We start from the raw sequence: 56956 nt of genomic DNA on the forward strand, positions 1-56956 counted from the left end.
GACGGGCGAAAACGGTCTGATAATCCTGTTTGTCCTGATCGTCAGCGGCGCGTTTAGCCGCGATATAGGGTGGTAATGGCATCATCCCGGCCGCAGCCAAAGCCGCATCGAAATCATCGCCCGTCAGATTGAATCGCAGCCCCCCCTGACCGTCCTCTTTGGCCTCCAGCCGGGCTGACAGCGCAGCGGAGAAGCGGATATCCTCGCCCTCGCGTATCTTCTTCAGTGGCTTTAGCAGCGCCACCCAAGTCCCGTCCGCGCGCGGCTCCAGCAGCGTCACCTCGATCCGGGCGCGGGTTTCGCCCTCGGCCCCCTGGCGGTGCCGTTCCCCCGACAACCGCGCCGGGATCACCTTGGTATCGTTCAGCACCAGCCGGTCGCCCGGACGCAACCAATCGGGCAGATCATAGACATGGGCATCGCTGATGCGATCCCCTTCGGACACCAGAAGCCGCGCCGAAGAGCGCGGTTTGGCAGGTCGGGTCGCGATCAAACGCTCCGGTAATTCAAAATCGAAATCACTCAGTTTCATTGGCTGACCTCGGGGGCTGGGCGGCGGAATATCTCGCGGAACATCCCGGGTGTAAAGATCGACAGCGGATTGACCTGGACTCTGGGGGTCTCTGGGCTGCCGCGCAGCCCGTAGTTAAACCCGATCAACCCTTCACCTTTGCGGGTCAGGATCGACCCGATGGCGTTGAGCGCATAGATCGGCGACAACACACCCTGAAAATCCATCTTGTTGCTGCGGAAATCATAAATCCCGTCCATCGACAACCCCATCGACGCACCCACCGCGCTACTGCGGCGCAGGATCAACTGGTCCGGGGTCAGGCGGAACCGGGCCTCCACCTCACCAAACAGGATGCCGGTGCCGCTCATCTGTTCCAGCAGACCGACAACGCTGATCGTATTGAGCAGCGCCGCAAGGGCGGGAACTTCGCGGATGCGGATATTGCTGATATCCAGCGCGCCATCATATTCACCAGAAGTCGCCGCAGGGTTCAGTGTCATACGCAATGTGCCTTTATGGCCTGTTTTCATCAATCCTGCCGCGGCTATTACGGCACCCGCGTCGTCAGAATTGATTTCAAATCCGCTGCGTCCCGAAACCGGGATCACCTTGCCGGATATCGGGGCTTTGCCATTCACCAAGCCCGAAAAGACACCGGAAAACCCATTCCCGGTGGTGAAATCGCCCCGGAACCGCGTCAGCGCGATGGATTTGGTGACCTGCACCCGGTCCAGCGCGGCGCTGATTGGGCTGCCGCCGGTCGCCACGCCACCACCGCTGGTTGCCGTATCTGGTCGCTTGGTCAAATCCGCCCAGCCGCCCGAAATCCGAACCTCGGGGGCCCGTCCTTTCCCACGCCCGATCAGGGTAACGGGCGCGTTCAGCCAATTCCCCGCAGCGACCGAACTGAACCGCACCTGATCAAGCCCGCCATCCTGTTTCAGCGTCAGCGCCCCCTCGGCCCGCAACCCCGGTGCAGTCAGCGCCAGACGTTCCACGACCGGCGGCGATGACAGCTGTCCGTTCACTTCGAACAACCCTGCCGTTTTTTTAGCCAGAGACCAGCCTATTTCAGGCAGCCGCAGCCCGATTCCCTGCAGATCGCTGGACAGGCTGAACCGTGGCGGCTGGCCCTTTTCCAAAGCAATCTCAAACACACCATCGCCGCGTCCCGACAGACTGCCGGACGGAAGCGCGATGGAAAACTCGTCGAGGAACGCGTTCGACAGCTCGGCGACACCATAAACGCGGGATTTGCCCTTGTTCTCAACGCGCAAATCGTCTTCGTAAACAGCGTCGAACCCGACCTGCCCGATCTGGCCGCGACCGGAAATCTTCAGCAAATCATTACTGGCCGCCAGATCGAGATGCGTCGCCCGCAAGATACGTTGCGGCACCAGCTTGTCGCTGGTGACGTTACTCAGATCTGCGGAGACATTGAAACGGACCTCTTCCGGCAGCAGCTTTTTCTTCAACAACAGATCCAGCGTCCCGCGCGCCTTGACCCGTCCGTCGGCCAGATCGACAGGGCGATCGGCCTTGGTCATCAGATTGATAGGGTCACGGTTCAGCAGAGACAGTGCAGCGGTAACGGTACTGTCGGTGACCAGATTTACCTTGGCTGGGGTCGGTTTCTGCGTGGTGTCGGGGATAACGATGGAACTGCCAGAAATATCGATCAATCCACCCTGATCTGCCTGAATCACACCATGATCCGTAGCGGCGGTAAAAGTATTGCCATTGAGTTCGGCATGGCCCGACGCGTTCTTGATCGGTGGCATAAGGCGGGAAAACTGCACCTCCGCATCGTCGTATTCGAATCCCAGATAGATATCGTGGGGCTGATCGGGATGCTTGCGATAGGCCAGCTGGCCACGTGACAGGGTCACTTGGTGGATGTTTTCCGCGATCCATGTCCGGGTTTTGGTTTTCAGCTTTTCCGGCCAAAGCGCCAGCACCACGTCCGAATCCAGATGTTCCGCCTGCGCGGCGACTGACAATCGCCACCCGTCCGGTTCGGCTGCCGCTTCGCCGCTGACCACCACGACCTGCCCCTGCTCTTCCAGAGTCAGTTCTCCCATCGTCATCACGAAAGGGTCCAGCGCCATTCGGAAACTCATCCGCGCCGCATCCAGAGACAGCGGCGTCTGTAATAACTCTTCAGGATTGGCCGTCAGGCCAGTCAGCGTGAATTGGCCCAGCAATTCCTTTGGAAGGCCGTTTTCCACTCCGCGCAGTATCGCCTTGCCCTCGGCCCGTGCGGTGATCCATTCACTGCTGACCGACACCTCATCAAAAACCAAAGTCTGTTCCGCCGGGGAATAAGTGAAATAGGCCCGGCCCGAGGTAAACGGGATCGGTTTGGTCTGATCGGTCGGCTGAATCGCGCCCTCCGCAATCTGCAATGTACCGCTGATGTTACCAAACCCGGTTTCGGTCACCGATCCGCGCAAGGCACCGGAAATCGGTGCCCGCACCACGTCTAGCCAAGCTACGGCCGCGCTTTGCGCCGCGATATCCTGCGCGGCCATGTCTTCGAAGATCATACCGAATTGTGCCGCCGCCGACCCGATCTGGCTTTCGAAGTTCAACTCCACCGTGGTGGCGTAATCATAGCCGCCCAACAGCGCCAGATCTCCACCGATGCGCAGTTCGTCACCGTCCCGGGTCAGTCGCAACCTGCCCCCATCAATGGTCCAGGCCCGGCCCGATCGCAAATCCTCATAGCGCACGATCATCGCATCGGCATCGACCCGGGTTAAATCGGCGAATTGATCCGACATCAGCAACCGGTCGAGCCCGGTCACCAGTTCCTGAATGCTGGCGGATTGTTCCACCTGAGGCAGGGATGCCCCGAAGGACAGGTCAAACGACCCATCCTTGCGCCGGGTCACGTTGATCTCTGCCCCCGAAAGTTTGACCCGGCCCAACTGCGCCTTGCCCTGCAACAAGGGCCGCAACGCGAGACCTGTTTGCAGATCCGACATCGTCAGGATCACCGGCCCATCGGATTGTGAAATCTCGACATCGCGCAACAGAACCCGCGGGCGGCCAGTGTCTGTCACCAGAACGCTCAACGCACCGAATGTCACATCCATGTCCGGCAACATCTGACCCAGCCGGGCCTCGATTCGCTGTTGCAGCCATTCCGGCGCCCGGATCGGTCGCCCGATCGCGGAATAAACCAACCACACTGCAACCGCCAACACGGCCAAAATCCCGCCGCCAACCCAAAGCGCCGCCCGGGCTTTACGGCTTAGCCGCTTGCGTTGTTGATTGTCTGGCTTGGGGGACATGCCCCGGTCTCCTGCTGCTCTGCCCGTCGGTCTGTGACGCTTTATTCTTGCGTCCGCAACGCTATACCTAACCGGGATCAGAATCCACATGATGAGGAATTGCCGTGACAGATCGAAAAGCCGCCCCCGATTTCACCCTGCCGCAGGATGGCGGCGCGCCCGTCACATTGTCGGCGCTGCGTCCTGCCCCTGTGGTGCTGTTTTTCTATCCGCGCGACAATACCTCAGGCTGCACCAAGGAAGCCAAGGCGTTCACCGCTATGCAGGCGGATTTCGAAGCGGCAGGCGCCAAGGTGTTCGGCATTTCCAAGGACGATATCGCGGCGCATGAAAAATTCCGCGCCAAGCAGGACTTGGGCATCCCGCTGCTGTCCGATGCCGAGGGCACGACCTGCGAGGACTATGACGTGTGGAAAGAAAAATCCATGTATGGCAAGAAGTTCTGGGGCATCGTTCGATCGACCTTCCTGATCGACGGCGACGGCAATATCGCCCGCGAATGGCGCAAGGTGAAAGTCGATGGCCATGCCGAAGAGGTGCTGGAGGCGGTGAAAGCTCTGTGAAAACCCTGACTGAAATGGCGGTGGAGGTTCTGACAACCGCCGATGGGCGCGAAAAGACCGCGCTGTCGCACAAACACGCCGCCACCTGGTTCGCCGCGCGTAAGGCGGGCGACACCATTCCCGTCAGCACCGCCAATCCGCCGCTGCGCCCGGCCCGCCCGGAAAAACCGGAATTGCTGAACCCGCGCGACGTGCCGCGCCGCCGCCCCGGCAGCCCGGCAGGCCGGATCGCGATCCTGCACGCGGTGGCCCATATCGAACTGAACGCGGTCGATTTGCATTGGGACATCATTGCGCGGTTCGGCCATGTGCCAATGCCGATCGGGTTCTACGACGACTGGGTGAAATCGGCCGACGAGGAATCCAAGCATTACAACCTGATCTGCGATTGCCTGGAACAGATGGGCAGCCATTACGGCGCCCTGCCCGCCCATGCAGGCATGTGGCGGGCAGCCGAAGACACTGCCGAAGATTTGCTGGGCCGGTTGGCGGTGGTGCCGATGGTGCTCGAAGCGCGCGGACTGGATGTCACACCGGGCATGATCGAGATCTTCGAAAAGGCCAATGAAACCGGGACGGTGGAGGTACTTCAAGTCATCTATGCAGAGGAGGTCGGCCATGTCGCCTACGGGTCGAAATGGTTCCATTTTCTATGCGGGCGTCACGATCTGGACCCCAAGGATGTGTTCCACGATCTGGTGCGCACCTATTTCCACGGCGCTTTGAAACCACCCTTCAACGAAGAAAAGCGGGCCGAGGCAGGTCTGCCACCGGATTTTTACTGGCCTTTGGCCGACCAAACGCCCCCGCATGGTCGCTAACCCCTTCCTGAATCGGCAATATTTTGCCAATTGGGCGGTTTTCCACCGCCCTCCCGGCTCCAGTCCGTTAAATTTGTTGCTCTGAGGCCACGCTCTGGTAAACAAACGCTGCAGCCAATGCGCCGACAGAGCGGATAACTGCGATTGGGGACGGAAAAAAAGGACGGACGCGTGAGAACACGTCTTACGGCACGTATCGACGCTATTTTGGAACCGTGGTTTCCCGAACGGCGTCTTTTTCTGAGATCGGATAGCGAAACGCGGTTTATACGCCTGCGTCCGTCAACTCAGATAATCGCCTGCGCAGGGAGCGCGGCAGTTGTGGCCTGGGCCATTGTCGCGACCGCTGTCCTGCTGATGGACAGTATCGGATCCGGCAATTTCCGCGATCAGGCCAGACGCGATCAGCAAACCTATGAACACCGCCTGAACCAGTTGGCCAGCGAACGCGATACGCGGTCCGAAGAAGCCTTGGCATCACAGGCGCGGTTCAATCTGGCGCTGGACCAGATTTCGGAGATGCAGACCGAACTTCTCGCTTCGGAAACCGCGCGGCGTGAACTGGAAACCGGAATTGAAGTGATCCAGAGCAATCTGCGCAAGACGATGAAACAACGCGATTCCGCCCGTCAGGAATTGGCCGCACTGGAACAAGAAGCCACTGAAACCACTCATGCCGACACTCTGGCAGATGCTGGTGAAAATGTCAGTGAAACCGTTGATTTCCTTGTCTCGGCGCTGTCAGACACCGCCGCCGAGCGCGACAAGATCCTGGCCGATGCGCAACAGGCCCTGACCGAAGCGGACGATCTCGCCTTCCAGATCAAACTGATGCGCGATCAGAACGACGTTATTTTCCGCCAGCTCGAAGACGCTATGACAGTCTCTGTCAAACCGTTGGACAAAATGTTCCGCTCTGCCGGGTTGAACACCGACAGCCTGATTAATCAGGTCCGCCGAAGCTATTCCGGTCAGGGAGGCCCGCTGACACCGCTATCTTTCTCGACCAGTGGTGAAGAGCCCAGCCTGGACACCTCACGCGCCAATCGTATTCTGAACCAGTTGGATGCGCTGAACCTCTACCGGATCGCCGCAACCAAAGCGCCTTTCGCCAAACCGGTTCATGCGGCCGTGCGCTATACCAGCGGCTTTGGCTATCGCCGCGATCCCAAAACCGGCGGACGCCGTTTGCACAAGGGATCGGATTTCGCCGGGCCGGTCGGCACTGCGGTGTTTTCGACCGCCGATGGCGTGGTGACACATGCGGGCTGGCTTTCGGGCTATGGTCGGCTTATCAAGATACAGCATGAGTTCGGAATCGAAACCCGCTACGCTCATCTGTCAAAAATTCGCGTGAAGGTCGGTCAAAGGGTCTCGCGCGGGGACCGTATCGGTGATATGGGAAACTCCGGACGTTCCACTGGCACCCATTTGCATTATGAGGTGCGCGTCGGCGGCAAGGCCGTCAATCCGATGATCTATATCAAGGCTGCAAACGATGTTTTCTAAAAGCAAAATCAACGAACCCGGCCCCAAGGCCGCAGACGCTGCAAAACCCGCAGCCCCTGAAACCCCTGCCGCGCCGAAAAGCGACTTCAAAGCGACGCCACCCAAGGCCAAACCGCCCGCATCGGTTCTGTCCTCGGATTTGCATATCACCGGCAATATGAAGACCACCGGCGATATTCAGGTCGAAGGCACCGTCGAAGGCGACATTCGCGCCCATCTGCTGACCGTCGGCGAAACCGCCACGATCAAGGGCGAAATCGTCGCCGACGACGTCGTGATCAACGGCCGCATCGTCGGGCGTGTGCGTGGCTTGAAAGTGCGCCTGACCTCGACCGCGCGGGTCGAGGGCGACATCATCCATAAAACCATCGCGATCGAATCCGGCGCCCATTTCGAAGGCTCGGTTCAGCGCCAGGACGACCCGCTGACCGGCGGGAAAGGCGGCGGCGCAAAGCCTGCCGCAGCGGCACCGGCCGCGGCACCGAAAGCCGAAGGCTGAGCAATCGCTCAGGACCGGAATTGGAAAAGCGCCCTCTGGGGCGCTTTTTTGTTCCGCGAATTTCCCAACAGAGGGCGCCCCCCGACCGTGGGTAGGCACACGAACGTCTGTGGCCGCCACTTTATCGTGCCGCCACACCCGAAATTCATAGGTATTGCAAACGAAATCAACGCACCCGCCCATGGCGCGGTCGGGCGCTGAGCCTGTGCTGCAAAGACAAATTGCCTCAAGCTGGTCCATCCCATAACGTTGGAGGCCGTAGCCTATGTTCAGCCGAGAGCCACAAATTCATGACCGCATTCATAATAGGCCAGATGCAGATTCACAGTCGCGACTGGATGGAGGAGTACTTCTCTAAGATCCCAGATGTCGTGACTGCACATTCAGGACAGTTCCTCGTCCGTGGGGGCGATCCCGAACGTCTGGAAGGTGAAAGTCAGCTTCCGGACGCGGCATTTATTATCGAGTTTCCTGATCGCCACTGCGCCAAAAGCTTCTGGAGTTCAGCCGCGTTCCAAAAACTCGCTACTTTGCGGCGCTCCGGCTCCACGCTGAATGCAATCGTCGTCGACAAACTGCCCTAACTGAAAGGCATCTGCGTCTGCAAAGCGGTTCTGCAATGCACGAACGCCCCCCTCTACGCGTCCAGCTCGGCATCCCAATACAGAAAATCCAGCCAGCTATCGTGCAGATGATTGGGCGGGAACTTCCGCCCCATATTGCGCAGTTCCTCTGCGGTCGGGCGGCGCGGCGGTTTGCGCAGATGCAGCCCGGCCCGGCGCAGGCTTTTCGACCCCTTTTTCAGGTTGCAGGGCGAACAGGCCGCCACCACGTTTTCCCAGCTGGTGATGCCCCCGCTGGCGCGCGGGACTACGTGATCAAAAGTCAGATCCCCCCTGCCGCCGCAATATTGACAACAAAATTCGTCCCTCAAAAATAAATTAAAGCGCGTGAAGGCCACGCGCTTTTGGGGTTTAACGTAATCTTTCAGAACCACGACCGACGGTATCTTGATCCGTGTACTGGGGCTTCGGACCTCGAAATCATATTCGGCGACAATATCGACCCGGTCCAGCCAAACCGCCTTGATCGCCTCCTGCCAGGGCCACAGCGATAGCGGGTAATAGGATAACGGCCGGTAATCCGCATTCAAAACAAGCGCGGGATGATGTTTCAGCACCGCCTTTTCCCTTACAAAATCGTGCCTGAAATCTCCGTCCATTAGGTTCAAAAGCTCCCTACCCTGTCTGCCTCATCGTGGCACCAAGGCGGGACACCCCGCCCCAACTCTGATTTAACTATATATCGTGTAGCTGATCCGGCAACCCCCACGATATGCAGCACCTTCATCCAAAGCTTGACGGAACATGATGACACTCAGGTGACGGATCTGTGCTTAAAATTCATGCAGATTGTTCCAAATCACCGCTGGTATTAGCGCCCGCACGCAGGATTGCTGTCCTTGATGTCGCGCAAACGGTGCGCCCCGAAAATCCGATATACTCCAACCGGTCGGCGCATTTGCGCTTGTTCAGGGGAGTACGGGAAATGCAAGACGCAGAAATGACGAATGATGAACGACATTACCTTGTTGGCGGTGGCATTGCCTCGCTGGCGGCAGCGGTCTTCCTGATCCGCGATGCAGGCGTCTCCGGTGACCGAATCCGGATTTATGAACAATTGACGGTTCTGGGCGGGTCGCTCGATGGTGGTGGCGATGCCGAACATGGCTATCTGGCGCGCGGCGGCCGGATGTTCGAAAAACACTTCGCCTGCACGTTCGACCTGCTCGACTCCATTCCATCCGCCGATGACCCTGCACTCTCAGTCAAAGACGACATCATGGCGTTCAACGACATGGTGCCCGGATCGTCCAACTGCCGCCTGGTACGCAATGGCAAACCGGCAGAAGATCGCTATGACCTGACGCTGTCGCCGCTCGATATCCTCGATATCAACCGGCTGATCCTGCATTCCGAACACGGGTTGGGCGGCAGGCAAATCGACGACTGGTTCCATCCCGGTTTCTTCGACAGCAATTTTTGGATGATGTGGTCGACGATGTTTTCATTTCAGCCGTGGCATTCGCTGATCGAAATGCGACGCTACCTGCGCCGGTTCATTCATCTCTTTCCCGGATTCACCCGCATCGCTGGCATCCTGCGCACCCGCTACAATCAATATGACTCGCTGATCGCGCCGATCATCAATTGGCTGCAAGATCGGGGCGTCGAGTTCGAAACCGGCACAACTGTGACAGACCTAACGATCACAGGCGACCTGTCCGCGCGCCAGATCACCGGCCTGACCCTGTCAGATGGCAAAACGGTCGCGATCCGGCCACAGGACCGTGCCTATGTTACGCTCGGCTCAATGACCGATGGATCAGTTCTTGGCGATATGGACACCGCCCCACCGCTTGACGATTCCGAATCCGGGGCCTGGCGGCTTTGGCGCAAGCTGGCCGCAGAAAACAGTGGCTTCGGCCGCCCCGAAGTCTTCTGCGGCGACACCGGCAAAACCGCTTGGCATTCCTTTACCGTGACGCTGCAAGGACCGGAATTTTTCGAATTCATGGAGGATTTTACCGGCAACCGAACCGGAACTGGCGGATTGGTGACATTCGCCTCCTCTGGTTGGACGCTGTCCATCGTTCTGTTCCATCAGCCACATTTTCGCAATCAGAAGAAAGGGCTTTATACCCTCTGGGGCTACGCGCTGCGCGGCGACCGAGAGGGCGACTTCGTCCGCAAACCGATGTGGCAAGCCAGCGGCAAAGACATCCTGACCGAACTGTATGGCCAATTAAACTTGAATGCGGAACAGATAGCTTGGTTTGACAATGCCAGCGTCATCCCCTGCCGTATGCCCTTCATCACCAGCCAGTTCATGCCTCGCAGCTCCGGCGACCGGCCCAAGCTGCGCCCGGCGGGATCGCAGAATTTCGCCTTGCTGGGGCAATTCGTCGAACAGCCGCGCGATTGTGTCTTTACCGTCGAATACTCGGTACGCTCGGCCCGAATGGCCGTTTCGCAACTGACGGGCCGCTGCGATCCACCACCACCCGTTGCGCATACCGACCGCGATCCTTTGGTGCTCATGCGGGCGGCGAAGGTGCTGATGGGGGGCTAGTTTCGGCCCCTCTTCTTCTGTTCAAAAATATCCTGGGGTGAATTGGCTGCAAGCCAAGAGGGGCAAAGCCCCTCTGGCCCGATCCGGATCAAAGCCCGAGCTTGTCGCGCATGAAGGCCAGGGCAACCGACAGTCCGTCGGGTGCAATACCGTGGGCAGTGCCCTTCATGATATGAGCGTAAACCTCTTTGAACCCGGCGGCCTGCAACGCCTCTGCCGCTTCGGGCAGCGACTGCACCGGCACCACGTCATCCTGATCGCCATGCACCAAAAGGATCGGCGGTTTCGACACCGCCTCATCAGCCAACAATTCAGGCGCCATCAAACGGCCGGAAAAGGCAACGATCCCGGCGATTTCGTCTTCCCGCCGTGGCGCGACATGCAGCGACATCATCGTGCCTTGGGAAAACCCGAACAGCACCATCTGTTCCGGCAACAGGTCTTCGTCGATCAGGATCGCGTCCAGAAACGCGTTCAGGTCCTCGGCTGCCTGCTGCATCCCGCGTTCGGCCTCTTCCTCCGACGAATTGTCAATCCACGGGATCGGGAACCACTGGTATCCCATCGGTGCCCCGGCACACATTTCCGGGGCATCGGGCGCGATGAACAACGTGTCGGGCAAATGGTCCGACAGCGGATCGGCCAGCCCCAGCAAATCGGCCCCATTGGCACCATAGCCGTGCAAAAACACCACGACCGACCGTGTCACACCCGATTTGGGCTCTTTCCGGCCCGCCTGTAAAACCCGTGTCATCTGATCCCTTCCCTGTCTTTTGCCACATGGTAATAGGCCCAAAGCTGCCGCGCCGCAACGGCGCGCCACGGGCTCCAGATTTCGGCCATCTGCCGCAGCGCCTTTTCCTTCGGACGCTCGTCCAAGTCATAGAGAATCCGCGCCGCTTCCTGCAACGCCAGATCTCCGGGGGCAAACACATCGGCCCGGCCGAGCGAAAACATCGCATAGATTTCCGCCGTCCAGATACCAATACCGGTCACGGCGGTCAGGGTCTCGATCACCTGTTCGGTCGGGGCCTGACGCAACGCGGCGTAATCGATCCCCGTCTCGGCCAGTGCCAGCGCATACCGCGCCTTCTGTCGGCTCAGCCCGACCGCGCGCAATTCGTCATGAGTTTTCTCTGATATGGCCTCGGCCGTCAGCAACCCGGCTGTTTCCAACCGCGCCCAGATTGCATTGGCCGACGCGACACTGACCTGCTGCGAAATGATGGCGCTGAGAAGCTGCGCGAACCCATCGGGATTGCGGCGCAACGGCAATGGCCCGGTGGCGGCAAAGGCTTCGGCCATTTTCGGATCCTTCGCACAAAGCCAGTCAATGCCTTCCGCGACGCAATCCTCTGTTTCGATAATCCGCCCGATCATAGCCCGTCCACCCAAGCCAGCGCTGCATCAACCGTGGCGACACTGGGCATATTGGGTTGTGGTGGCCGGTCGATCATCGCCACCTTGATCCCAAGTTTACGCGCCGCGAGGAGTTTGGCGTAAGACGCTTCGCCGCCAGCATTTTTTGTCACAAGCCAGTCGATATCCAAATCCTGAAACAATGTGATTTCGCTTTCCAACGTAAACGGTGGTCGCGCCACCAGATATCGCCCGTTCGGCAACGGGAACGGTTCTGGTTGCGGGTCGACCACACGCAGGGTCAGATCGCAATCCGATAGCGGCGCAAAACAGCGCAGCGTCTTGCGTCCGGTTGCCAGAAACACCCGCGCCCCGGCGGGAATGACCCCCACCACCCCGGTTTCGCCGATAACATGGGTCCAGTCATCTCCCGGCTCTGCCTGCCAGGCGGGGCGCAACAATCTGCAATAGGGAATGCCCCGCTGACCTGCGACTTCCGCGGTGCGCAGGCTGATCTGCATTGCAAAGGGATGCGTTGCATCCAGGATTGCCGATATATTTTCGCATTCGAGAAAATGTTCAAACCCTTCGCGCCCGCCAAAGCCGCCAATCCGGGTGAAAATGGCATAAGTTTCGGGGGATTTCGTTTCCCCAGCCAGAGAAGCGATCGCGTCGACACCCCGCGCGGCAAGTCCCCAAGCGATCTGACGCGCCTCGCCGGTTCCTGCCAACAGCAGCAGGGTCATGCGGCACCCTCCGCCCGGGCCAGAATGTTCCCCGCCCGATCGATAACGACGATATCGGCAATGCTGCTTTCTGGCAGCATGGACTGAACCTGTTCCAGCGCTTTTCCGGCGACCATATGAGAAAGCTTTTCACCAGCAATATCATATGCTTGCAATACAGTGTTGCAGTGGCGCATCCGGTCATCATCCAGCCATTGTGCCAACAGATCGAAATCGACTTGGCCACGGCGCGAATGCAGATCGCGTGCGCCTTGGGCGAGTTTGGTAATCTTGCCGATACCACCGCCCACCGTCACCTTCGCAACCGGATGCTTGGCGATGTATTTCAACATGCCCCCGACAAAATCGCCCATGTCCAGCATCGCGCCATCGGGCAGGTCATAAAGGCGTTGCACCACCTTTTCCGAGGTCGCGCCAGTACAGCCCGCCACATGGTGCAACCCTTCGGCCCGGGCCACATCGACGCCACGATGAATCGATGCAATCCAGGCGGCACAGGAAAATGGCCGCACGATTCCTGTGGTACCAAGAATTGACAATCCGCCCTTAATGCCCAGCCGGGGATTCCATGTCTTATCCGCGAGCGCCGCGCCCCCCGGAACCGAAACGGTGATCCGGATATCGGGGCGCTGCCCCAACCTTGCGGCCATTTCCTCGACCGTGGCCTGCATCATCTGTCGTGGAACCGGGTTGATCGCCGGTTCACCTACCGCGATCGGCAGTCCTGGCTTGGTCACTATGCCCACGCCTTCGCCGGCGGAAAATTCAACCCCGCCCGCCGACGCCTCGACCCGTGCCCGGATCAATGCGCCATGGGTCACATCGGGATCGTCGCCAGCATCCTTGATCACCGCCGCCTCGGCCCATCCGTCCCCTTGCGCGGCTCCGGCCACGGCGAATTCGGGCCGTTCCCCGCGCGGCAAAGTAATCCGTACCTTTTCAGGCCGGGCTTCGCCCCACAGCATCATCAATGCCGCCCGCGTCGCCGCGGTAGCACAGGCGCCCGTGGTCCAGCCTCGGCGCAATTCGGTATTGGGTTTCCGATCCATCGCCGCGACTATAGGCGCAGGATAAAGCCGCGCCAATATGTCGTTTCCGGACTTCAATGCGGTCGCAGAGAGCGGCATAAGGAAACCATGACTGATTCACTCACGCTTCCAAAGGGCGACTGGCCCAAATTAGCCCCTGGCTGGGTCTGGCTCTGCGGTGCGGGTCCCGGCGATCCGGGACTGCTGACGTTACATGCGATCAACGGACTGCGTCAGGCGGATGTCGTGATCTACGACGCGTTGGTGCAGGAATCGATCCTGGACTGGGCGCCGCAGGCCGACCATATCTATGCGGGCAAACGCGGCGGAAAGCCCTCGGCGAAACAGCGCGACATCTCGCTGCGGCTGGTGGATCTGGCAAAAGAGGGCAAGCGGGTTCTGCGTCTGAAGGGCGGCGATCCTTTCGTGTTCGGCCGTGGCGGAGAAGAGGCGCAGACGCTGATCCAACATGGCGTTCCGGTGCGGATCATCCCCGGCATCAGCGCCGGGATCGGCGGACTGGCCTATGCCGGTATCCCGGTCACGCACCGTGACGTAAACCAATCGGTCACCTTCGTTACTGGTCACGATCAAACCGGCGAAACCCCGTCTTCGCTGAATTGGAAAGCGATTGCCGAAGGCGCGCAGGTTCTGGTCATCTACATGGGCATGAAACATGTGGACCGGATCGCCAATGCGCTGTTGGACGCTGGCCGCCCTGCCGACGAACCCTGTGCGGTGGTCTGTTCCGCGACAACAGAAAAGCAACAGGTTCTGGAAACCACGCTGGGTCAAATGGCCTCTGATATCGCCGCCAGCGGGCTGGAACCGCCCGCGATCCTCTGCGTTGGCCGTTCGGTCCTGATGCGGCAGGTCCTGGATTGGCAGGCGCTGATGCAGGGGGCCGAACCGCGCAACCTTGATCCGCTGGGCCGGGGCAAACCGTCCGACGCATCATGACCGGGCTGATCATCGCCGCCCCGTCCTCCGGTGCGGGCAAAACCACGGTGACTCTGGCGCTGCTGCGGTTGCTGGCGCGCGAAGGCATCACCGTACGGGGTGCAAAATCCGGTCCTGATTATATCGATCCGCGTTTTCACGAAGCCGCCTGCGATGCCCCCTGCATGAACCTGGATGCCTGGGCCATGCCGCCAGACCGGTTGCAGGCATTGGCCGCGGGCGACGGGCTGTTGATCATCGAGGGCGCGATGGGCCTGTTCGACGGCGCTCCGCCCGATGGCAAGGGCGCGGTGGCCGATCTGGCACGGCTGTTGCGTCTGCCGGTCATTCTGGTCGTCGATGCCGGTCGCATGGCCGGGTCAGTGGCACCGCTGGTTGCGGGCTTTGCCCATCACGATCCGGATGTTCCAGTCAAAGGGGTCATCCTGAACAATGTCGGCAGCGACCGCCATGAAACCATGCTGCGCCGGGCCTTGGAACCGCTGAACCTACCGGTATTGGCTGCCATGCGGCGCGCACCCGACCTGTCGCTGCCCTCGCGTCACCTTGGGCTGGTGCAGGCTGGGGAACGCGTCGATCTGGACCAGTTCCTGAACCGTGCCGCCGATGCGCTGGCGACAACGCTCGACCACGAAGCCCTGCTGGCGCTCGCCCGCCCTTTGCCTGTGGCCACGGCGCGGGCTCGCTTCGCCCCGCCAGCGCAGGTGATCGCCGTGGCCCGCGACCGCGCCTTTGCCTTTTGTTATCCGCACCTGCTGTCCGATTGGCGCGCGATGGGAGCCGAGGTCAAATTCTTTTCGCCGCTGGCTGACGATCCGGTGCCAAAGGCCGGCTTCATCTATCTGCCCGGCGGCTATCCCGAACTTCATGCCGGTCGTCTGGCCCAGAACACACGGTTCAGGGAAAGCCTGAAAAATGCGGCGCAAGACACCCTGATTTATGGTGAATGCGGCGGTTACATGACCCTGGGCGCGGGTCTGACCGATGCAGATGGCCAGCGTCACGAAATGCTGGGCCTGCTGCCGCTGGAAACCTCTTTTGCCACCCGCAAATTACATCTCGGCTACCGTGACCTGACCCCATTGCACGGTCCCTTCAAGATGCCGCTCAAGGCGCATGAATTTCACTATGCCACCACGTTGCGCGCCAAAGGTCCGGCGCTGTTCAGCGCCAAAGACGCCGAAGGAACCGACCTGCCGGATATGGGGCTGAGCCTGGGCCGGGTCAGCGGATCGTTTGCTCATATCATCGATCCGACGGGCTAATCCGCCTTCTTCTTGCTCAAAACACTTCTGGGGTGAGGTTGGTTCGCAATTGTGTCCGTCACAATTCACGCCTTGCGCCGCTGCAAATCTGCCCTTAGCACTTCACGCATGACCCAAACTGAATATGTCCCCGACGATAGCCGCGCAAGACGCAACGTTTATATCCTGGTTCTGGCACAGGCGTTTCTGGGCGCACAGATGCCGATGATCTTTATCATCGGCGGGCTGGCCGGGCAGTCTCTGGCGTCAAATTTGTGTTTCGCAACGCTACCGATTTCGCTGATCGTTCTGGGCAGCATGCTGGCGGCAACGCCCGTGTCGCATATCATGCAGAAATATGGCCGCCGCACCGGGTTCTTTATGGGTGCGGGCGCCGGTGCTATTGGCGGGGCGGTGGGGGCTTACGGGCTCTACCTTGCTTCTTTTCCGGTCTTCCTGCTGGGCAGTCTGATCACCGGGGTCTATATGTCAGCACAGGGGTTCTATCGCTTTGCTGCCGCCGACACCGCCAGCGATACGTTCCGCCCGAAAGCAATTTCCTACGTGATGGCAGGCGGGCTTGCTTCGGCGATCATCGGGCCGCAGATGGTGAAATTGACGGCAGACGCTTTCGTGGTTCCGTTTATGGGCACCTATATGGCCGTGATCGGGGTGAATGTGTTGGGATCGCTGTTGTTTCTGTTCATCGACATCCCGCGCCCGACCGCGCCAAGCGGGGATGCCCCGCGCGGCCGCAGCCGGATAGAGCTGCTGAAGACGCCGCGCATCGCGGTCGCTGTGATCTGCGCCATGGTATCTTATGCGCTGATGAACCTGGTGATGACGTCGACACCGCTGGCCGTGGTCGGTTGCGGCTTTGAAAAAAATACTGCCGCCGACGTTGTCAGTGCCCACGTTCTGGCCATGTATATCCCGTCCTTCTTCACCGGCCATCTGATCGCCCGCTTCGGAGTGGAAAAGATCGTCGCTTTCGGTCTGGTGATCCTGGCCGGGGCCGGGGCGGTGGCACTACAGGGGGTCGAACTGGAAAACTTCTTCATCGCTCTGGTCCTGCTGGGCGTGGGGTGGAACTTCGGATTTATCGGCGCCACCACCATGCTGGCGGGGGCGCATGAACCGAATGAACGCGGCAAGATGCAGGGGCTGAACGACCTGATGGTTTTCGGCGGCGTCACCTTTGCCTCGCTGGCCTCGGGCGGTTTGATGAACTGTTCGGGCGGCAGCGCTCAGGCGGGCTGGACCAGCGTCAACCTGGCAATGGCCCCGTTCCTGATGCTGGCCGGTGGCGCGTTGATCTGGCTGATGTTCCAGCCGAAGGATGATTACTGACCCCGGGCAAATCTGATACCGGGAAAGCTGGCCGCCCGGATCGGTTGCGTCGGCTTAGCTTGGTGCAGGGAGCGTGAAGGGGGTGTACCCCCCTCTACGCGCGTCGCGCGCATTCACCCCGGATATTTCTAAAAAGAAGACTACTGGCTTACCAGCGGTGACGTTGAGCACGCCAGAGCAGGGTAAGGTTCTTGCGGAATTCGGACGGCCGCAATGCGCCTTGCTTGACCCTTTGCGGGGCCGCAACCGCCCGTGTCAGGATCGAGCCGGCCTGCCAGGCCGAAAGCAGTGCCGGAGCCGCCGAAGGCGCAATACCGTCGCGTTGCGCGCGCGCGCGTGACAGCCGCGTCAACCCGTCACGCGCCAGCGCCACGACAGCGGCATCGCGTCCATCAAGCAACGGCACCCGCCCGGCCTTTTCCAGCTCCGGGATCGCGCAAAGGAAATTGGCCAGCCCGCTGGCATAACCGATATCGCGAATGACCGCCTCGTCGCCGCCGCCAAGAGCCTGAACGGCGGCAAGCAGCAGGTTGGAAGACGTGTTCTGCAGATAGGTTTCAAACGCAGTTTCGTCTTCGAAAGGATCGCGGTAGATGTCCCAGCGGCGCGCCTCGATCAGGTCGTCGATCCAAACCGCCCCCTGGACATCCAGAATTTGCGCCAGCGGCGTCACTACCTGATGCCGCCGGGGTTGCTTGCCTTCCGCGATCTCTTGCAGAGCGTCCCGCCACCATTGCAGCCGCATCTCAGCGACCATCGGTTCCTGCGTCACCCAAGGTGCACGGGCAATCTCGACATTGGCAGCAAAGATCGGGAACAACATGGCCCGCGCGGCAACAGGCGCGGCCATGACGGCCCGAAACCGATCCGGATCGGCCTGTTCGACCAGTTGCGCACAGGCCAGCAGATCGGGGTCGTCAAATCCCATCAATGAAATCCCCGATCAATTTCAGCGTTTGCGGTGCCTCAACCACATCGAGATGAGACACCCCGTCGATCAGCACATAGCGCCCTTTATCGTTGTATTCGGACATCAGCGGTTCGTAACGTTTGGCAAAAAATGCCTCGTCCTCGCGCCCCGCGATCAGCAAGAAGCGCGGCAAGGCGGCGATGTCTTTCTCATAGGACGGTCGCGGCGCGAAGGACGTGTTGAGCCGGTAGGAATAAGCGGTCGTGGCGGTATGCCCCAAGGGCCCGTTGAGCACCGATTTTGGCATGTCGAATTGGATCACTGTCAGCGCGTTCAGCGCCTTGATCCCGACCGCGTTCAACAGGCTCAGCCCGATCACCCGACGAGTCAGCACATGGGCCCATCCGCCGGAATTGGGTCGCGTGGTGGGCGCGTTATATTTCAGGAAAGGTGCCAGCAGAATCGCGGCATCGATCAAATCGCCCTGCGCCCCGCCTGCAAACCGCACCACCAGCCCGCCGCCCGAACTGTGCCCGGCGAGGATCACCTTCTGCCCCGGCTTCACCCGGGCATGGATCAGATCGGCCAGATCGTCCTCGAACTGTCCGATATAGTCCAGATCACCGCGCCGCCCGGGATTCGCCCCGTGACCACGCAGGTCGGGCACCAGAACATCGGCCTTACCCGCCAATTGCCGCGCTACCCCGTCGAATTGCCCACCATGCCAGCCCGATCCGTGGATCAGCACCAGAAGCGGGCTTTTTTCCGGCCCTGAAACAGACCGCACGGATAGCTTGAACCCATCTCGCATTGTCACTTTTTCAATCGGCAGAGGCGTGGTTTGACGCCCGATCTGACGGCTGAAATCCAACCCTTCTGTGCCGGGCAGATCCCCGGGCCGTTGCGATCCGATCAGCCCAAGCGCAATCGCCAGTGGAACCGCCGCCGAAAGAGCCGCGACCCGAACCACTCCCCAGATCATGACGCTTGTCCTTCGCGCAGTAATTTCCAGTTGATCGCATCCAGAAGCGCCTCGAAGGATGCATCCACGATGTTTGGTGACACCCCGACGGTGGACCAGCGTCGCCCCTGCCCGTCTTCGCTGTCGATGATAACGCGGGTCACGGCCTCGGTGCCGCCCTGGGTGATGCGCACCTTGAAATCCACCAGACGCATATCGGCCAACTGGTCCGAATAGCGCCCCAGATCTTTGGACAGCGCCTTGGCCAGCGCGTTCACCGGGCCACGGTCGCCGCCGGTTTCATCAAGAGATTCCGACACGGACAGTTTCTTTTCGCCGTCGACCTTCACCACCACGACCGCTTCGGACAGGCTGATCATCCTGTCATACTTGTTCTTGCGCCGCTCCACCGTCACCTTGTAGCGCTTGACCTCGAAGAAGTCGGGGCTCAGCCCAAGTTCCTTACGCGCCAAGAGTTCGAAACTGGCCTGCGCGCTGTCATAGGTATAGCCCTCGGCTTCGCGTTGCTTGATGATATCAAGTATCCGAGCCAGTGCCGGATCACCCTTGTCGACCTGCAATCCGGCCTCGGCCAGACGGCGGCGCAGGTTCGATTGCCCGGCCTGGTTCGACATTGGGATGATCCGCTCATTGCCGACAAGGCCCGGATCGATATGTTCATAGGTGCTGGGATCCTTCAGGATCGCGCTGGCATGCAGCCCCGCCTTGTGGGCAAAGGCCGAGGCCCCGACATAGGGCGCCTGCCGGAACGGCACCCTGTTGAGGATATCGTCAAGCGTCCGGCTGGCCCGCACCATCCCGGTCAGCGCGCCATGGCTGATCCCGGTCTCAAAATGACTGGCATAGGGTTCCTTCAGCAGTAGCGTCGGGATCAGCGTGGTCAGGTTGGCATTGCCGCAGCGTTCGCCCAACCCGTTCAGGGTGCCCTGAACCTGCCGCGCCCCGGCATCGATGGCCGCAAGCGACCCGGCCACCGCGTTTTCAGTGTCGTTATGGGTGTGAATGCCCAGATGGGTGCCCGGAATGCCCGCCGCGATCACCGCGCGGGTGATTTCCCCGATTTCGCCCGGCAGGGTGCCGCCATTGGTGTCGCACAGCACGATCCATCGCGCCCCGGCCTCGAAAGCGGCGCGCACCGCGTCCAGCGCATAACCCGGGTTTGCCTTGTACCCGTCAAAGAAATGTTCCGCATCGAACAGCGCCTCGTGCCCCTGGGCCACCAGATATTCAATGGATCGCGCGATATTTTCGATGTTTTCCGCCAAGCTGATGCCAAGAGCGGTCTCGACATGGAAATCATGGGTCTTGCCCACAAGGCAAACCGCAGGCGTACCTGCATTCATCACCGCCGCCAGCACATCGTCGTTTTCCGCCGACCGCCCGGCCCGCTTGGTCATGCCAAAGGCGGTAAACTGCGCTTTCAGCTTTGGTTTCGCCTCGAAAAATTCGCTGTCGGTCGGATTGGCCCCGGGCCAGCCGCCTTCGATGTAATCGACGCCCAGCTCATCCAGAACCGTGGCGATCTGCATCTTCTCGGGGGTCGAAAACTGCACCCCCTGGGTCTGCTGCCCGTCGCGCAGCGTGGTGTCGTAGATATAGAGGCGCTCTGTCATTCTGCACATTCCCCGCCGGGGCGCGCAGCGGCCCGGCATGCGCCCGCCCGCCCCCAGGCGGGCGCATTCTGCGCCCGCCTGGGGGCGGGCGGGCGCATGCCTGTTGTTGTGCGGCGTATCATTTCAGAGCCTCCAGCTTGGAAGGATCGAACCCCGGCCCGGGCAGCAATTCGACCCCGGCCTTGCTCATCCGCACCTCGACGCCCGCGTCCAGCAGAGCCGCTTTCATCCGATCCACCTCGGAAAAATCCTTGCTCTGCATCGCAGCCGCACGGATGGTGACCAGCTTCTCGGCCAACTCACTCAGATCAGCGTTGGGCTCCGCCGCCCAATCGCCCAGATCGTCACGCAACAGCCCAAGCAAATGCGCCGACGCCTTCAGCCCCGCCGCATCGCCCGCACTCGCTAACTTGTGCAACTCGGCGATTGCGCCAGCAGTGTTCAGATCGTCGGCCAGTGCCGCAATGACCGCCTCGTTCACCGTCCCTTGCTCCACACCCTCCACAAGCTTGTACCATTTACGCAGAGTCACCTCAGCCTCCGCCGCCTTCTTCGCAGTCCAGTCCATCGGCTTGCGGTAATGGGTCGACAGGAACACAAACCGGATCACCTCGCCCGGCACCGGGGGCATTCCGTCATGACCGTCGAGCAAATCACGCACGGTGAAGAAATTGCCCAGCGACTTGGACATCTTCTTGCCCTCGACCTGCAGCATTTCGTTATGCAGCCAGTAATTTGCAAAATGACCCTCGGGATGGGCGCAGCAGCTTTGCGCGATTTCATTCTCGTGATGCGGGAACATCAGGTCGTTACCGCCGCCGTGAATGTCGAAGGTGGCGCCCAGCAGTTCGTAGGACATGGCCGAGCATTCGATATGCCAACCCGGCCGGCCACGCCCCCACGGGCTGTCCCAGCCCGGCAGGTCGTCGGAGGACGGTTTCCACAAAACGAAATCCATCGGGTTGCGTTTGTAGGGGGCGACCTCGACCCTTGCACCGGCGATCATGTCATCGACCGTGCGGCCCGACAGCGCGCCATAATCCTTGTAGCTTTCCACCGAAAACAACACATGGCCCTCGGCCGCATAGGCGTGGCCCTTGGCAATCAGGTCCTCGATCATCGCAATCATCGCACCGATATAGGCGGTGGCACGCGGCATTTGTGTAGGTTCCAACGCCCCGAGCGCCGCCATGTCATCAAGATACCACCCGGTGGTTTCTGCGGTGATCTCTGCAATCGACCTGCCGCTTTCGGCGGCGCGGGCGTTGATCTTGTCGTCCACGTCGGTGAAGTTGCGCACGTAAGTCACGTGGTCGGGCCCATAAACATGGCGCAGGAGCCGGAACAAGGTATCGAACACCACCACCGGGCGCGCATTGCCGATATGGGCGCGATCATAAACCGTTGGCCCACAGACATACATCCGTACATTGTCGGAATCGATCGGGGTAAAGACCTCTTTTTGTCGGGTCCTGGTATTGTGCAGCTTGATCGTCGTCATAGGTCCTCACACGCGCAGCCGGGCTCGCGGCGGGCTTATCAACTTCGTCATGTCATTGGAAGATCAGAACGGCCCGCGCGAATTTCTCAGCGGGTAATAATGCAGCAGATAATGCAGGTCATTGCGTTCATACCAAAATGATAATCGCTGATCGGACCGGTCACAATCGCTGAATTGACAAATCAGGCAATCGCGGGCCTGCTGCGCCGCGAAAAGGCATCCGGCGGATCGCCACCGGACAACATTTCCAAGATGAGGTCAAACATGCGTCTGTCTTCCCGGGTGCTGAATATCAACGGTGGCGGATCGGATGGCTGGGACGTGTTCTATCGCGCCCGGGCGCTGAAGGCGGCGGGCGAACCCGTGGTGGAACTGACCATCGGCGAGCACGATATCGGCACCGCCGACGACATCCTCGACGCGATGCACCGTTCGGCCCGGGGCGGCCATACCGGCTATGCCGAGGTGCCCGGCATCAAGGGCTTGCGCGACAAGGTCGCTGAACGGACACAGACCCGCACCGGTGTACAAACCACGCGCGACAACGTGTTGATCACCGCCGGAGGACAAGCGGCGCTGTTCGCGGCGCATCTGGCCAGTTGCGATCCCGGCGACAGGGCGCTGTTCATTGATCCCTATTACGTCACCTATCCCGGCACCATCCGATCGGGCGGCGCGGTGCCGGTGCCAGTACGAGCACTACCGGAAAACGGATTTCAGCCGCTTGCAGGTGATATCGACGCAGTGGCCGAGGGCGCGCGGTCGCTTTTGATCAACACGCCGAACAATCCCGCTGGCGTGGTCTATTCACGCGATACGCTGAACGGTATCGCGAATGTGGTGAAGGCCCGTAACCTGTGGCTGATCTCAGACGAGGTGTATGACAGCCAAATCTGGCAGGGTGAACATCTCAGCCCGCGCGCCCTGCCCGGCATGGCGGATCGCACGCTGGTGGTCGGATCGATGTCGAAATCGCACGCCATGACCGGCAGCCGGCTGGGATGGATCATCGGACCGGCAGAGGCAATCGCGCATTTCGAATCTTTGTCGACCAACACCAATTACGGCGTGGCCGGTTTCATCCAGGATGCGGCGCTCTACGCCTTGAATCAGGGGGACGAGATGGAACAATCCGTTGCCGCCCCGTTCCGCCGCCGCCGCGACAAGGCGCTGAAAATCCTCGCCGGTCAAAACACGGTCAGGCCGGTGCCCCCCGACGGGGCGATGTATCTGCTGCTGGATATCCGCGCGACCGGATTGAATGGTGACGGGTTTGCCAACCGCCTGCTAGACGCCCATCGCATCGCGGTAATGCCGGGCGAAAGCTTCGGCCAGGCCGCTACGGGGCATATCCGCGTCGCGATGACCGTGGCCGATGACGTATTCTGCGACGCATTGGAAACGCTGGTCAGCTTTGCCGGGAATTTGGCGGGTGAGAAACCGGGATGAGGACACCGGGCGGCACGGCTGACACGTGCAGCGCCTACTGTGCCAGCATCCATTCCCCATCCGGCCAGAACGCGTGGAAGGCAAAAGCAAACATCACGTCATGCGCCAGATCGCGCCCCTGCCCGTCCTGCACCCGGATCGCACCCACCGACCTGCCCTTCGCAATCGCCGCCGTATCCAGCGCCGAGGCCTGTTCATCCTGCCAGCGCAGTACGATACCTGCCTCCGTGATCACCTTTTCCCGGCCCAGCCGTTCCATCGTCCAGGCCCTGTTGCCGACCCGAATGACCCGCATCAACGGCGGCACGCCATGGGGCGGGTTTTCACCACTATACAGGAACGGCCGGTGCGCACTGTCATAGCTTTGATAAGGATTGGTTCCATAGGCCCGGGAAAATTCCGGCTGCATCATCACCAATCCGCCCGGATAGGCGGCGCGGAAACTGGCCCAGCTTTCCATCCAGACCGGCAGTTGCCGCAGCTTCACCCCGTTGAAATGCCCGACAATGCCCCGGCCAAGCGCCTGTTGCCACCAGCTTTCGGTTTGGCGGTCATACATCACCATATCGGAATTGCGCAGCTTGCCAGTGACGCCAAAACTCAGAATCTGATCGTCCACCCGCCTATCGAATACCAGCGCCGAATTGCACAAAGGACAAAACGTAACCGCCACCGGCAGATCACCAATCCGATCATTCACGATCTCGTGCCAGATCAGATAGCGCAGCGGATAGGCCCGCGCCGGCTGCCCGTCCAAGGCAACGGTAATCACCGGTTCGCGCGGATCGAGGCTGATTTCATCGGCCTGCGCCTTCATGGCCGGATCATCAAGTGCGGGAATGCCATCCTTGGGGGGGCCGCCGGACAGGATTTCGACCCAGTTTTCCACCTCGGTGCGGGAAAAATCGGTCTTGGGCCATTCGTGGCGCCAGAAATCAGGATTAGCGGCAGCGGGCACGACCTGGATCAGGATCAAACCGGCCACTAGGATCAACAGTCTCATCGCACGCCCTCCTGAAAACCGATCCCAGCATGACCGCAACCACGCGATCTGCACAGCCCGTTAACGCAGTTGTGAAGGCAATGATGACGCTTCCAGGCAAACCGAACCGGCGTCATGAAAAAGGCCCGGGCATCCGCCGGGCCTTTCCCTCGTCAGCATAATCGACCGATCACTCGGTGACAGTGACCTTTTTCATCACATCGGGCTGGCCCATCACTTCGCCATTGCGACCCTCGCCGCGCTTGATCTGATCCACAATATCCATGCCCGCCGTCACCTTGCCGACAACGGTGTAATCGCCGTTCAGGAAATACCCCGGCGCGAACATGATGAAGAACTGCGAATTAGCCGAATCCGGATCCTGTGACCGGGCCATGCCGACCACGCCGCGATCGAACGGAACATCGGAAAATTCGGCCTTGAGATCGGGGCGATCCGACCCGCCCCGGCCAGCCATCCGCATGTCACCGCCCAGCTTTCCAAATTGCACATCACCGGTCTGTGCCATGAAGCCGTCGATGACCCGGTGGAATGCCACGTTGTCATAAGCGCCTTCTTCGGCCAGGGCGGTGATCTGTGCGACATGTCCGGGGGCCACATCTTCGAACAAATCTACCGTGACAATGCCATTCGCGCCTTCGCCGGCGACTTCGATGCTGAGACCTGTCGCCGCAGCCGGACCGGCCAAAATGGCAAGCAAAGCGCCCGCAACCAGCAGGGATTTCTTATCCTTCAACATCGGCAGCCACCTTCATGCTGATCATCCGGTCGGGGTTCGCAGGCGGCTCGCCCTTGGTGATGTTGTCGACCAGATCCATCCCCGAAATCACCCGGCCATACACCGTGTATTGACCGTTGAGGAAATGGTTGTCCTTGAAGTTGATGAAGAACTGCGAATTGGCTGAATTCGGGTTCGCCGACCGCGCCGCACCCAAGGTGCCGCGATCATGCGGCAGTTTGGAAAATTCCGCTGGCAAATCAGGCAGATCGGACCCACCGGTGCCGGCCCGGCCCGGGTTGTAATCCTTTTCCATATTGGCATTCTGCACATCGCCTGTTTGCGCCATGAATCCGTCGATCACACGATGGAAAGCGACATTGTCATACTGACCCGCGCGCGCCAATTCCTTGATGCGGTCGCAATGCTTCGGAGCAACGTCCGGCAACAGTTCAATTGCGACAGTCCCGTCTTTCAGTTCGATCAGGATAGTGTTCTCCGGGTCTTTGATATCAGCCATGTCGGGCTCCTTCATTTTTGCGTTGCGAGTTACCTAAGCTGCATGACGCCCTTTGCCAAGCCGGAGCTTGACCCAAACCGCGCTTCGGGTCATGTGTGACGCAAAATTTTGAGGAGGTCGTGATATGGCTTGGAAAACTCTGGACGACATGGATCTGAACGGCAAATGCGTGATGGTGCGGGTCGACATCAACGTGCCGGTCAAGGATGGCCAGGTCACCGACGCCACCCGGATCGAACGGATCGTACCGACCATCAACGACATCCTGTCCAAAGGCGGCAAGCCGATTTTGGTGGCGCATTTCGGTCGCCCCAAAGGCAAGGTCGTGCTGGAAATGAGCCTGCGGGTCACGCTGAAAGCTTTGGAAAAAGCGCTGGGCCGGAAAGTCGCCTTCGTCGAAACGCTGGAAGCGATGGAAACCCGCACCGGGGAAATCAGATCCGCCGATGTGGTGCTGCTGGAAAACATCCGCTTTCACCCGGGCGAAGAAACGAATGATCCCGCATTCGCCAAACGGCTGGCCAAACTGGCCGATGTCTATTGCAATGACGCGTTTTCCGCCGCGCACCGTGCACATGCCTCGACCGAAGGTGTGGCGCATTACCTGCCCTCCTGCGCCGGGCGTCTGATGCAGGCCGAACTGGAAGCGCTGGAAAGCGCGCTTGGCCATCCGCAACGTCCCGTCGCAGCCGTGGTTGGCGGCGCCAAGGTGTCGACCAAGCTGGAACTGCTGGGCAATCTGGTGGCAAAGGTCGATTATCTGGTGATCGGCGGCGGCATGGCAAATACGTTTCTGGCCGCGCAAGGCATTGATGTGGGCAAATCGCTGTGCGAACACGACATGACCGACACCGCCTCCGAGATTTTTGACAAGGCCAAGACCGCTGGCTGTGAAATCGTCCTGCCGACCGACGTGGTGGTGGCAGCAGAATTCAAGGCCGGGGCCGAAAACACGGTCGTCGCCGCGGATGCCTGCCCCGCTGACAAAATGATCCTCGATGCCGGACCAAAGGCCGTCGCACGAATTGTCAGCATTCTGGAACAGGCCAAAACACTGATCTGGAACGGGCCGCTGGGTGCGTTCGAAATCGCCCCCTTCGATACCGGCACCAACGCGGCCGCGCAAAAAGCGGCTGAACTGAGCCGCGCCGGATCGTTGATTTCCGTCGCCGGTGGTGGCGATACCGTGGCCGCGCTCAATCAGGCGGGTGCCGCAGACAGTTTCACCTATATCTCCACTGCGGGTGGCGCATTCCTCGAATGGATGGAAGGCAAAACCCTGCCCGGCGTTGCCGCGCTCGAAGCTAGCGAAATGACGCTGGCCTGATCGCTGGCAACCGGACCAGCCCACCAGACACGCAAATGCGAAAAAAATTGATTTCGTTAGCGCCAACCGAATTGTATCCCTACGCCCGGTCGCCTATTGCCTAGGCCAGACCGGGCGCCGAGCGTCCAAAACGATTGCAGCAGGTGAATATTGATCATGACCGACCAGACCCAAACCGAACAAATCAGATCGGGCAAAGGCTTTATCGCGGCGCTTGACCAAAGTGGTGGCTCTACCCCGAAGGCACTGAAACTCTACGGAGTTGACGAAAGCGCCTACACTTCGGACGAAGAAATGTTCGGCCTTATTCATGACATGCGGGCGCGGATCATCAAGTCAGACGCCTTTGATGGCAACCGGATACTGGGCGCGATCTTGTTCGAACGTACCATGGACAGCGAAATCGACGGCAAGCCCACCGCCACGTATCTGTGGGAAAACTGCAAGGTGGTCCCGTTCCTCAAGATCGACAAGGGTCTCGCCGATGAAGAAGACGGCGTGCGCCTGCTCAAGCCGATGCCCGATCTGGACGCGCTGCTGAAAAAGGCCGTCTCCAAGGGCATTTTCGGCACCAAGATGCGCTCGGTCATCGACGCCGCCTCGGCTACGGGCATCGCCGCTGTGGTGGCCCAGCAATTCGAAGTTGGCAAACAGATCCTGTCATACGGCCTGATGCCGATCATCGAACCGGAAGTGACCATTTCCATTGCCGACAAGGCCGAAGCCGAACAGATTTTGCTGGCCGAGATCAAGAAACAGCTCGACGCGCTGCCCGAAGGCCAGCAAGTCATGCTGAAACTGACCCTGCCGGAAGTCGCAAACACATATAAACCTCTGGTCGATCATCCCAATGTGCTGCGGGTTGTGGCGCTGTCTGGCGGCTATAGCCGGGACGAAGCCAATGCGCGTCTGTCGCAAAACACCGGCATGATCGCCAGCTTCTCGCGCGCCCTGACCGAAGGCCTGTCGGCGCAGCAGAGCGACGCGGACTTCAACAAAACGCTCGACGCCAGTGTGCAAAGCATCTTTGACGCCTCCATCGCGGGCTAAACCATCGAGCCGATTGAGCGCAAAAATCGTTGGAACAGGGGCGGTACAAACCGCCCCTTTTTTATGTTCCAGCCCTTGCTTCGCCTTGCGGAATATTGCGGGTTGAATACCTTCGGTTCTGACATCGACCTTTCCACTGGGACGCATTGAATATGGAGCACCCGTGATGACGGCCCTGAGGATTTCAAACCGCGACGCCAGACATCTTTGGCTTGCAGCACATGGTCTGGCCGCCACGCCAACCGGGCAAGTCGACCCAATCTCACTGGTCCGAAACCTGGGGTTTGTTCAGCTTGATACCATACAGGTTGTGGCCCGCGCCCATCATCACATCTTGTGGAGCCGGAACCAGAATTACCGCGAACCAATGCTGGACACATTGTTGGCCAAGGATCGGTCGGTGTTCGAACATTTCACCCATGATGCCTCGGTCCTGCCGATGGAATTTCTGCCAATGTGGCAACGTCAGTTTCGACGGATGAAGGAAAAGACAGAACGTTCATCGTGGTATGGCGGCAAGCCAAGCGCCGACCTGCGAGACGCCATCAAACGCCGCATCGCCGACGAAGGCCCCCTGTCCACTCACGCCTTTGATACCAAAATTGAAGGCCCCAAGGAAATGTGGCGGCGGCCACCGCACAAACAGGCGCTTGATTACATGTGGTATTCCGGGGAACTTGCCACTTCGCATCGGGACGGCTTCACCAAATATTACGACCTTTCAGACCGGGTCTTTCCTGCTGAATTGCGCGATCAGAAAATGGCAGATCGTGATCAGATTGATTGGCTGTGCTGGGCTGCCCTTGATCGGATTGGTTCTGGCACGCTTGGAGAGGTGAGAAAATTCTGGGATGCCGTTGACGTGAAAGAAGTTTCTAAGTGGGCGGCCCGCGAAGCCAAGGCGCTGATATCCGTCGAAGTCCAGTCCGCCGACGGTCGTTGGACCAAGGCCATAGCCTGCCCCGACATCGAAACGCGATTGCAAAACTGCCCGGCCCCGACCTCCAGGCTGCGCATTCTCAACCCGTTCGACCCGGCAATCCGGGACCGGACCCGACTGAAACGCCTGTTCGGTTTTGACTACACGGTAGAAATGTTCGTCCCGGCACAAAAACGTCAATGGGGGTACTACGTGTTCCCGTTACTGGAAGGCAGCCGCTTCGTCGGAAGGATCGAAGCAAAGGCGGATCGGTCCAGCGGGACGCTGAATGTGCTCAATTATTGGCCCGAACCAAAGGTGGCTCACACGGCAAAACGCGCAGAAAAACTGGATGCGGAACTTTCGCGGTTTTCCCGGCTTGCGGGCTTGGACTCGGTGATCTGGCTCTGCGCGCGCTAGCAACCTTGCCCTGCTTGACGACGCGCCGATCCGAATGACCGGCGGCTTTGTTTTCCGCTCAATTGTTGGCAGGGTTCGTTTGTTGGTGTGTTGCGAACCTGAAACAGGCACTTTTTGTGTTCGACCGTCCAAACTCAACTGGCAAGCAATCGGCCGATGGCCGTATACTATGGGTGTCTCTTTTATCGAAATTTGGATGACCATGCAGATCAGAAATGCAGCAGCCGGGGACGCCGCTACCATCGCCACGATCTATAACGACGCGGTGCTTCATACGACGGCGATCTGGAATGACGTGACAGTCGACGCCGACAATCGTGCCGATTGGATCGCCCAGCGGCAGGCGCAGGGATTTCCGGTTTTGGTCGCCTGTGATGACACGCAGGTTCTGGGCTATGCCAGCTACGCCCCATTCCGCGCTTTTGACGGCTACCGGCTGACGGTGGAACATTCCGTTTATGTCGATGCCACCCGGCGCGGTGGCGGCACAGGGCGGAAATTGATGCAGGCTCTGATCGACCGGGCCCGGAGCGATGGCCTGCATGTGATGGTGGCCGCGATCGAGGCCGGCAATGCGGCGTCGATCCGGCTGCATGAAAGCCTCGGCTTCGGGCAGACCGCGCTGATGCCGCAGGTCGGGCAAAAATTTGGTCGCTGGCTGGATCTGGCAATGTTGCAGCTTCGTCTTGATGATCGTGCCGCGCCGTAATCCGTCTGGGCTTAAATCCGAGCGATGATCGCGGCCACATCCAGCCCCGATACCGCCCCCGCAGTCGCCCCGCGCAAATTTGCAATCCGGGCCGTCACGAACCCATCCGCCACCGCATGGGGTGCGGTTTCGATCAGTATGGCCGCCGCCAGCAACGTGGCCAGGCTTTCGGTGAACCATCGTGCCTCGGCCTCGGTCGGCAAAGCGGGCCAGCGCTCCAGATGGGTTTTCAAAGCGGCATCATAGCGTGCATCCGCCCCTGCAACCCGTTGTAACCGGTTCATCAACACCTCTCCTGCCAGAGGCGCCTTTGCCAATGTGCGCAGGATGTCCAGACAGATCACATTGCCCGACCCTTCCCAGATCGAATTCAACGGCGCTTCGCGGTACAGCATCGGCATCGGCGTTTCCTCAATATAGCCCATGCCGCCAAGCGCTTCCATTGCTTCGTAAATCACTCCCGGTGCGCGTTTGTTGGACAGGTATTTCGCCAGCGCCACCGCGATCCGGGCAAAAGCGCGATCTTCTGCCTGCTCGCTGTCAAAGGCCCGCGCACAGCTCATCGCCAACGCCAATGCCGCTTCCCAATCCAGCGCCAGATCAGCAATCACCGCCTGCATCAGCGGCTGGTCGATCAATCGGCGCTGGAAGGCACTGCGATGGCTGATCCACCATTTCGCTTCGGACAGCGCAGCGCGCATAAGACCCGCTGGCGCCATCGCGGTATCAAGCCGGGTGTGATGCACCATCTCGATGATGGTTTTCACCCCCTGCCCTTCGTCGCCCAAACGATACGCCATCGTATTGTGATACTCAATCTCCGACGACGCGTTGGCGCGATTGCCCAATTTGTCCTTCAGGCGCTGCAAATGCATCGTATTACGGTTGCCATCTTCCAGCCAGCGCGGCACCAGAAAACACGTCAAACCCTCAGGGGCCTGCGCCAAGGTCAGGAACCCGTCGCACATTGGCGCAGAACAGAACCATTTATGCCCGGTCAGCCGATAGCCATCGCCATCGCGCACCGCCGTTGTGGAATTGGCCCGCACATCCGATCCGCCCTGTTTTTCGGTCATCGCCATGCCCATAGTGACGCCCTGCTTGGCCGAAAGCGGCCTGACGGACGGGTCGTAATGCCGCGCGATCAACTTAGGTCCCCAGGCTTTGGCTAAATCAGCATCGTTCTGCAACGCCGGAACGGCGGCATAAGTCATCGTCAGCGGGCAGGAAATCCCCGGCTCCAGCTGCGCCATGAAATAGCACAGCGCGGCATGGGTGACATGACCGCCCGGCTTGCCTTCCCAGGCGGCTGCGGCATAGCCGTGGGTCACCCCCAGATCCATGACCTGATGATAACCGGGATGGAACTGCACTTCGTCCAACCGTCGCCCCGAACGGTCGAACAGTTTCAGCCGCGGCGCATCGCGGCGGGCGTCTTCGGCCGCTTGCAACATGTCTTCGGTTCCAAAGGCGCGACCGGCTTTGGCCAGGGCCCCGACATCGGCATGCAGCGTTCCCGCCAAATCCATCAGCGGACGGTCTTCGGCCCACAGGTCGCGCGCCCGGCGCGGCTCGGGCTGGTTGGTGACTTCATGGGTTGAAAATACGCTATGGCCTTGTGTCATCCCGGCTCCTCCTTCGGTAGACAGGCACAGCATGGTCCGATTTGACATTTCGATCCAGCATGACGCGACGGCGGATGAAGTTCCCGACAGTTCTGTCACGCTCCGTAAGACTGCAAGAAAGTGCGGCTACATCCTTTTTGAGGGATTCCCAAAGCGACGCGCTTGTGGCAGTATCGTCCTACCGCCCTGCAAGAGGCGGAAAACGAGGCAGAAAAATGCAACGCAGGAAACGACCCGCCCTTGGCGCTTGGGCCTATTTCGCAGTGGCCTTCATGCTTGGCTCCTATTTCACCTTTGCCGCCGTTCAGGGCGGCTACGGGTTGTTCCGCCGTGTCGAAATTCAGGCCGAGGCCGATACTCTTCACAAGGACCTCGCGCAACTCGACGCGCAGGTTGCGCGGATGGAAAACCTGACCCGGCGGTTGTCGGACGGGTATCTCGACCTTGATCTGCTGGACGAGCAGGCGCGCTCGGTTCTGGGCATGATCCGCAGCGACGAAATCGTCATTCGCTAACATCACCATATCTGAAGGAAGGCCGGGGAACCCTGTTCTATCCTTGCATCATGCCCCTTTGCTGACCGATACTTGGGTTTGGCGCTGCAGTTTCGCGCCCCGCGTCAATTTATTCTCGCCCTGTGCGGAAAAATCCTTTATAAGATAGTTTAACGCTAAACTATTATTGGAAACGGGAGGAGGACGCCCAATGGCAGCCAGAAAAACCCAAGCCAAAACAAATGTTTCCGCTGAAGAGCTGAAAACATATTACCGAGACATGTTGCTGATCCGCCGATTCGAAGAAAAGGCCGGTCAATTATATGGCATGGGCCTGATCGGTGGTTTCTGTCACCTCTATATCGGGCAGGAAGCGGTCGTGGTCGGGCTGGAAGCCGCGACCAAGGATGGCGACAAACGCATCACCTCTTACCGTGATCACGGTCATATGCTGGCCAGCGGCATGGACCCAAACGGCGTCATGGCAGAATTGACCGGACGTGAGGGCGGCTATTCCAAAGGCAAGGGCGGCTCGATGCACATGTTCTCGAAAGAGAAGCATTTTTACGGTGGTCACGGCATCGTGGGCGCGCAGGTGCCGCTGGGGGCCGGACTGGCCTTTGCCGACAAATACCTTGAGAACGACAACGTCACGTTCACCTATTTCGGGGATGGTGCCGCGAACCAGGGTCAGGTCTATGAGACCTTTAACATGGCCGCCCTGTGGAAACTGCCGGTGATCTTCGTGATCGAGAATAACCAATATGCGATGGGCACGGCGCAGGCACGATCAACGTCCACCGCCGATATCTATACCCGCGGCGAACCTTTTGGCATTCCCGGCGAAATTGTCGATGGCATGGACGTGCTGGCGGTCAAGGCAGCCAGCGAAAAGGCCACCAAACACTGCCGCGACGGTAAGGGGCCCTATATCCTCGAAGTCAAAACCTACCGGTATCGCGGCCATTCCATGTCGGACCCGGCCAAGTACCGGACCCGCGAGGAAGTGCAGAAGATGCGGGAAGAACGCGATCCGATCGAACATGTGCGCGAATTGCTGCTGACCGGCAAACACGCCACCGAAGATGACCTCAAGGCGATCGACAAGGACATCAAGAATATCGTGAACAAAGCCGCCGATTTCGCCAAGGAAAGCCCGGAACCCGGCATAGAAGAGCTGTGGACCGATATCTATGCCGAAGCGCAGGCATAAGGGGGAGATAAGAACCAATGGCAACCGAAATTCTCATGCCCGCGCTGTCGCCGACGATGGAAGAAGGCACGCTGGCCAAATGGCTGGTCAAAGAGGGCGACACCGTATCCTCGGGCGATATCCTCGCCGAGATTGAAACCGACAAGGCGACGATGGAATTCGAAGCCGTCGACGAAGGTATCGTCGGCAAGATCCTGATCAGCGAAGGCACCGAAGGCGTGAAAGTGAACACGCCCATCGCCGTGCTGATCGAAGAAGGCGAAAGCGCCGATGATGTGGCCGTTTCGGCCCCGGCAGCCGAAGCCCCTGCCCCGGCAGCCCCCGCCACCCCGGCGACGCCCGCTGCTGCGGCACCGGCTGCCAAAGCCGCCGATCTGTCCCCGGACTGGCCTGAAGGCACGGCAATGAAACAGCAAACCGTCCGCGAAGCGTTGCGCGACGCGATGGCCGAAGAAATGCGCCGCGACGACACCGTGTTTCTGATGGGTGAAGAAGTCGCCGAATATCAGGGCGCGTACAAGATCAGCCAGGGTCTGCTGGACGAATTCGGATCGAAGCGGGTGATCGACACCCCGATCACCGAACATGGCTTTGCCGGGATCGCCGTCGGCGCCGCCTTTGGCAGCCTGCGTCCGATCGTCGAATTCATGACCTTCAACTTCGCCATGCAGGCGATGGATCAGATCATCAACTCGGCCGCGAAAACGCTGTACATGTCGGGCGGTCAGATGGGCGCCCCGATGGTGTTCCGCGGTCCCAACGGCGCCGCCGCCCGCGTCGGTGCCCAGCACAGCCAGGATTACGCCGCTTGGTATGCGCAAATCCCCGGCCTGAAGGTCGTGATGCCCTATTCGGCCTCGGACTATAAGGGCCTGATGAAAACCGCGATCCGCGATCCCAACCCGGTGATCTTCCTGGAAAACGAAATCCTCTATGGCCGGTCCTTCGACGTGCCGGTGATGGATGATTTCACCGTGCCCTTTGGCAAGGCCCGTATCTGGCGCGAAGGGTCGGACGTGACCATCGTCAGCTTCGGCATCGGCATGCAATACGCGCTGGAAGCCGCCGACAAGCTGGCCGCTGACGGGATTTCCGCCGAAGTCATCGACCTGCGCACCCTGCGCCCGATCGATTACGACACGGTGATCAATTCGGTGATGAAAACCAACCGCTGCGTCACCGTGGAGGAAGGGTTCCCGGTCGCCTCAATCGGCAACCACCTGTCGGCGACAATCATGACCCGCGCCTTCGATTACCTCGACGCGCCGGTGATCAACTGCACCGGCAAGGACGTGCCAATGCCCTATGCCGCGAACCTGGAAAAGCTGGCGCTGGTCACCACCGACGAGGTGATCGCGGCGGTCAAACAAGTGACCTATCGCTGAGGAGACACGACAATGGCAACTGAAATCCTGATGCCCGCCCTGTCTCCGACGATGGAGGAAGGCACCCTGGCCAAATGGCTGGTCAAGGAAGGCGACACCGTCAGCTCGGGCGACCTGCTGGCGGAAATCGAAACCGACAAGGCGACGATGGAATTCGAAGCCGTCGATGAAGGCATCGTCGGCAAGATCCTGATCGCGGAAGGTAGTGAAGGGGTCAAGGTCAACACCCCGATCGCGGTGCTGATCGAAGAAGGCGAAAGCGCTGACGATATCGCCGCAGCGCCTGCCGCTGCCCCTGCGACCGAAGCAACTCCGGCAGAAGCGAGCCCCGCACCAGCCCCCGCCGCAGCGGCGGCCCCTGCCCCGGCAGCGCCTGCCGCCGCCGACGGATCGCGCATCTTCGCCTCACCGCTGGCGCGCCGCATCGCCGCCGACAAGGGGCTGGACCTGAGCCAGCTCAAAGGCTCCGGCCCGCGCGGACGGATCGTAAAGGCCGATGTCGAAACCGCTACCGCCAAACCTGCCGCCGCAGCCCCTGCGCCAGCTGCTGCACCCGCAGCCCCCGCTGCTGCGCCTGCCGGTCCCTCGGCCGATGCCGTGGCCCGGATGTACGAAAGCCGCGACTACACCGAAATCAAGCTCGACGGTATGCGCAAAACAATCGCCGCGCGGCTGACAGAGGCCAAACAGACCATCCCGCATTTCTATCTGCGCCGCGATATCAAGCTCGACGCGTTGTTGAAATTCCGTTCCCAACTGAACAAGCAGTTGGAAGCGCGTGGCGTGAAGCTGTCGGTCAACGATTTCATCATCAAGGCCGTCGCCAATGCGCTGCAAGCCGTACCCGAAGCCAACGCAGTCTGGGCTGGCGACAAGGTGCTGCAACTGAAACCTTCGGATGTCGCCGTCGCGGTCGCCATCGAAGGCGGTCTGTTCACGCCGGTGCTGCAGGATGCCGACATGAAATCGCTCTCGGCCCTGTCGACCGAAATGAAGGATCTGGCCAAACGCGCCCGCGACCGCAAATTGGCCCCGCATGAATACCAGGGCGGTTCCTTCGCCATTTCCAACCTCGGCATGTTCGGCATCGACAATTTCGACGCTATCGTGAACCCGCCCCATGCGGGCATCCTGGCAGTCGGCGCCGGGGTGAAGAAACCAGTGGTGGGCGACGACGGCGAACTGACCGTGGCGACCGTGATGTCGGTCACCATGTCGGTCGATCACCGGGTCATCGACGGCGCGCTTGGCGCCAACCTGTTACAGGCCATCGTCGACAACCTGGAAAACCCGATGGTCATGCTGGCGTGATGCCAAAAGCTTGATATCAAAAAGAAACGCCGGGGCATTCCCCGGCGTTTTTCGTTTTTGGACAAGACAGCCTGTTTGCCGTCACCCCATCTGATACCCCGGCGTCGATTTCATCAGCGCGATTTCGTCCGCGCTCATCTCGGCGTCGATCCCCTCGAACAGAGGCGTCGACAGATAGCGTTCACCGGTATCGGGCAGCATCGCCAGAATGACCGATCCCTTCGGCGCGGTTTCGGCCACTTTCAATGCGGTGGCAAAGGTCGCGCCGCCGGAAATGCCGGTGAAGATGCCTTCTTTCAAAGCCAGATCCCGCGACGCCGCGATGCTTTCCGGACCACCGACCAGAATCAGGTCGTCATAGCCGCCCTTGTCCAGCGCCTCCTGCAACACCAGCGGGATGAAATCCGGCGTCCAGCCCTGGATAGGATGCGGATTGAAGGCCGGATGGCTGGCGGCCGGTTCCCCGTCCCCGGTCCGGTCCTGCGCGACGCCGCTTTGCACCATGGCCGCGTTGTCGGGCTCCGACAGGATGATTTTCGTTTCGGGCCGTTCCCGCCGCAACACCCGCGATACCCCCGTCACCGTCCCGCCGGTTCCGAAGCCGCTGACGAAATAATCCAGCCGCTGACCGTCGAAATCGGCCATGATTTCGCGCCCCGTTGTATGTTCGTGGATATCGGCATTGGCCCGCGTTTCGAATTGCCGGGCAAAGAACCAGCCGTTCTTTTCGGCCAGTTCCTTGGCCTTTTGATACATGCCGGTGCCTTTTTGCTCTTTCGGGGTCAGCACCACCTTGGCACCAAGAAACCGCATCAGGCGACGCCGTTCCACCGAAAAGGTTTCGATCATGGTGATGACCAGAGGATATCCTTTGGCGGCACAAACCATGGCCAGCCCGATGCCGGTATTACCGCTGGTTGCCTCAACCACGGTCTGCCCGGGTTTCAAAGCGCCCGAAGCTTCCGCCGCCTCGATGATGTTCAGCGCCAGCCGGTCCTTGACCGATCCGCCGGGATTGAAGGCTTCGGCCTTCACATACATTGTCACGTGATCTGGCGCCAAACGGTTGATCCGGATCGCCGGCGTGTTGCCGACCGTTTCCAGAACCGAATCGTAAAGCCGTCCGCGCCCATCGGTTTGCCGTGTCATGATTTCCCCCCCAAAAAAAAGCCCGGTCAGGATAGGTCCAGCCGGGAATTTTTACAATGCTTATCAGTAGGATAACGTTCTATTTCGTCCCCAGAAGCTGGTCCATCGTTATCGACGGGGTGGAACAGCCTGCTTCTCCCACCACCTTGGCCGGCACGCCGGCGACGGTGGTTTTCGGCGGCACCTCGTGCAGCACCACCGATCCGGCGGCGATGCGCGAACAATGACCAACATGGATATTGCCCAGCACCTTGGCCCCAGCGCCGATCAGAACGCCGTCGCCGATCTTGGGATGGCGGTCTTCCTCTTCCTTGCCGGTGCCGCCCAGCGTCACCGAATGCAGCATCGACACATTGTCGCCAACCACGGCGGTTTCCCCGATCACAATGGAATGGGCGTGGTCGATCATGATGCCCTTGCCGATCCGTGCGGCGGGATGGATATCGACGCCGAACTGTTCCGAAACCCGCATCTGGAAAAAATATGCCATGTCGCGGCGTCCCTGCAGCCACAGCCAATGCGCCACGCGATACGATTGCAGCGCCTGAAATCCCTTGAAGAACATCAGCGGTTGCAGGAATCGGTGGCAGGCCGGGTCACGGTCATAGACCGCTGCGATATCGGCCCGCGCCGCCAAAGCCAGCGTTTCGTCATCGGTATAGGCCGCGTCGCAAATTTCGCGGATCAGCTGTTCCGACATCTCGCCCGAGGCCAGCTTCAACGACGTCCGATACGCCAGCGCGTTTTCGATCGTGTCATGGTGCAGGATGCTGGAATGAATCAGCCCGCCCAGAAGAGGTTCCTTCTTGACGGCGTCCTCAGCCTCGGTCCTGATCTGGTTCCAGACAGGATCAAGTTCGGCAAAATGTGTCTTCGTCTTGGCCATATTCGCGGTCCTCCGGTGGACTTGAGTATAGCAGATAAGCCGGATTGGCAAAACGCAAAGCTGTGAAGGCAAATATTACAGTTCTTAATACCCGGTCGCGGCACAGATCAGTCCCCTGTTGTCGCAGCAACGGCACGTTTTTTTTTATCCCATCATTTCCGGAACCGGCGCGGTGCGTCCCAATTTACATGAAATCAAAGTCCCTGGCGTGATAAATCCCAACCTCTATGCGGCAGCGCGAACGGGTTTGACAAATCCGGCTGGCGACCGCTAGCCATCCAGTGCCAGACTTGCCACCGCCCCTGCGCCATAGACCGCCGAAACCTGCGCAACATCAGCCACCAGCCCCGCCAAACCGCCATCTTCGGAAATCGCCGCTGCGGAATAGTGCCACTCAGGCAGGGTCACCGTTTCTTCCCGCACGATCTGAGTTCCGCGCCGAATTCGTACCAGGTACATCTCCCGTTCTTCGCCCAATGGAACTTCCAGCGCATCCCAGCTATCGCCATCCACCCGCGTTCGCCGGATCCAAGTGATTTTCCGATCACCCGACAGTGTAGAACCCACCCGTAAATGCACCGGTGCATACGGGCGCAATCCAATCCCGGTAAAGGCCTGCTGGTAATGCCGATAAGATGGATCGTTATAACCGCGCTTGGCCGATCCGATCCGATAATGGCGCACTTGGTTGCGGCTGCTCGACGCCAGTTCCAGCTGCACCGTCGCACTGTTCAACAACACGAAATAGGACCCGGCTGGCCAGGAATCTGGCATTGCCACTTCGGACCCCTGCTGCCCGCGCAGTAAATGGCTGAGATGATATGTATCTTCATCCACCAGCGCGGCATCGCGGAACTGAATCAATTCCCAGTTTTCCGCAGACCCATCGCCGATCGCCGCCAGATTGCCACCGGCAAACACCGATGCTTCGGACCGGCTTTCCAGACTGCCTTTCGCCAGCTTCACCTGCAATAGATTGCCGCGATCCCACAACCCCGGTTGCGCCCGTGGCAGGACCGTTTCGGTCACTCCGATAGTGGCTGGCGCGTTCAGCGTTGTCAGCAGATCGTAATCACTGTCACTGACCGAGCTGTAAATCGCGACGCTGCCCGGCCACGGGTTGGCATTGACCGCCAGATGCGGCGCATGGGGTATTTCGTCCCCGGTCAGCAGCGGCAAATCGAGAAACAGCGAAAACACCGGGGCCGGGGCAGCAAACGGCGTGACCGGACTGGTTTCATCGACGAATTCGGCCGGGCTGTAGCTGGCCTTGTCGATCCGCACCGCCTCAATGATCTGCGACGCACCATATTCGATCCGATCGACCCGATAGGTGCCGGTCATCCCCGGTTCGGACAGGTTGATTACATCGCCCACGCCCACCTGCAACGCCGATGGCGGCAGCGCCAGTTTTGCACTATCGCGCGACATCCGCGCTTCGCTCAGCCAGCGTTCGACAACCTGTCGCCCTTCGGCCCGGGTCATCGCCAGTGGCAGTCCGGCCGCCGTCACCGCATGGGTTCGTTCATCCGGCAAAACGCTTTCTTCCGATGCGGTTTCGAAATCTGCATCGGCTTCGACAAAGCGCAGCCGCACCCGGCCCGCCATTTCGCTTTCCGCTGCGCGCAGCGCCTCGGTCGAATACGGCAAATCGTCATTCACCGCCAAGCTTTCGCCCTGCAAATTCCAATCGCTCAGCCCGGTGCGGCTGCGAAACAACAGCACTCCGTCGCGTTCAATTGCGTCGAACCCGTAGCGCAGCATCAGTGGTTGCAACGCACTGCGCGCATCACGGGTTTCGGTCAGGGAATACCCGCGCACATGACCGTGCAGGGCACTGGTGTCGATATCGCGCACCCCGGCCCGATGGCAGATCTCGGTCACCACCGAGGCCAGAGACCGCGCCGCCCCACGCCCGCTGATCCAATGGCCCTTGGCATAGTTGTCGCCATCGCCCCACAATTCTGTATTGCGCGGGAAACTGGGATAGGGCCGCGCATCCCAGGCCCAGACAAATGCGCGCGACATGTCCAGCATCGGACCGTCATATTCCCCGGACAAAGGATTATGCGCCGCGTCGCCCCAATAGCCCAGCATCGCGCGCAGATATTGCATCTGAATCAATTCGTCGCGGCGACCGTCAGAATATTTCGGCAGTACAGATTCCGACGATTTCGGATCAAGGAATTTGTTCGGCTGATTGGTGCCCTTGTCGATGGCGCCGCAGCCCAGTTCGGTAAACCAGATCGGTTTCGACTGCGGTAGCCAATCGGTAGGCTGTTGCGCCCGAACGCCTGCGATGCGGTTAAAATGTTCGTGCGACCACCAGGCACGGATATCCTTGTAGCGGTAAATCCAGGGTTCGTCATAAGCCCCATCGGTGATCGCGGTTCTGATCTGTGCCGCTTCGGCTTCGTCGGAATGATAATACCAATCATAGCCTTCGCCGCCCTCGATATTCGAACGCAGGTAATCGAGGTTGTAAATCGCCCCCCATCCCGCATCGAGATGATCTTCCCCATCGCGCCAATCCGACAGTGGCATGTAATTGTCGATACCGATGAAATCGATCTCGTCATCCGTCCAAAGCGGATCGAGGTGGAAAAACACGTCGCCCGATCCGTCCTGGGGATGGTAGCCGAAATATTCCGACCAATCGGCGGCATAACCCAGCTTGACCTCTGGCCCCAGCAACATCCGCGCCTCTGCCGCCAGCAGCCGCATCTGCGCCACCGCCGGGAACGTGTTATCCAAGCCGCGCAGCTGGGTCAGCGCGCGCATTTCCGATCCGATGCAAAACGCCGCGACCCCACCCGCCGCAGCACAAAGCGCGGCATTATGCAAAATGAACCGGCGATAACTCCACTCCTGCGGGCCGCTATAGGCGACCGCCCCATCGGTTACAGTGAAATCCGCCGCCGTAGCGGTGCCGAAAAACGCCGCCACCTGCGCCGCTGCCGCAGCGCTTTGATCTGGCGATCCTTCCACCCCCGGTGCCAGCGATCCGGTGATCCGCCCCCGCCAAGGCAACACCGGCTGACCCACCTGCCCGGTCCAGGGATTGGGCAATGTGTTGCCCGCCATCTGTTCCATCAGGATAAACGGATAAAACATCACGGCCTTCCCGGCGTCTTGCAATTTTGCAATCGCCTGGATCACCGAAACGTCACAGGGCGTCCCGCCATATACCGGCCGCGTATCCTGCATTGGCACCAACTGCGCCCCGTCCCGGGTCAGCCCCGACACCGACCACGGTATGCCGTCGGCATCCTGATCGCCCTGTTCGACCTTGGGACGCAAGGTGCAGTCGCCGCACCGCAGATCATCGCCGAACCAGCTGACAATCAGCGACACCGCCCCGCAATTGGGCAATTCCTGCTCCAGCTGCCCGATCGAGGTTGCCAGATCGCTTTGCCCGGATGCGGAATTGATATTCGCGGTCCGGGTTTCGCCCAAACCATAGTCCAGCACAGCCGGATCGGTGGCCAACGCATATTCCCCAGTCCCCGGCATCAAGGCGACACCACGGATCGCATGGGCAGGTTCCCGATCCATCGTATCATCATATTCAAAATCCGGACGCAGCACCTCGAACGTGAACTGTGGCACCCGGTTGCCAAACTGCGCCAGACCCAGGTCTTCCATCACCACATAGGCCGTACCACGATAAGCCGGAACCAGCCCCGCGCCTTCTACCGCCTCCATCTTGGGATCGGGCAACTGATCGGCACCGCCGCGATAAATCCGCATGTTCAAATCGTCTGGCGCCACTTCATCGCCATCGGCCCAGACCCGGCAGACCCCCCCGATCTCGCCTTCACACAGCGCAATCGCCAGGCTGAGACTATAGCTGTAAGCGGTGCTCCGACGCGCCCCGCCACCCTTGCCGCCGCCGGATGTCTGGCTCTGCTCCTGAAAATGGGTGACCCAGATCACCTGCCCCCCGATCCGCATCCGGCCGTAAACCCGGCTCATCGGATCGCCTTCGCTGGCACCGGTCAGGCGGAACCGGTCGACATGGCCAGTTTCCACCGGGTCCGACCCCTGCCCCAGCAAACGCTGATCAATCGCCCGGCCCAATGTTGCCCCGACAAAGCGACCGGCCACCGCCGACGACAGGCCCAGAACCGTGCCACCGACAGACCCGCCAATCGCCGCACCGGCCGCAGATAATAGAATGGTCGCCATCAGAAATCCCCCTCGGGCAAAGCAAATCGTGCCACGATGCGCCTGCGCCATGGCAGGCTCAGCGGGCTTTCCACCACCGCATGGCCGCTATAGGCATGAATGAAACTGGCACCGCCCCCAATGTCCGCCGCCACTCCCAGATGTTTCGCAACACAGCCCGCGCACATGCGAAACAGCAGGATATCGCCCGGGGCTTCCACCTCCAGCGGTCGGTTCAGCAAATGCCGCCGCGCCGCACGCCACAACACTTCCTCGCCCTGCGGTTCGGACCAGTCGCGGCTATAGGCGGGCGGCAATTCGGGTTCCGTCCCGTTAAGATCGCGCCAGATTCCCCTGAGCAACCCCAGACAATCCGTTCCCGCCGCCCGGACCGACGCCTGATGCCGATAGGGTGTCCCGATCCAGGTTCTTGCTGTGGCAACGACCCTCGCGCCGTCCATCGCCGTCATCGCCGACTGCCGCCATGCGTGACGCTGGCGCCGGCTGGATAGGAAACCGTCCAATCATCGCCTGGAATGTCAGGAAAGCCCTGAAAATTCAGCAGATTGTCAAATTTCAACCGGCAGGTTTCGAACCGTTTGTCGCATCCCGCGATCAACCGCAGCCTGTCGCCCGGCGACACGCGCGCCCGCATCGGGGCCCACAGCTCGATCACCCGCCCACCGTCATTGGCGAAATCCTTCTTGATCACGCCGCTTAACCCGGTCGCGGAACCGCTGGTCACATCCAGACGCCCGCGCCGGAACCAGCCGGTTTCGAAACCCGAAACAGCAGCAAAGCGAAACACCCGGTCCTCCGCGATCTGCTCTGCCGCGATCTCGGCAACATAGCCCGGTGTCGTCAGATCGAAACCACAGGCCGCATCGCCCAGAACTGCCGCACAGGTTTTTTGATAGACCCGTCCTAACGGCTGGTTCAACCTATCGGTCAGCCCGCGCAGCTCGGCGCGGAACATGCCGCCCGACCGCGTCAATTCGCCCAGAAACCCGTTAAACTGCAACGCCCGTTGCGCCGGATCGGTCCAATTGACCAGCCAGCAGCGCACCGTTGCGTTGTCGAACCGACCCGCTTCGATATCGGCCCCGTTCAGCCCCTCGTCGCTCAGCGCGCCCACCGCTTCGGTATTGTCCACCGAAAGGCCAGTCGCCTGTTGCAGCGCCGCCGCCGACAACCCGCTATCGGCCCTGAAGGTGACCCCGTCAAAGCCAAGATCGCAATCGTGATCGGTAAATCCATAGGAAACCCCATCAGCACGCACCAGCAGCCAGCAACGGCACAGCGTCGTCGCGCCACTGGCCAGATGGGTTTGAAATTCTGTGCTCAGCTTCATCAGACCCGCACCTCCAGCACCGGCACATCGGGCACCTCGCCAGCCTGAAAGCTGGCGACATTGGCATGAATATGGTCAGTGTCGAACCGAACCGGCACGTCGAACTCAAACCCGGCGGTCACATCGGCCCCCGCATTGGGCGGCTCGGCAAGCGTCACCATTCCGGTTACGGTGTCGACGCTGAAATGCACCCCCTCGCGCAGTTCCGTTCCCTGGACACCGATCACCACCGTGCCCAGAACGGGTTTCTTGATCGGCCGGGCATAGCTCTGCGCGCCCGAACGGTAGGTCTTCATCAACTGAAACGTGACCTGATCGCCATCGCCGGTGGCGATGACCTGATCTGTATGAGCGATGTTCGCCGATGGCGCAGCCGATTTGTAATCGACCCAGTCTTTCCAGCGAAACCCGTTCATCTGACCGTTTCGGGCTTCGAAAAACGCGATCAGCGTTTCGATATCGTCCAGCGACCGCAATCCCAGCCCGGCATCATAGCGCCGCCGCGAATGGGCCCAGGGGGTGTTGCGTTCCTCGAACCCGTTGGCCAGCGTCACAATATCGGTGCGCCGCTCCGGCCCTCCTACCGCGCCAAAACTCAACGAAGCGGGAAATCTGACGTCGTGAAAATGCATCCTGTCCTCCTCACCGGACCCGCTGACCGCGCGACAATGCGCGGGTCATCTGTGCCGCGATCTGGTTTTGCGACCGCTGAAATCCCTGCACATCCGGGGTCGTGATATTCATCACCACGGTCGTGGCACCGCTGCCCTGCGCCTTGATACCCAACCGGCCATCGGCGCCGCGCGCCAACGGCATGATCGCCTCAGGCCCCGCTTCACCCATCAGGCCCGTCCCGCCGCGCATCGGGAAATTCACCGGTCCCGACACCACGCCGCCACTGGCAAATGGCATCACCCGGCCTTGTGAAAAACTGGCACCTTTCTCGAACGCAAACAGCCCCGACACCAGATTTCCCACACCCTGCGCCAACAGCGATCCGACCTGATCCGTGACCGGTTGCACCGCTGCCGAATAAGTTGCGTCTATCATCGACCGCGCCACCGTGCGCAGCGCCTCCGACAGGTTCATCCCGTCCAGCACCACACCGTCCAACGCCCGGCGCAACCCACGGCTCATGCCACGTTCCAGCGCCGCCGCATCCAGCGCGGTTTCGTTGAATGCCGACCCGACCCGGCGCAGCTCGGCCTCGAAACTACCCGCCATCGACGTCGCCGTGCCAAGACGCGTCTCCAGCGCCTCGACCTGATCCTGAAGCGTGTCCAGCCCATCAATCTCACTCATTGTTCTGATCTCCTTTGCGGTCCGGATAGGCCTGCAGCAATTCATCCAGCCGGGCCCGGTCCAGCGGGGCCGCCCCTGATCCATGCCCCAGCATCAGCGCCAATTCCGCCGGGGTCAGCGCCCAGAATTCCCCCGGCGTCAACCCCAACCCGCGCACCCCTGCCCGCATCAAGACGGGCCAGTTGAACCGGGTCACGCCGCACCATCTCCCGGCAGAGAAAAGGCCCGCGCCAGCAACTGCGCTGCCGCCCGCGCCGCCGCCAGCGGGCCACCATCTATCTCGGCTCGGGTCAGGTCCTCTGCAGCGCCCTGCCAACCGCCGCCGCGCAGACCGGCCACAATCAGCATCAGCACATCGCGGCTCGAAAACCGTCCGGTTTCGAACCGCTCGACCAGCTCGATCAGCGATTCCTCCTGCACCCCGGCCTCCAATTCGGCCAATGTGCCCAGCGTCAGTTTCATCACGTGGCGCTGCCCGTCGATGACCAATCCGACCTCACCGGCCCAGGGGTTCGCCATCTCACACCTCCGGCGTGAAGCTCAGCGCCCCGGCCGACGCCATCGAAACCTCGTAGCTGGCCTCGCCGTTGTGGCTGCCCGCATATTCGATCGCGCTCATCTGGAATGGTCCTTCGACCGTGCCAAAATCAGGGATGATAATCTGGAAATCGGGCACTTCGCCGTCAAAAAAGATCTGCCGCGCCCGTTCGTCGGTCGATGCATCCTTGAACACACCCGATCCCGAAATCGCCGCCGATTTCACCCCGGCCCCACCCAGCAATTCGCGCCAGCCACCCGCCGATTCCAAACTGGTCACATCGACGCTTTCAGCGTTGAAGCTGATCCGCGTGGCCCGCAGCCCCGCCATGGTTTCGAACTGGCCATCACCGGTCAGGTCCACCTTGATCAACAAATCCTTACCGTTCTGAGCCACCATAGTCTTACTCCGTTTCTGGAAATTCTCAGTTATCTTCCACGCGGGCACGAAACTTCATGTCAATCCTGCGGACATTGCTGCTGGCTTCGCGTTTCGCCACCGCCTTCACGAACCACAGCCCGATCAACAGCCCCCGGCTCAACACCAGATCGGCCCCGATCAACGCATCGCTGATCGCCACAGACGCCTGTTTCGCCGATAGAAATCCCGCCTGATCACTGATGACGGAGACCACGAATTCATGCTCAGCCCCATCGCCGGTCTTGTCCGACCTGTCCTTGGCTGTTTCCGGCCCGAGGCTGACATAAATCGGCGGCAGGTCTCCCGCCGGGATCTCGTCGAACACGCCGCCGACCAATGCGGTAACGCCCGCATCACTCGACAGGTGTTGATACACCGCCTGCTGCAATGCCGCTGTCATGCCATAGCTCATGCCACCACCTCCTCAGTGGCAAAGCAGGTCAGATAGCGACCTTCGGGATCGCGCTCGGACACTGCTTCGATGCGGAACACGCGGTCGCCGTCGCGGAACCGCTGATCCGGGCCCGGTCGCATTGTCGATCCCTGCGGCGCGGCACGCACCAGGATGCGAAAACGGGACTTCGAAAACCCACCGCTTTCGCGCCCGGTGCGCAGTGTGACCTCGGCCCAAAGCCGCCCCAACACGGTCCAGTTTTCAGCGAAACCACCCGCCCCGTCGGCCACTCTCGCGGGGGTTTCGAGCGTCAAAAGCCGGGTCAATCGTGGCGGTGTCATGCTGCACCTCCGGCAAATATCCGTACCGGGCGATACCGTTCCAGCAGGCTGGTGACACCAAAGGGCATACAGCCACCGCTCAACGCGGTATCGTGCCGGTATTCGTAATAATGCGCCGCCAACATCAACACAGCCTGCGCCAGATCGGCAGGCAGACCGTCCCAACCAGGCCCAAAGCCGGCGGTCATTTCGACCCGCACCGCGCCGTCCGTCGGCACCATTGGCAACGCCCCCGCTACCGGGCATAGCCTCGGCCGTTGGCGATCCTGCAGCAGCCGGTACGTGTCCGCCGAAATCAACGTTTCAACGCCCAACCTGTCGATCAAAACCACCGCGTTGACCGACCCGACCGGGGCCACCGGCAGAACCTGCGCCTCGGCGGTGCGCCAGTTTTCCAGCGTCCAACTGAATTCCCGTTCGATCAGGACCTTGCCCGTCCGAGCTTCCGCCGCCGCCAACGCAGCCCGCAAGAAACTCTCAAGCACCGCATCCTGCACATCATCCTCGGCAAAGCCGCTGCCCAACCGCAGATGCGCCTTCAGCTCAGCAATCGGCAAAGCCGCGAGCGGCACCGAGGTTTCTTCGACTAACATCATGGAAAAACTCCAAAACTTTATCTATTCTCTGCCAGGCGCGCGCCCCGGGGCCGGTCCGTTAACCGGCCCCAGCTTCACTGCTAGTTAAGAGACGGCGAACCGCAGCAGCTTAATCGCGGCAAAATCGCTGATATCGCCGCCGACACGCTTGGTGGCATAGAACAGAACATGCGGCTTGGCGCTGAACGGATCGCGCAGAATGCGCAGATCGGGGCGCTCGGCAACGGTATACCCAGATCCGAAATCGCCAAACGCAACGGCATCCGCCCCGGTTGCGATATCGGGCATATCTTCTGCGATCAGCACCGGATACCCCAGCAACCGCGCCGGTTCGCCTGCCGCCAACCCATCCGACCACAAGAAGCGGCCATCGGCATCCTTCAGCTTGCGCACCGCGCCCGCGGTTTTGGAATTCATCACAAAACTTGCATTGCCGCGGTATTGCGCCCCCAGCGAATAGACCAGATCGATGATTTCCGTAGCATCGTTGAAATCGCCATCCACGCCGGTGGCAACATAGCCGAGGTTTCCCCAGCTCCAACTGTCATTGGCGACCGCGCCATGGGTCAGGAACCCGGTCGGTTTGTCCACCCCATCGCCATTGACGAAAGCCGACGCTTCGGCGCGGGCGAATTTGTCTGCAATCCGCCCCGACAACCAGCCCTCAATATCAAAGGCGCTGTCATCCAGCAGCCGCTGGCTGGCCTTCGGCAGCGCCGACAACTCATGCAGCGGGATAGTGATCCGGTCGATGGACGGCGACCCGGTCTCGGCCACCGAACCGGCTTCGGTGGCCCAGCCATGACCGATATCGGTATGGTCGATCAGCACATCGAAAGACGTCGCTTCGACCGAAACCACATTGGCGATCTTGCGGATCGACGCGCCGGACTGCAGCACGCTCTTGATCGTTGCTGCGGTTTCGGGATCGACCAGATAACCGCCATCGCTATTGACGGCGGTCGACATCGCCTTGCCTTCCAGTTCCAGCCCGCGCAGCGCGTCATCGTCGCCGCTCCTCAGATAGGCCGAAAATGCCTTCTGATGGGGCGCCCCGACATCGGTCGAGGCAGACAGAACCGGACGCGCCGGGGTAAATGATTTACGATCAAGCATGGTCAGTCGCTCTTCCTGTTTTTCAAACCGTTTCTGAACATCGGCCCGAAAGCCTCTGAACTCCTTCAAGAAACCCGCCACTGCGGATTTCATTTCCGCGACCGGAGACACATCTTCCCCGGTCCGAGACTGCATCTCGGTCATCAACAATCCTTTCTGTTGGTCTTCAGCCCTGCCGCGTCAGGGACGCGCCATGTCCTTCTGCGCGGCCCGCAGTGCCGCGGCCATGTCGCGCATGTCCTGCGCAATCAAGCTGTCGGTCTTCGCCCCCACGCGGGCACTGGTGAGCATCGGAAACGTCACCAGCGACACTTCCCACAGCTCAAGTTCGGTCAGCACGCGCTGACCCTTGTCATTCTTCACCGCCCGTTTGGTGCGATAGCCAATCGAAAGCCCGTCAATCGCACCCGCAGCGATCAATGCCGCCGCTTCGCGTCCCTTGCCGATCGTGTCCAGCAAACGGCCTTTGACCCATAAGCCCTTATCATCCTCGCGCACCTCATCCCAAACGCCGATCGGTTGCGCCGGATCGTGCTGCCACAGCATTTTAACCGCACGACCTTCGCGTTTCAGTGCCGCCAATGACACCGAATAGGCCCCTTTACAGACGATATCGCCCCCCTGATCGGCGCGTCCAAAATGGCTGGCGTATCCTTCGATCATCGCATCACTTGTGAGACTTAATGCACTGTCAAAGATTGAAAATTTGCACTCCAAATCCATGATAATTCCCTTCACTGCACCTGCATCAGGGATTGCACCCCCTGCGCCAGGATCACCCCAACCACGCCATAAACAGTCAGCCACAAACGGCGCTCCAGACGCTCTATTTCCGCTTCCAACCGCTCGACACGCCGGTTGAATCCATCCACATGCAGCTTGCTCACCCTCTCATGCGCCTCCAACCGCAATGCAGGCGCGCACTCGAACGCTTCAAATCCAGGTCGATCATCACGCATCTCCGTCCTCGCTCATCACCGGCAATCCCAGCAGGGACCGCTTTTCGGTCTCACTCAGAAAAGCCGCTTCGCTCACCCGTTTCCACTGCGCATCGCGTTCCGCCGACAGCGCCGGCACCTGATCCAGATCGGGCTGCAGCGACAACGCTTCGCCTGAATGGCGTGATAGCCATTCGGCCACCCGCGCCGTCACCTTGCCGACCAGCGGCAGCACCGTCAGGCGATAAAACGCCCTGTTGGCTTCCTGATAATTGGCATAGGTCGCGTCGCCCGGCATCCCCAGCAACATCGGCGGCACGCCATAGGCCAGCGCGATCTCGCGCGCGGCGCTTTCCTTGGTTTTCTGGAATTCCATATCCGAAGGCGAAAACCCCATCGGTTTCCAGTCCAGCCCCCCTTCCAACAGCATCGGTCGTCCGGCATTGCGCGCGCCCTGATGATGGCTCTCCATTTCCAAAACCAGCCGATCATACTGATCCGCGCTCAGGCTGCCCTGTCCCTCGGCCCCCTTGTAAACGATTGCGCCCGAGGGCCGTGCTGCATTGTCCAGCAAAGCCTTGGACCAGCGCGACGCGCTGTTATGCACGTCCACGGCCTGCGCCGCTGCCTGCAACGGGGAAAATCCGTAATGGTCATCCTGCGGGTGAAACGCCCGGATATGACAGATCGGCGCGGCCCCATTCGCCATGTTGAACCGGTGCTTGCGCCCGTTGACCACGTAATCATAGGCCACCGGCCACCCATCGCTGCCCGGCACCAGGCTCATCCTGTCCGAACGCAGCACATGCAATTCCACCGGAACCGCAGCTTCCCCCCCCACCGCTTCAATATAGGCATTGCCGGTTAGTAGCAGCTGCGCATAAAGCGCCTCGAACAATTCCGCCTTGCCCTGCGCCGGGTTTGGATGGTCGACCAGTTGCAACATCGGATGCAGGTCATAGCGCTGCATCCGGTCCTGCAACACCAAAGGCAGCGACGCCGCCGCCTCAGCGATCATCTTGACACATCGGAACCCGACCGGGTTACCAGCAAAGCCGGTCCGGGTCAGCGACGCGGTATCGCGCGGGCTCCAGGCCACCCGGCCCGCGCCCTGCACCGCAAAAAGCGGCCCGGTCGCGCTGGCCTTAGCCTCGGGCGCCTGCTGCTTGTTTCCACCGCGGAAGAATTGAAACACCATTCCCCTATCGCTCCTCGTTCCGGGCAAAGCCGATCCGCTCTTGCCATTGACTAACGCCACCAGGTCGCCCCGGTCTTGTGCAGACTATGTCGCCAAAGGTTTAACAATCTCGCATCACAGCGACCGTACGTTCGGACGCCGCCAATGCGCACTTGGCCCGACGATCAACTCGTGCAGCGCCCAGACCAACGCATCGACCCGGTCCGGGCTGCCCTTGCCCTGAAATCCCTGCGCGGTCATCGCGCACATCTGGTCTTCCAGCGTGCCCAGATCACGGGCATGAAACACCCGGCCTTGTTCGTATAACGCCGCCACCGGTTCCGCCCGCGCCGATTTTCCGCGCGCGGCGTGAACCTTCCGAAACGGCACCATCGGATCAATCTGCCGGATCACCGCCTCGACCAGATCACCTCCTTGGTTAACCTCGGCCACCAATCGGTCGGCGCCCCATTTTTCCATCATCGAAATCGCTGCCCGCGCCCATTGCGCCGGGCTTGATGCGCTGACACTGGCATCTTCCAGAACATAACCGCGCCAGTCCTGCACCGGCCCGCGCGTCACGGCACCCACCACCACGATGCCGCATTCATCCGATCCCTCATGCCCGGTGACCGGTGGATCGACCGCCACAACGATCCGGTCCAGATCGGGGACCAGATCGACCCGCTGCGTCTCGATCATTGCCGAAGACCACATTGCGCCCTCGGCATCGTCCAGCAACACCCCGTCCAGCTCCTGCCGCCCTAACCTGGTCCCGGCATAACGCGCCTGCACTTCCTCCAGAAAACTATCGGCCAGATGCGCCCGGTTCGCTTCGGTCGAAGCATGGGTAACCACCGTCGATGACTGTTTCAGAATGTTCTTTAAAACCGGCACGTTGCGCGGCGTCGTAGTGGCGCAAACCCGTGGCGCATCGCCCAGCCGCAGCCCGAATTGCAACATGTCCCAAGTGTCCTGCGCCTTGGGCCATTTCGCCAGTTCATCAACCCAGGCGGCATCGAATTGCGGCCCGCGCAGGCTTTCGGGGTCATGCGCGGAAAATATCTGCGCCGTGGCTCCGTTGGGCCAGCTTAGTATCTTGCGCCCGGCCTGCCAGTCGGGCCGCCGGTCGGGCGGGGAACAGGCCAGGATGCCGCTTTCGCCAAACACCATCACCTCGCGCGCCTGATCGATCGTTTCACCGACGATCGCCAACCGGGTCGCCTGCCCCGGATCCATCGGCCTTGCGCCTTCGACCATTGAGCGCACCCATTCCGCCCCGGCCCGGGTCTTGCCCGCCCCGCGCCCGCCCATGATCACCCAGTTCCGCCATGTGCCTTCGGGCGGCAGCTGATGGTCCAGCGCCCAGAACTCGAACAGGTAAGGCAGCGCCAACAGCTCACCTTCACTCAGGTCGTCCAGGAATGCCTCCTGCGTGGCAGCATCGGCGGAGGCGATCCAACCGGCACCTGATCTGATCCCTTGCCTGATCGAAATCGACGGCATATCCGCGCTCGATTCCAGCCTGCTTTCGTTTTCGTTCATGGAATGTTGCCTCCAGTTCATAAGCGATCCGCAACCAACCGCGAAGATCAGCGATCAGCTTGGCGGCGTCTTTAACCGCCGCCAACTCACCGTCCCGCAATCGGGCCTGCAGCCGTTTCACATCTGCCTTCAGATCCAAAAACACCTCTTCGATTTCGGTCAGCGTCTCGGTCAAAGGAAACGTGTCCGCATCCGGTCTGATCAATGTCATATCTGCTCGCTTTGCCTTTCGCCTTGGCGCCGCATGGCAGGCCCGCATCATCAGCCGCGCCTTCCAGCGGAACGAAGCCTACCCTTGCGAAACGCGCCATCCCCTTAATGCACCGTTCCGTTTCTTCTTTTCGAAAATATCCCTGGGGATGAATGCGTTGAAAGCCTGCAGGGGTCTCAACGGAGAGGGGGCAGACAGCCCCTTTTGCCCAACCCGAACAATGACCGGGCGGCAATTTTTCTTTGCCACACCGCCGATCCACCGCTAAGTGGGGGCCGCGCGTGATTCCCCAGCGTCGCTTCTGCACAAGGACCGCCGCCAGATGCTCCAGACCCCTTATTATCTGATCGACAAATCCCGGCTGTTGCCCAACATGGAAAAAATCGCCTGGCTGCGGGAAAATTCCGGTGCCAAGGCGCTTCTGGCGCTGAAATGCTTCGCCAGTTGGGGCGTGTTCGATTTCATGTCGCAATATATGGACGGCACCACCTCCTCCTCGCTCTACGAGGTCAAGCTGGGCCGCGAAAAATTCCCCGGCGAAACCCATGCCTACTCAGTCGCCTGGGCCGATCACGAAATGGACGAGGTGATCGCAAATTCCGACAAGATCATCTTCAACACTGCGGCCCAGCTGCAGCGCTTCGAATCCCGGTCGCGCAACCACACCCGTGGCTTGCGCGTCAATCCCGGCGTTTCCACCAGCGATTTCGATCTGGCTGACCCCGCCCGCCCGTTTTCGCGCCTCGGCGAACATGATCCCAAAGACATCGAACCGGTGGCCGACCTGATCAGCGGGTTCATGTTTCATAACAATTGCGAAAACGCCGATTTCGACCGCTTCGACGACATGTTGACCCTGATCGAAACTCGTTTCGGCTCCCTGATCAAACGGATGAACTGGATCAGCCTTGGCGGCGGCATCCATTTTACCGGCGCGGATTACCCGCTCGACCGGCTGGCCGAACGGCTGAAACGGTTCGCCGGCGAAAACGAAATTCAGGTCTATCTGGAACCCGGCGAGGCGGCAATCACCAACTCTACAACACTGGAAGTCACCGTTCTCGACACCATGTTCAACGGCAAGAACCTGGCCATCATCGACAGCTCGATCGAGGCGCATATGCTCGATCTCCTGATCTACCGCGAAAGCGCCAAGATGATCCCCAATGACGGCCCGGAAGACTGGATGATCTGCGGAAAATCCTGCCTCGCAGGCGACATTTTTGGCGAATTCAAGTTTCCGAAACCGCTGCTAACGGGCGACCGGCTATCCATTCAGGACGCCGCCGGGTATACCATGGTTAAGAAAAACTGGTTCAACGGCGTGAAAATGCCCGCCATTGCCATTCGGGAACTGGACGGCACCGTCCGTCTGCAACGTGACTTTGGTTACGACGACTTTACCGCCGCGCTGTCCTAGCGCTTCTCTGCAACCAATGACACCCAAAGGGGGTTCTGACCGTTGAAAAAGAACGTTCTCATCATCGGCGCCGGTGGCGTCGCTCAGGTCGTGGCGCATAAATGCGCGCAGAACAACGATGTGCTTGGCGATATCCATATCGCCAGCCGGACGCTGGCCAAATGCGAAGCGATCCTTGAGTCCGTCCGCGAAAAGGGCGCAATGAAGCAGGAAGGCGTTCTTCAGGCGCATGCCGTCGATGCGATGGACAGCGCCGCTGTGGCCGCCCTGATCCGGGACACCGGCGCACAGATCGTCATCAACGTCGGCACCGCCTTCGTCAACATGACCGTGCTGGACGCCTGTATCGAAACCGGTGCGGCCTATATCGACACCGCAATCCACGAAGACCCGGGCAAGATCTGCGAAACCCCGCCCTGGTACGCAAATTACGAATGGAAGAAGCGCGATCTTTGTGCCGAAAAGGGCGTCACCGCCATCCTCGGCGCGGGCTTCGATCCGGGCGTGGTCAATGCCTATGCCCGTTTCGCCATCGACATGATGGACGAGGTGAAATCGATCGACATTGTCGACATCAACGCCGGCAATCACGGCAAGTATTTCGCCACCAATTTCGACCCCGAAATCAACTTCCGCGAATTCACCGGCACCGTCTATTACTGGGAAGACCAGCAATGGAAGGAACTGTCGATGTTCGAAAGCGGCAAATCGTGGGACCTGCCGGTGGTCGGCCCGTCGCAGGCCTACCAGTCGGGCCATGACGAGGTGCACAGCCTCGCCGCCAACTACCCGCAGGCCGATGTGCGGTTCTGGATGGGCTTCGGCGATCACTATATCAACGTCTTCACCGTGCTGAAAAATCTCGGCCTGCTGTCCGAACAGCGGGTGAAAACCGCCGAAGGGCTGGAAGTGGTGCCGCTGAAAGTGGTCAAGGCCGTGCTGCCCGACCCCGCCAGCCTTGCGCCGGGTTACACCGGCAAAACCTGCATCGGCGACCTGGTCAAGGGCGTGAAGGACGGTAAAGACTTCGAGGTCTTCGTCTACAACGTCGCCGACCACAAGGACGCCTATGACGAAGTCGGGTCGCAGGGCATTTCCTACACCGCAGGCGTGCCCCCCGTTGCCGCCGCCATGCTGGTGGCCAGCGGCGAATGGGACGCCCATACGATGAAGAATATCGAGGAACTCGACCCGAAACCCTTCTTCTCCATCCTCGACCGGATCGGCCTGCCGACGCGCGTGCAGATCGGCGGCCTGGGCGGCGAAGACAAGGCGTGGAACGAATAAGGGACCGGCGGATCGCCCACCCTACGCGCAAGTATGGAAAGCCCGCCAACCGGCGGGCTTTTCTGTGTGCTGAGATCGAAAGAATGGCGGGTAGCGCCCGCCCGTTCTGGCGGTCGGGCGCTGCCCGGTGGCGCAAAGCGCCGTTGTTCGGGCGGGGTTATTATGCTGAGCGATCGTCAGGACCGCCGACTAAACACTCCTCACCCCTCCACGCCATGCAGCACGATATTAAACCCCTCCTCCGCCGAGGGCGCGACATAGTGCTTTGAAAACTGCCGGAACTGCGCCTCGGTGGCCGCGAAGGGATGATCGCCCTGCGCGTTGCGCGCCCGCAGCCGCGCCAGACAGACCTCATCAGGTACATCCAGCACATGCAGCTGGTGGGCCGCGCCGGTCGCCTCCAAGATGCCGCGCATCCAATTGCGGTTTTCGACCGTGTTGGCGGGGAAGTCCAAAACAACCGATACCCCCGCATTCAGCAGCGCCGACACATGCGGCCCCATGGCTTGGCGCAGTTTCGACGCGCAACGCACGTAATCCTTCGCAGTCGCCATTTCTTCGGCGAACAGGGCGTTCAGCCATTCATCCTCGGCGATCAGGACGGTTCCGTCCAAGCCCGCCAGCCTGGATGACAGCGTGGATTTTCCAGCAGCGATTTTACCGCACAACATGTGCAGCGCAGGAGATGTAAGAGACATGAAAGTAACCTTGTTCAGCGCATCGCGCGCATCAGACGTTCAGAATTCGACCACCCGGCCCGGACTGTCAGGCCGGGACCGTAATTCGGTTGTGACGCCGCGCGGCGGTTTTCTGCATCAAGGTTTTCATGGCCCGGGGGATTGGCACAGGGCTGCAGCTATGTCCAGCCCGAAGCCCCAAATAAAAACACCCGCCGAAGCGGGTGTTTCACATCACTGATTGGCCTTTTCCGCCTCGATCTGCCGCCACTTGGCGACATTGGCGTTATGCTCGGCCAGGGTTTCGGCGAAAGCATGGCCGCCCGATCCGTCCGCCACGAAGAACACGAACTTGGTCTCGGCCGGGTCCAGCGCCGCTTCGATGCTGGCCTTGCCGGGATTGGCGATTGGGGTCGGCGGCAGCCCGTCGATAACATAGGTGTTCCACGGCGTTTCCCCGCGCAGCTCGCTTTGCCGCAGCCCGCGGCCCAACACGCCTTCGCCCTTGGTGATACCATAGATCACCGTCGGGTCAGTTTGCAGACGCATCCCCTGTTTCAGCCGGTTGATGAACACGCTGGCCACTTGGCGGCGTTCTTCCGGCACCCCGGTTTCCTTTTCGATGATCGAGGCCAGGATCAGCGCCTCTTCCTTGCTGGCCAGCGGCAAACCATCGACCCGGTTTTTCCAGGCGGCATCAAGGATCGCCGTCTGCGCATCGACCATACGCGCAATGACCGCGGCCCGATTATCGCCTGACTTGATCTCGTAACTGTCGGGCGCCAATGTCCCTTCGGCGGGCAATTCGGCGATATCGCCGGTCAGCACGGAAACCTGTTTCAGCTCCTCGACCACCTGCCAACTGGTCACCCCTTCGGCCAGCGCGATCCGGTGGCGGGTATCCGATTGGGTCAACGGTTCAGTGAACTCCGCCGGCATGTCTTCTGCCCCCGGCACATAGGCCGCTTTTTCGACATAACGATTGGTCGCGGGGTCCAGTTCCCGCAGCACGATCTCGCTGCGGGTGATACCGACACGGTACACCACTTCAGTGCCGCAGGTGCTGGCACCACCACGGGTCAGGATATCGACGATTTCCTCCATCGAGGCCCCTTCGGGCACCAGAAAGCTACCCGCCTTCAGCTTATCCGCCTTGTCGGAATAATCCGCCCCCAGCCGAAACAGGGTACCGTTCGAAACCGCGCCCTCCTGTTCCAGCCGTTGACTGATCTTGGTCATGTTCGACCCGCTTTCGACCCGCACGCATATCG

Annotated in this window: 55 protein-coding genes (2 of these 55 running past the window's edge); 20 read left to right on the plus strand and 35 right to left on the minus strand. The window is 60.4% G+C overall.

Annotated features, from left to right (window positions below; translation table 11 throughout):
* Together queA and VOI23_RS05275 are read right to left on the minus strand one after the other, a co-directional pair.
* Positions 1–532: the 5' portion of a tRNA preQ1(34) S-adenosylmethionine ribosyltransferase-isomerase QueA gene (gene queA, locus VOI23_RS05270; RefSeq protein WP_323782596.1), read on the minus strand. 527 nt of this gene lie to the left of the window's left edge; 532 of the gene's 1059 nt are visible here — the first part of the coding sequence; it begins with the start codon at positions 530–532; its stop codon lies off the left edge, out of view.
* Positions 529–3810 (minus strand): DUF3971 domain-containing protein, encoded by a 3282-nt coding sequence (locus tag VOI23_RS05275; RefSeq protein ID WP_323782599.1) that lies wholly within the window; start codon positions 3808–3810, stop codon positions 529–531. Before VOI23_RS05275 ends, queA begins: the two co-directional genes overlap by 4 nt.
* A gap of 104 nt (positions 3811–3914) precedes the next feature.
* Here VOI23_RS05275 and VOI23_RS05280 point away from each other — a divergent pair, with 104 nt between their 5' ends.
* The 5 genes from VOI23_RS05280 to VOI23_RS05300 all read left to right on the plus strand — a co-directional run bounded on the left by VOI23_RS05280 (position 3915) and on the right by VOI23_RS05300 (position 7786).
* The gene (locus tag VOI23_RS05280; RefSeq protein ID WP_323782602.1) at positions 3915–4373 is read left to right on the plus strand and encodes a peroxiredoxin; all 459 of its coding nucleotides are present in this window, start codon (positions 3915–3917) and stop codon (positions 4371–4373) included.
* A 14-nt stretch (positions 4374–4387) separates the two neighbouring features.
* Complete coding sequence (locus VOI23_RS05285) at positions 4388–5194, plus strand: ferritin-like domain-containing protein (RefSeq protein ID WP_323783696.1); 807 nt, start codon at positions 4388–4390, stop codon at positions 5192–5194.
* A 171-nt stretch (positions 5195–5365) separates the two neighbouring features.
* Complete coding sequence (locus VOI23_RS05290) at positions 5366–6703, plus strand: M23 family metallopeptidase (RefSeq protein ID WP_323782604.1); 1338 nt, start codon at positions 5366–5368, stop codon at positions 6701–6703.
* Positions 6693–7202, plus strand: coding sequence for a polymer-forming cytoskeletal protein (locus VOI23_RS05295; RefSeq protein ID WP_323782607.1), 510 nt, complete (start codon positions 6693–6695; stop codon positions 7200–7202). The genes VOI23_RS05290 and VOI23_RS05295 overlap by 11 nt, the downstream gene beginning before the upstream one ends.
* A 290-nt stretch (positions 7203–7492) precedes the next feature.
* Positions 7493–7786, plus strand: a complete 294-nt coding sequence (locus tag VOI23_RS05300; RefSeq protein ID WP_323782610.1) for a DUF1330 domain-containing protein — start codon at positions 7493–7495, stop codon at positions 7784–7786.
* Between the two features lie 53 nt (positions 7787–7839).
* Here the strand turns inward: VOI23_RS05300 and VOI23_RS05305 are convergent, their stop codons facing one another.
* Positions 7840–8424 (minus strand): HNH endonuclease, encoded by a 585-nt coding sequence (locus VOI23_RS05305; RefSeq protein WP_323782613.1) that lies wholly within the window; start codon positions 8422–8424, stop codon positions 7840–7842.
* A gap of 326 nt (positions 8425–8750) precedes the next feature.
* Between VOI23_RS05305 and VOI23_RS05310 the strand changes: the two genes are divergently transcribed.
* Complete coding sequence (locus VOI23_RS05310; RefSeq protein ID WP_323782616.1) at positions 8751–10334, plus strand: oleate hydratase; 1584 nt, start codon at positions 8751–8753, stop codon at positions 10332–10334.
* An 88-nt stretch (positions 10335–10422) separates the two neighbouring features.
* On the opposite strand, the gene VOI23_RS05315 is transcribed toward VOI23_RS05310, so the two are convergent.
* The 4 genes from VOI23_RS05315 to VOI23_RS05330 are packed head-to-tail and all read right to left on the minus strand — an operon-like array spanning position 10423 to position 13488.
* Positions 10423–11088, minus strand: coding sequence for an alpha/beta hydrolase (locus VOI23_RS05315; RefSeq protein WP_323782619.1), 666 nt, complete (start codon positions 11086–11088; stop codon positions 10423–10425).
* A complete protein-coding gene (locus tag VOI23_RS05320) occupies positions 11085–11714 on the minus strand; it encodes a DNA-3-methyladenine glycosylase 2 family protein (RefSeq protein ID WP_323782622.1) in 630 nt (209 codons plus the stop codon). The genes VOI23_RS05315 and VOI23_RS05320 overlap by 4 nt, the downstream gene beginning before the upstream one ends.
* Positions 11711–12439 carry a cobalt-precorrin-6A reductase gene (locus VOI23_RS05325; RefSeq protein WP_323782624.1) on the minus strand — a complete coding sequence of 243 codons (729 nt, stop codon included), beginning with the start codon at positions 12437–12439 and terminating at the stop codon, positions 11711–11713. Before VOI23_RS05325 ends, VOI23_RS05320 begins: the two co-directional genes overlap by 4 nt.
* Positions 12436–13488, minus strand: a complete 1053-nt coding sequence (locus VOI23_RS05330) for a cobalt-precorrin-5B (C(1))-methyltransferase (RefSeq protein ID WP_323783698.1) — start codon at positions 13486–13488, stop codon at positions 12436–12438. The genes VOI23_RS05325 and VOI23_RS05330 overlap by 4 nt, the downstream gene beginning before the upstream one ends.
* An 87-nt stretch (positions 13489–13575) precedes the next feature.
* On the opposite strand from VOI23_RS05330, the gene cobA reads away from it, so the two are divergent.
* From cobA to VOI23_RS05345, 3 genes are all read left to right on the plus strand, one after another.
* A complete protein-coding gene (gene cobA / locus VOI23_RS05335) occupies positions 13576–14427 on the plus strand; it encodes a uroporphyrinogen-III C-methyltransferase (RefSeq protein WP_323782627.1) in 852 nt (283 codons plus the stop codon).
* Positions 14424–15692, plus strand: coding sequence for a cobyrinate a,c-diamide synthase (locus VOI23_RS05340; protein ID WP_323782630.1), 1269 nt, complete (start codon positions 14424–14426; stop codon positions 15690–15692). Before cobA ends, VOI23_RS05340 begins: the two co-directional genes overlap by 4 nt.
* A 108-nt stretch (positions 15693–15800) precedes the next feature.
* Complete coding sequence (locus VOI23_RS05345) at positions 15801–17021, plus strand: MFS transporter (RefSeq protein WP_323782633.1); 1221 nt, start codon at positions 15801–15803, stop codon at positions 17019–17021.
* A gap of 148 nt (positions 17022–17169) precedes the next feature.
* Here the strand turns inward: VOI23_RS05345 and VOI23_RS05350 are convergent, their stop codons facing one another.
* The 4 genes from VOI23_RS05350 to cysS form a co-directional block, all read right to left on the minus strand.
* The gene (locus tag VOI23_RS05350) at positions 17170–17949 is read right to left on the minus strand and encodes a squalene/phytoene synthase family protein (RefSeq protein WP_323782636.1); all 780 of its coding nucleotides are present in this window, start codon (positions 17947–17949) and stop codon (positions 17170–17172) included.
* On the minus strand, positions 17939–18913 hold the full coding sequence (locus tag VOI23_RS05355; protein ID WP_323782639.1) for an alpha/beta hydrolase: 975 nt from the start codon (positions 18911–18913) through the stop codon (positions 17939–17941). Before VOI23_RS05355 ends, VOI23_RS05350 begins: the two co-directional genes overlap by 11 nt.
* Positions 18910–20526: a citramalate synthase gene (gene cimA / locus VOI23_RS05360; protein WP_323782642.1), complete on the minus strand. Its 1617-nt coding sequence runs from the start codon at positions 20524–20526 to the stop codon at positions 18910–18912. Before cimA ends, VOI23_RS05355 begins: the two co-directional genes overlap by 4 nt.
* Positions 20527–20644: 118 nt before the next feature.
* On the minus strand, positions 20645–22027 hold the full coding sequence (cysS, locus tag VOI23_RS05365; protein ID WP_323782645.1) for a cysteine--tRNA ligase: 1383 nt from the start codon (positions 22025–22027) through the stop codon (positions 20645–20647).
* A 264-nt stretch (positions 22028–22291) separates the two neighbouring features.
* Here cysS and VOI23_RS05370 point away from each other — a divergent pair, with 264 nt between their 5' ends.
* Positions 22292–23476 carry a pyridoxal phosphate-dependent aminotransferase gene (locus tag VOI23_RS05370; RefSeq protein ID WP_323782648.1) on the plus strand — a complete coding sequence of 395 codons (1185 nt, stop codon included), beginning with the start codon at positions 22292–22294 and terminating at the stop codon, positions 23474–23476.
* Positions 23477–23510: 34 nt separating this feature from the next.
* Here VOI23_RS05370 and VOI23_RS05375 read toward each other — a convergent pair whose 3' ends face one another.
* The 3 genes from VOI23_RS05375 to VOI23_RS05385 form a co-directional block, all read right to left on the minus strand.
* Entirely contained in the window at positions 23511–24479 is a 969-nt protein-coding gene (locus tag VOI23_RS05375) for a DUF3179 domain-containing protein (protein ID WP_323782651.1), read from the minus strand.
* 169 nt (positions 24480–24648) lie between these two features.
* The gene (locus VOI23_RS05380) at positions 24649–25218 is read right to left on the minus strand and encodes a peptidylprolyl isomerase (RefSeq protein WP_323782654.1); all 570 of its coding nucleotides are present in this window, start codon (positions 25216–25218) and stop codon (positions 24649–24651) included.
* Positions 25205–25717 carry a peptidylprolyl isomerase gene (locus tag VOI23_RS05385; protein ID WP_323782657.1) on the minus strand — a complete coding sequence of 171 codons (513 nt, stop codon included), beginning with the start codon at positions 25715–25717 and terminating at the stop codon, positions 25205–25207. The genes VOI23_RS05380 and VOI23_RS05385 overlap by 14 nt, the downstream gene beginning before the upstream one ends.
* Positions 25718–25841: 124 nt before the next feature.
* Here VOI23_RS05385 and VOI23_RS05390 point away from each other — a divergent pair, with 124 nt between their 5' ends.
* From VOI23_RS05390 to VOI23_RS05405, 4 genes are all read left to right on the plus strand, one after another.
* Complete coding sequence (locus VOI23_RS05390; RefSeq protein ID WP_323782659.1) at positions 25842–27044, plus strand: phosphoglycerate kinase; 1203 nt, start codon at positions 25842–25844, stop codon at positions 27042–27044.
* Positions 27045–27200: 156 nt separating this feature from the next.
* Positions 27201–28094 (plus strand): fructose bisphosphate aldolase, encoded by an 894-nt coding sequence (locus VOI23_RS05395; RefSeq protein ID WP_323782663.1) that lies wholly within the window; start codon positions 27201–27203, stop codon positions 28092–28094.
* Between the two features lie 166 nt (positions 28095–28260).
* Complete coding sequence (locus tag VOI23_RS05400) at positions 28261–29433, plus strand: winged helix-turn-helix domain-containing protein (RefSeq protein ID WP_323782666.1); 1173 nt, start codon at positions 28261–28263, stop codon at positions 29431–29433.
* 196 nt (positions 29434–29629) lie between these two features.
* On the plus strand, positions 29630–30142 hold the full coding sequence (locus VOI23_RS05405) for a GNAT family N-acetyltransferase (protein ID WP_416376507.1): 513 nt from the start codon (positions 29630–29632) through the stop codon (positions 30140–30142).
* A gap of 11 nt (positions 30143–30153) precedes the next feature.
* On the opposite strand, the gene VOI23_RS05410 is transcribed toward VOI23_RS05405, so the two are convergent.
* A complete protein-coding gene (locus VOI23_RS05410) occupies positions 30154–31767 on the minus strand; it encodes an acyl-CoA dehydrogenase family protein (protein ID WP_323782669.1) in 1614 nt (537 codons plus the stop codon).
* Between the two features lie 215 nt (positions 31768–31982).
* Here VOI23_RS05410 and VOI23_RS05415 point away from each other — a divergent pair, with 215 nt between their 5' ends.
* From VOI23_RS05415 to VOI23_RS05430, 4 genes are all read left to right on the plus strand, one after another.
* A complete protein-coding gene (locus tag VOI23_RS05415) occupies positions 31983–32282 on the plus strand; it encodes a septum formation initiator family protein (protein ID WP_323782674.1) in 300 nt (99 codons plus the stop codon).
* 190 nt (positions 32283–32472) lie between these two features.
* On the plus strand, positions 32473–33474 hold the full coding sequence (gene pdhA, locus VOI23_RS05420) for a pyruvate dehydrogenase (acetyl-transferring) E1 component subunit alpha (protein WP_323782676.1): 1002 nt from the start codon (positions 32473–32475) through the stop codon (positions 33472–33474).
* 17 nt (positions 33475–33491) lie between these two features.
* Positions 33492–34859 carry a pyruvate dehydrogenase complex E1 component subunit beta gene (locus VOI23_RS05425; RefSeq protein WP_323782679.1) on the plus strand — a complete coding sequence of 456 codons (1368 nt, stop codon included), beginning with the start codon at positions 33492–33494 and terminating at the stop codon, positions 34857–34859.
* Positions 34860–34871: 12 nt separating this feature from the next.
* Positions 34872–36170 carry a pyruvate dehydrogenase complex dihydrolipoamide acetyltransferase gene (locus VOI23_RS05430; RefSeq protein ID WP_323782681.1) on the plus strand — a complete coding sequence of 433 codons (1299 nt, stop codon included), beginning with the start codon at positions 34872–34874 and terminating at the stop codon, positions 36168–36170.
* Positions 36171–36251: 81 nt separating this feature from the next.
* Here VOI23_RS05430 and cysK read toward each other — a convergent pair whose 3' ends face one another.
* The 18 genes from cysK to VOI23_RS05520 all read right to left on the minus strand — a co-directional run bounded on the left by cysK (position 36252) and on the right by VOI23_RS05520 (position 52051).
* Entirely contained in the window at positions 36252–37319 is a 1068-nt protein-coding gene (cysK, locus tag VOI23_RS05435) for a cysteine synthase A (protein WP_323782683.1), read from the minus strand.
* Between the two features lie 79 nt (positions 37320–37398).
* Positions 37399–38205: a serine O-acetyltransferase gene (gene cysE / locus VOI23_RS05440; protein ID WP_323782686.1), complete on the minus strand. Its 807-nt coding sequence runs from the start codon at positions 38203–38205 to the stop codon at positions 37399–37401.
* 270 nt (positions 38206–38475) lie between these two features.
* Positions 38476–42393 (minus strand): baseplate multidomain protein megatron, encoded by a 3918-nt coding sequence (locus tag VOI23_RS05445; RefSeq protein WP_323782689.1) that lies wholly within the window; start codon positions 42391–42393, stop codon positions 38476–38478.
* On the minus strand, positions 42393–42833 hold the full coding sequence (locus VOI23_RS05450) for a peptidase (RefSeq protein ID WP_416376514.1): 441 nt from the start codon (positions 42831–42833) through the stop codon (positions 42393–42395). Before VOI23_RS05450 ends, VOI23_RS05445 begins: the two co-directional genes overlap by 1 nt.
* 5 nt (positions 42834–42838) lie before the next feature.
* Positions 42839–43723 carry a DUF2163 domain-containing protein gene (locus VOI23_RS05455; RefSeq protein ID WP_323782694.1) on the minus strand — a complete coding sequence of 295 codons (885 nt, stop codon included), beginning with the start codon at positions 43721–43723 and terminating at the stop codon, positions 42839–42841.
* Entirely contained in the window at positions 43723–44355 is a 633-nt protein-coding gene (locus tag VOI23_RS05460; protein ID WP_323782697.1) for a DUF2460 domain-containing protein, read from the minus strand. The genes VOI23_RS05455 and VOI23_RS05460 overlap by 1 nt, the downstream gene beginning before the upstream one ends.
* 10 nt (positions 44356–44365) lie before the next feature.
* A complete protein-coding gene (locus VOI23_RS05465) occupies positions 44366–45025 on the minus strand; it encodes a phage tail tape measure protein (protein ID WP_323782700.1) in 660 nt (219 codons plus the stop codon).
* Positions 45018–45221 (minus strand): rcc01693 family protein, encoded by a 204-nt coding sequence (locus tag VOI23_RS05470; RefSeq protein ID WP_323782703.1) that lies wholly within the window; start codon positions 45219–45221, stop codon positions 45018–45020. Before VOI23_RS05470 ends, VOI23_RS05465 begins: the two co-directional genes overlap by 8 nt.
* Positions 45218–45544, minus strand: coding sequence for a gene transfer agent family protein (locus VOI23_RS05475; protein ID WP_323782706.1), 327 nt, complete (start codon positions 45542–45544; stop codon positions 45218–45220). Before VOI23_RS05475 ends, VOI23_RS05470 begins: the two co-directional genes overlap by 4 nt.
* 1 nt (position 45545) lies before the next feature.
* Complete coding sequence (locus VOI23_RS05480) at positions 45546–45962, minus strand: phage major tail protein, TP901-1 family (RefSeq protein WP_323782709.1); 417 nt, start codon at positions 45960–45962, stop codon at positions 45546–45548.
* A gap of 25 nt (positions 45963–45987) precedes the next feature.
* A complete protein-coding gene (locus VOI23_RS05485; protein WP_323782711.1) occupies positions 45988–46395 on the minus strand; it encodes a DUF3168 domain-containing protein in 408 nt (135 codons plus the stop codon).
* The gene (locus VOI23_RS05490; RefSeq protein WP_323782714.1) at positions 46392–46718 is read right to left on the minus strand and encodes a head-tail adaptor protein; all 327 of its coding nucleotides are present in this window, start codon (positions 46716–46718) and stop codon (positions 46392–46394) included. The genes VOI23_RS05485 and VOI23_RS05490 overlap by 4 nt, the downstream gene beginning before the upstream one ends.
* On the minus strand, positions 46715–47314 hold the full coding sequence (locus tag VOI23_RS05495; RefSeq protein ID WP_323782717.1) for a head-tail connector protein: 600 nt from the start codon (positions 47312–47314) through the stop codon (positions 46715–46717). The genes VOI23_RS05490 and VOI23_RS05495 overlap by 4 nt, the downstream gene beginning before the upstream one ends.
* A gap of 84 nt (positions 47315–47398) precedes the next feature.
* A complete protein-coding gene (locus VOI23_RS05500; protein WP_416376508.1) occupies positions 47399–48574 on the minus strand; it encodes a phage major capsid protein in 1176 nt (391 codons plus the stop codon).
* Between the two features lie 36 nt (positions 48575–48610).
* Positions 48611–49153, minus strand: a complete 543-nt coding sequence (locus tag VOI23_RS05505; RefSeq protein ID WP_323782722.1) for an HK97 family phage prohead protease — start codon at positions 49151–49153, stop codon at positions 48611–48613.
* Positions 49154–49164: 11 nt separating this feature from the next.
* Complete coding sequence (locus tag VOI23_RS05510) at positions 49165–49389, minus strand: GTA head formation protein, RCAP_rcc01685 family (RefSeq protein ID WP_323782725.1); 225 nt, start codon at positions 49387–49389, stop codon at positions 49165–49167.
* Positions 49382–50566: a phage portal protein gene (locus VOI23_RS05515; protein ID WP_323782728.1), complete on the minus strand. Its 1185-nt coding sequence runs from the start codon at positions 50564–50566 to the stop codon at positions 49382–49384. Before VOI23_RS05515 ends, VOI23_RS05510 begins: the two co-directional genes overlap by 8 nt.
* A 114-nt stretch (positions 50567–50680) precedes the next feature.
* Positions 50681–52051: a DNA-packaging protein gene (locus VOI23_RS05520; RefSeq protein WP_323783702.1), complete on the minus strand. Its 1371-nt coding sequence runs from the start codon at positions 52049–52051 to the stop codon at positions 50681–50683.
* A gap of 572 nt (positions 52052–52623) precedes the next feature.
* Between VOI23_RS05520 and VOI23_RS05525 the strand changes: the two genes are divergently transcribed.
* Together VOI23_RS05525 and VOI23_RS05530 are read left to right on the plus strand one after the other, a co-directional pair.
* On the plus strand, positions 52624–53721 hold the full coding sequence (locus tag VOI23_RS05525) for a carboxynorspermidine decarboxylase (RefSeq protein ID WP_323782730.1): 1098 nt from the start codon (positions 52624–52626) through the stop codon (positions 53719–53721).
* Between the two features lie 42 nt (positions 53722–53763).
* Positions 53764–55008 carry a saccharopine dehydrogenase family protein gene (locus VOI23_RS05530; protein ID WP_323782732.1) on the plus strand — a complete coding sequence of 415 codons (1245 nt, stop codon included), beginning with the start codon at positions 53764–53766 and terminating at the stop codon, positions 55006–55008.
* Between the two features lie 200 nt (positions 55009–55208).
* On the opposite strand, the gene VOI23_RS05535 is transcribed toward VOI23_RS05530, so the two are convergent.
* Together VOI23_RS05535 and mltG are read right to left on the minus strand one after the other, a co-directional pair.
* The gene (locus VOI23_RS05535; protein ID WP_323782735.1) at positions 55209–55706 is read right to left on the minus strand and encodes an ATP-binding protein; all 498 of its coding nucleotides are present in this window, start codon (positions 55704–55706) and stop codon (positions 55209–55211) included.
* A gap of 213 nt (positions 55707–55919) precedes the next feature.
* Positions 55920–56956, minus strand: the 3' portion of a protein-coding gene (gene mltG / locus VOI23_RS05540) for an endolytic transglycosylase MltG (RefSeq protein WP_323782738.1). The gene runs 118 nt beyond the window's last position; only the last 1037 of its 1155 coding nucleotides appear in the window; its start codon lies off the right edge, out of view — the gene reads right to left on this strand; its stop codon occupies positions 55920–55922.

It is taken from the genome of Thalassovita sp. (genome assembly GCF_034670005.1).
Classification (GTDB): Bacteria; Pseudomonadota; Alphaproteobacteria; order Rhodobacterales; family Rhodobacteraceae; genus Thalassobius.

What these genes read in the sequence shown, in the direction of transcription:
- VOI23_RS05275 (WP_323782599.1), bottom strand. Translation starts at nt 3,810, where the DNA reads ATGTCCCCCAAGCCAGACAATCAACAACGCAAGCGGCTAAGCCGTAAA.
- VOI23_RS05285 (WP_323783696.1), top strand. Translation starts at nt 4,388, where the DNA reads ATGGCGGTGGAGGTTCTGACAACCGCCGATGGGCGCGAAAAGACCGCG.
- VOI23_RS05295 (WP_323782607.1), top strand. Translation starts at nt 6,693, where the DNA reads ATGTTTTCTAAAAGCAAAATCAACGAACCCGGCCCCAAGGCCGCAGAC.
- VOI23_RS05300 (WP_323782610.1), top strand. Translation starts at nt 7,493, where the DNA reads ATGACCGCATTCATAATAGGCCAGATGCAGATTCACAGTCGCGACTGG.
- VOI23_RS05305 (WP_323782613.1), bottom strand. Translation starts at nt 8,424, where the DNA reads ATGGACGGAGATTTCAGGCACGATTTTGTAAGGGAAAAGGCGGTGCTG.
- VOI23_RS05310 (WP_323782616.1), top strand. Translation starts at nt 8,751, where the DNA reads ATGCAAGACGCAGAAATGACGAATGATGAACGACATTACCTTGTTGGC.
- VOI23_RS05315 (WP_323782619.1), bottom strand. Translation starts at nt 11,088, where the DNA reads ATGACACGGGTTTTACAGGCGGGCCGGAAAGAGCCCAAATCGGGTGTG.
- VOI23_RS05320 (WP_323782622.1), bottom strand. Translation starts at nt 11,714, where the DNA reads ATGATCGGGCGGATTATCGAAACAGAGGATTGCGTCGCGGAAGGCATT.
- VOI23_RS05325 (WP_323782624.1), bottom strand. Translation starts at nt 12,439, where the DNA reads ATGACCCTGCTGCTGTTGGCAGGAACCGGCGAGGCGCGTCAGATCGCT.
- VOI23_RS05330 (WP_323783698.1), bottom strand. Translation starts at nt 13,488, where the DNA reads ATGGATCGGAAACCCAATACCGAATTGCGCCGAGGCTGGACCACGGGC.
- cobA (WP_323782627.1), top strand. Translation starts at nt 13,576, where the DNA reads ATGACTGATTCACTCACGCTTCCAAAGGGCGACTGGCCCAAATTAGCC.
- VOI23_RS05340 (WP_323782630.1), top strand. Translation starts at nt 14,424, where the DNA reads ATGACCGGGCTGATCATCGCCGCCCCGTCCTCCGGTGCGGGCAAAACC.
- VOI23_RS05345 (WP_323782633.1), top strand. Translation starts at nt 15,801, where the DNA reads ATGACCCAAACTGAATATGTCCCCGACGATAGCCGCGCAAGACGCAAC.
- VOI23_RS05350 (WP_323782636.1), bottom strand. Translation starts at nt 17,949, where the DNA reads ATGGGATTTGACGACCCCGATCTGCTGGCCTGTGCGCAACTGGTCGAA.
- VOI23_RS05355 (WP_323782639.1), bottom strand. Translation starts at nt 18,913, where the DNA reads ATGATCTGGGGAGTGGTTCGGGTCGCGGCTCTTTCGGCGGCGGTTCCA.
- cimA (WP_323782642.1), bottom strand. Translation starts at nt 20,526, where the DNA reads ATGACAGAGCGCCTCTATATCTACGACACCACGCTGCGCGACGGGCAG.
- cysS (WP_323782645.1), bottom strand. Translation starts at nt 22,027, where the DNA reads ATGACGACGATCAAGCTGCACAATACCAGGACCCGACAAAAAGAGGTC.
- VOI23_RS05370 (WP_323782648.1), top strand. Translation starts at nt 22,292, where the DNA reads ATGCGTCTGTCTTCCCGGGTGCTGAATATCAACGGTGGCGGATCGGAT.
- VOI23_RS05375 (WP_323782651.1), bottom strand. Translation starts at nt 24,479, where the DNA reads ATGAGACTGTTGATCCTAGTGGCCGGTTTGATCCTGATCCAGGTCGTG.
- VOI23_RS05380 (WP_323782654.1), bottom strand. Translation starts at nt 25,218, where the DNA reads ATGTTGAAGGATAAGAAATCCCTGCTGGTTGCGGGCGCTTTGCTTGCC.
- VOI23_RS05385 (WP_323782657.1), bottom strand. Translation starts at nt 25,717, where the DNA reads ATGGCTGATATCAAAGACCCGGAGAACACTATCCTGATCGAACTGAAA.
- VOI23_RS05390 (WP_323782659.1), top strand. Translation starts at nt 25,842, where the DNA reads ATGGCTTGGAAAACTCTGGACGACATGGATCTGAACGGCAAATGCGTG.
- VOI23_RS05395 (WP_323782663.1), top strand. Translation starts at nt 27,201, where the DNA reads ATGACCGACCAGACCCAAACCGAACAAATCAGATCGGGCAAAGGCTTT.
- VOI23_RS05400 (WP_323782666.1), top strand. Translation starts at nt 28,261, where the DNA reads ATGACGGCCCTGAGGATTTCAAACCGCGACGCCAGACATCTTTGGCTT.
- VOI23_RS05405 (WP_416376507.1), top strand. Translation starts at nt 29,630, where the DNA reads ATGACCATGCAGATCAGAAATGCAGCAGCCGGGGACGCCGCTACCATC.
- VOI23_RS05410 (WP_323782669.1), bottom strand. Translation starts at nt 31,767, where the DNA reads ATGACACAAGGCCATAGCGTATTTTCAACCCATGAAGTCACCAACCAG.
- VOI23_RS05415 (WP_323782674.1), top strand. Translation starts at nt 31,983, where the DNA reads ATGCAACGCAGGAAACGACCCGCCCTTGGCGCTTGGGCCTATTTCGCA.
- pdhA (WP_323782676.1), top strand. Translation starts at nt 32,473, where the DNA reads ATGGCAGCCAGAAAAACCCAAGCCAAAACAAATGTTTCCGCTGAAGAG.
- VOI23_RS05425 (WP_323782679.1), top strand. Translation starts at nt 33,492, where the DNA reads ATGGCAACCGAAATTCTCATGCCCGCGCTGTCGCCGACGATGGAAGAA.
- VOI23_RS05430 (WP_323782681.1), top strand. Translation starts at nt 34,872, where the DNA reads ATGGCAACTGAAATCCTGATGCCCGCCCTGTCTCCGACGATGGAGGAA.
- cysK (WP_323782683.1), bottom strand. Translation starts at nt 37,319, where the DNA reads ATGACACGGCAAACCGATGGGCGCGGACGGCTTTACGATTCGGTTCTG.
- cysE (WP_323782686.1), bottom strand. Translation starts at nt 38,205, where the DNA reads ATGGCCAAGACGAAGACACATTTTGCCGAACTTGATCCTGTCTGGAAC.
- VOI23_RS05445 (WP_323782689.1), bottom strand. Translation starts at nt 42,393, where the DNA reads ATGGCGACCATTCTATTATCTGCGGCCGGTGCGGCGATTGGCGGGTCT.
- VOI23_RS05450 (WP_416376514.1), bottom strand. Translation starts at nt 42,833, where the DNA reads ATGGACGGCGCGAGGGTCGTTGCCACAGCAAGAACCTGGATCGGGACA.
- VOI23_RS05455 (WP_323782694.1), bottom strand. Translation starts at nt 43,723, where the DNA reads ATGAAGCTGAGCACAGAATTTCAAACCCATCTGGCCAGTGGCGCGACG.
- VOI23_RS05460 (WP_323782697.1), bottom strand. Translation starts at nt 44,355, where the DNA reads ATGCATTTTCACGACGTCAGATTTCCCGCTTCGTTGAGTTTTGGCGCG.
- VOI23_RS05465 (WP_323782700.1), bottom strand. Translation starts at nt 45,025, where the DNA reads ATGAGTGAGATTGATGGGCTGGACACGCTTCAGGATCAGGTCGAGGCG.
- VOI23_RS05475 (WP_323782706.1), bottom strand. Translation starts at nt 45,544, where the DNA reads ATGGCGAACCCCTGGGCCGGTGAGGTCGGATTGGTCATCGACGGGCAG.
- VOI23_RS05480 (WP_323782709.1), bottom strand. Translation starts at nt 45,962, where the DNA reads ATGGTGGCTCAGAACGGTAAGGATTTGTTGATCAAGGTGGACCTGACC.
- VOI23_RS05485 (WP_323782711.1), bottom strand. Translation starts at nt 46,395, where the DNA reads ATGAGCTATGGCATGACAGCGGCATTGCAGCAGGCGGTGTATCAACAC.
- VOI23_RS05490 (WP_323782714.1), bottom strand. Translation starts at nt 46,718, where the DNA reads ATGACACCGCCACGATTGACCCGGCTTTTGACGCTCGAAACCCCCGCG.
- VOI23_RS05495 (WP_323782717.1), bottom strand. Translation starts at nt 47,314, where the DNA reads ATGATGTTAGTCGAAGAAACCTCGGTGCCGCTCGCGGCTTTGCCGATT.
- VOI23_RS05500 (WP_416376508.1), bottom strand. Translation starts at nt 48,574, where the DNA reads ATGACCGAGATGCAGTCTCGGACCGGGGAAGATGTGTCTCCGGTCGCG.
- VOI23_RS05505 (WP_323782722.1), bottom strand. Translation starts at nt 49,153, where the DNA reads ATGGATTTGGAGTGCAAATTTTCAATCTTTGACAGTGCATTAAGTCTC.
- VOI23_RS05510 (WP_323782725.1), bottom strand. Translation starts at nt 49,389, where the DNA reads ATGCGTGATGATCGACCTGGATTTGAAGCGTTCGAGTGCGCGCCTGCA.
- VOI23_RS05515 (WP_323782728.1), bottom strand. Translation starts at nt 50,566, where the DNA reads ATGGTGTTTCAATTCTTCCGCGGTGGAAACAAGCAGCAGGCGCCCGAG.
- VOI23_RS05520 (WP_323783702.1), bottom strand. Translation starts at nt 52,051, where the DNA reads ATGCCGTCGATTTCGATCAGGCAAGGGATCAGATCAGGTGCCGGTTGG.
- VOI23_RS05525 (WP_323782730.1), top strand. Translation starts at nt 52,624, where the DNA reads ATGCTCCAGACCCCTTATTATCTGATCGACAAATCCCGGCTGTTGCCC.
- VOI23_RS05535 (WP_323782735.1), bottom strand. Translation starts at nt 55,706, where the DNA reads ATGTCTCTTACATCTCCTGCGCTGCACATGTTGTGCGGTAAAATCGCT.